The organism is Gardnerella sp. C0026F2, from assembly GCF_056590715.1.
In genome coordinates, this window is record NZ_JBWPWR010000001.1 from 519,045 (window position 1) to 576,715 (window position 57,671).

The window sequence follows — 57,671 nt, forward strand, 5'->3', positions numbered from 1 at the left end:
CGATGGACGTTATCATAATCAAACATCCGCACTCGTTGAATATTTAAGCGAACCTGCGTTAAATCGCGAGCGCATGCGTGTAGAAGTTGAGTGGATGATTCTTCTCGCAAATGGTTATGAAGCTAATCAGTTCCAGCCAATTGTTAAGGGTGTTAATCCTTTAACTGATGAAGAATGCTCATATTTGCGTTCTATTCCTGAAAATTTTGATGCTGAAGGAATTGCTCGTCATGCTGCGCATGAGGCTATTACTCATCACGATGTTAAAGCTGTTGAATACTACATTGACGATGCGTTAGATGAAGCAGAAAATAAGCTTGGTCATGCTACTGAGCTTTCAAATTTAAAAACTTTAGTACATTTTTCATGCACGAGTGAAGATATTAATAATCTTTCTATTGCGCGTTGCGTAAAGCAAGCTGTTTTAAACGTTTATCGTCCGAATTTAGAAGCGATAGTTGATTATTTAGTTAAGAATGCTAACGAATATAGAGATTTATCTATGCTTTCGTTAACTCATGGCCAGCCTGCTACTCCAACTACTTTGGGTAAGGAATTGGCAGTGTTTGCGTATCGTTTACGTCGTCAACTTCGTCATCTTGATAATCAAGAGTATTTAGGAAAGTTGAATGGTGCTACAGGAACTTTCGGAGCTCATTTAGCTGCTTTCCCAGAAGTTGATTGGATTAGCGTATCTCAAGAGTTTGTTGAAAATAGAATGGGTCTTCAATGGAATCCATTAACAACTCAAATTGAAAGCCACGATTGGCAGGCTGAACTTTATAGCACTGTAAGTCACATAAACCATATTTTGCATAATCTTGCAGTTGACGTATGGATGTATATTTCTAGGGGTATTTTTGTGCAAGTTCCTGTAAAGGGAGCTACAGGATCTTCTACTATGCCTCATAAGGTTAACCCTATTCGTTTTGAGAACGCTGAAGCTAATCTTGAGATTTCTTGCTCACTGTTTGACACATTGTGTGCAACTCTTACTGAAAGCCGTTGGCAGCGTGATCTTACAGATTCTACTACTCAAAGGAATGTTGGCTCAGCTTTCGGTTATGCTCTTCTTGCTTTGAATAATCTTTTAGTCGGTTTGAAGTCTATTCATCCTAATAAAGAATTTATGGCAAAAGAATTAGACGAAAATTGGGAAGTTCTTGGAGAACCAATTCAAACAGCAATGCGCGCTGAAGAAATTGCTGGCGTACCTGGTATGGAACGACCATATGAGCAAGTAAAAGAATTAATGCGCGGTCACCATATTTCACAAAGTGACGTAGAAGAATTCATTAAATCTCGTAGCTTTGATGCCAATACTGCAGCTCGTTTGCAAGCAATGACACCAGAATCTTACACTGGATTTGCTTCACGATTGGTGGACTTTATTGATTAAGTAGACGGTAAAGCGATGCAATCTAGCATAAATCCAAATCTTGTTATTGAAGATACTCAGCCTAGCTTAGTACGTAGTTGGGCTGATTTGTTGTATGCAATATCATCAGTTGTAATTGGCGTTTTTACTTTGTTGTCGTCAATGTGTTTATCAGCAACGGCTGATGCTATGAAGATTGATGCACGAAATGCTACTCAAATTATAGGATTATCTTTCAATAATCTTTCTTTTGTTCTGATACAGCAAGGTCTTACTCTTATTGTTGTTGCAGAAGTTATTGCACACATGGTTTCTGACAGGCGTTGGATTGATACCGCTATTTCTGTTATTACGCTGTTTATAAGTTATGGTTCAGTATGGCTGTTATCTATTGCGATATTTTCTACGCACAATATAGCTTTGATTGAATCTTTACAAATGCGGCCTAATAACACTTGGGCTGATTTGCTTCCAGACATGTATGCTGTTCTAGTTGCTTTTCTTACAGTTAGTGGTCCTAGACGCGAATATAAGCATGTAATGTGGGGCTGGAATGCTTTATTCATTGTTACAGCAATACTTCTATTTTCATCTTGGGACTCCTACTCTGCTGTTCTTGTATCATGCTGCTTAGGAAGAGCAATTGGTACGCTTATTCGTTTCGCAAAAGGCACACGCAGTAAGGGTGCTTGGGGTGACGATATTGTTCTTGCTTTAAAAAATATTGGCATAGATAATCTTACTCAATTAACTCGTAGAACTCAGCAAGCTGATCATACTGGAGTTCTTCGTTCAAGTCTTGATGACGATTTAATTGAAAATTCAAGATTGTATGATGCAACAGACATTCACGGCATACGTTACGTAATTTCAGTATTAGATAATCAAGTTCATTTACCAGGTTATTTAAATCAGTTATGGCAGTGGGTGCGTTTAGTAGATATACCGACTCGTAGAGATCGTTCTGCTAGGCATTCTGTTCATCACCATCTTTCTATGCTTCTTGTTTTACGAAATATGCATTTGCCAACAGCGAATGTTTATGGAGTAAGCGACAGTGATAAATCTTCAATAATGGTTTTTCATGCTTCTAACGCTCTACTGCCTTGCAATTTGAACACTTTAACTATTGATGATGCAGCAAAATTAATGCGTTATGTAGATGCTGCTAATACTCGTGGAATTACGCATAGACGCATCACTCCTGAAACTATTGCTAGGCTTGAAGACGGAACCCCAGTTATTGCAGGTTGGCAAAATGGCGATGTTGCCAGCGATGATACAAATATTGCACTTGATAAAGTTCAGCTTTTAACGCTTATTGCATCTTGCACAGATATTGACACTGCTCTTAAAGCTGCTATTAACACATGGGGTGTAGAAAAGTTATCTGCACTATTGCCTTTTATGCAAAAAGCCGCTATTCCTGCTTCTACGAGATCTTTGCCGTCTTGGAATAAAAAAGTTTTCCAAAATCTTTGCAATAAGTTAAGCGAAACAGTTGCGTTACACACAGATGAAGAAGATTATGATACTGTGCGTTTAGCACGCTTCAATATACGTTTCTTTGTTAGCTTAGTTCTTTCGATTGTTGCTGTTGCTGTTATTGCTACACAGTGGCATCCTCAGGAAATATTTGCTGCCTTGCGTCACGCAAATAATGTAATGGTATTTACATGCTTTGCTTGCAGCATGTTTGCTTGGGTTGGATCTGCAATTACTCTCGGCTCATTCATGGATGATCAAAAACCTTCTGCACATGTTTTGTTTGCATCTCAAGCAGCTTCTGGTTTCACAGCTGTTTCTATGCCTGCTGGTGTTGGTCCTGCATTTGTAAATATGCAATTATTAAAGAAAAACGGGTACACTCCGGCTCAAGCTACAGCAATTACTAGTGCAGTATGGCTTATTCAAGCATTAATGACAACTTTGGTATTACTTTCTATAGGCGTTTTCACTGGTAAAAATGTGCTTTCTGGAATGATTCCTACTCATATGCTCATTACTTTCATTGGAATAATCACTCTTATAGTTTGTGTTTTAATGGTTATCCCATCTGCTCGTAAAACAATTCGCAAACATTATTTGCCAATATTATCTGATTACGGTCGTCAAATTAAGGAACTTATTTCACATCCTATGCAACTTATTGAAGGCTCTTTTGGCGCTATTGTGCTTGTTTCATGCATTGGATTGGGTTATTGGATTTCTTTACTTGCATTTGGATATTACGCAAATCCTTGGGAAACAATCTTACTATTCTTACTTGCTAATGCTGCTGGATCTGCAATACCTACACCAGGCGGTTTGGGTGCTGTTGAAGCTTCTCTTACTTTCGCATTTACATCTGTAGGTGTTCCTCCAACAGTTGCTTTGTCTGCCACTCTTCTGTATAGGCTTATGTTCTACTGGTTAAGAATTCCGTTAGGCGCGTTTGCAATGAAGTGGCTCAGCAATAATGAACTTATATAAGTGAGATTTACAAACATTTGTGTATTTTTATTAGCAAATATCGTATCTGTTTCTATGCAAGTACGTTTTAAATAAAAAATAGTAAAAAATAAATAAAAAAATATTAAGAAAAAATGCAAAAATGGCTACATTTGTAGGGAAAATGTACTAATATCTAGTATGAACGTGACCTTTGAAGAGAAGGTCCCCTGACACAAAGGATGCTGCATGGCATACAACAAGTCTGATCTCGTTTCTAAGATCGCACAGAAGTCCAACCTGACCAAGGCACAGGCCGAAGCCGCCGTCAACGCATTCCAGGATGTGTTCGTTGAGGCTTTACAGTCCGGTGAAGGTTTGAAGCTTACTGGTCTGTTCTCCGCAGAACGCGTAAAGCGTGCTGAGCGCACTGGCCGCAACCCGCGTACCGGTGAAACCATCAAGATTCCAGCTTCTTACGGTGTACGTATTTCTGCTGGCTCCTTGTTGAAGAAGGCTGTTACTGCCTGAAATTAAGCGTTTTTCGTATTTATTAAATTAAACAAATACTATTTGCGCAAAAACAAGATGGGCACTCCAAAGCTGGAGTGCCCATCTTTTATAAATCTCCTCGTTCCATTTTTCGCAAACGCGGCTCTGCGCTATCTTTTGCTCCCGTAATGCGGTAAACGTCAAAAACGCCTTCAATTTTACGGATAGCAGCAAGTAGAGTTGCTAAGTGCTGAGGATCTGCCATTTCAAAGGTAAATTGACTTGTTGCAACACGGTCATCGCCTGTAGCAATAGTTCCGGAAAGAATATTTACTCCATGATCTGAAAGAACGCGAGTAACATCCGAAAGAAGATGCTGTCGATCCAATGCTTCAACTTGAACTTTAACCAAGAACAAGCCTTTATCGCTAGTCCATTGAACAGGAATAACGCGCTCTGATTGAGTTTTTTGCAAATCGAGCATGTTCTGACAGTCAGTCCTATGCACAGATACACCTTGGTTTCGTGTTATAAAACCAATAATCGTATCTCCTGGAACTGGCATGCAACATTTTGCAAGCTTTACCCAAACGTCTCCAACGCCTTTAACTGATACTCCCAAAGCTCCGTTAGACTTATGGCTGCGCTCAACATGGCGTAAAGGCAATGCTTCTTGTTCTACTTCTTCTGCAACTTCATCAGCACCAGCATCTTTTACTAAGCGCGAAATAACATTCTGTGTAGAAACTTGACCTTCACCAATAGCTGCATACAAAGACTCAACGTTAGTAGGCAAATTCAATTCATCGGCAACGCCAATTAATGCCTGCTGAGTCATCAAAGTAGTTAAAGGCAAGTTACGTTTACGCATAGCGCGAGTTAGCTCATCCTTGCCCTCTTCAATCGCCTCAGAACGGCGTTCCTTGCTAAACCATTGGCGTATTTTATTTCGAGCACGAGGAGATTTTACAAAACTCAGCCAATCGCGTGATGGTCCAGCTGTATCCGACTTTGAAGTAAGTACCTCTACAGTGTCACCGTTTGAAAGCTTCGTATCAAGAGGAACTAAACGTCCATTTACACGAGCACCCATCATGCGATGACCAACTTCAGTATGCACAGAATATGCGAAATCAACAGGAGTTGCATCCTGCGGAAGCGCAACAATACTCCCCTTTGGAGTAAAAACATAAACTTCAGAAGCACCAAGATCTTGCTTTAATGAACCTAAGAATTCATCTGAATCTGGAGTCTCACTAGTCCAATCAGCAAGCTGTTGAATCCACTTAAGATTATCTGCTTCGCTAAGCTCTTTTTTGTCATCAATATTATTTTCGCGTTTTAAATCATCATTATCAGGCTTACTTAAAGCGCGACCAGCTTGACCATTAGCTTTGTACTTCCAATGAGCTGCGATACCGAATTCAGCACGCCTATGCATATCCCATGTGCGTATTTGAATCTCTACTGGCTTTCCACCAGGACCTACAACTGTAGTATGTAAGCTTTGATACATATTCAACTTTGGAGTTGCAATGTAATCCTTAAAACGTCCTGGAACAGGGCTCCATCGAGCATGCACTGCACCTAATGCTGCATAACAGTCACGAATAGAATCGACTATTATTCTCACGCCAACTAAATCGTAAATATTAGCAAAATCATGACCTCGAACGATCATTTTTTGGTAAATAGAGAAATAATCTTTTGGTCGACCTTTTACTGATGCTTTAACGTGTTGTTCTGCAAGATCTGCATTAATTTCTTCAAGAATTTGTCGTAAATAAACTTCGCGCTGACCTGCTCTACGAGCAACTAAAACAACAATTTCATTATAAATTTTTGGATACAGTACTTTAAAACTCAGCTCTTCAAGTTCAGTTTTAATTGCATTCATGCCTAAACGGTTAGCAAGAGGCGCATATACGTCAAGAGTTTCTCTTGCTTTTTTATGTGAACTTGATTGCTTAACATACCTCCAAGTGCGAGCATTGTGCAAACGATCCGCAAGCTTTACTACAAGCACTCGCACATCGCGGCTCATTGCAACAACCATCTTACGAATAGTTTCTGCTTGAGCACTTTCGCCATATTCCATGTTGGATATTTTTGTAACACCATCTACAAGACCTGCTACAGTATCGCCAAATTCAGCTCGACATTCTTCCAGCGTGTAATCTGTATCTTCTACAGTGTCGTGTAATAATCCTGAAGCAACAACAATTGGTCCCATTCCAAGATCTGCAAGAATTTGAGCTACAGCAAGAGGATGAATAATGTATGGCTCACCAGATTTGCGTCTTTGACCTGTATGCTGCTTTACAGCACGATCATAAGCTCTATGAAGAATGCTCATATCCTCATTAGGATGGTGCCATTGGCACATGCTCAATATTGGCAATAATGGATTTCGAGAATCTTCGCTGATTTCACATCCGAGCCTATTGGATCCTTTTACATCCTCTTGAAGTTCACCCATTTGGCACCTCCTGGTACTTTTACTATCCTACCTGCAATTCGCTCAATACACTACAAAAACAAAAAATACATACAATAAATCCGACTCAGTTTTAAAAACCGGTCGGATATTTATAAAAAGATTATTGTACGCCAGTGGAGCCAAAACCTTTATCAGAGCGATCAGATTCAGGTAATTTAGATGCGGGAATAAATTGTGCTTCTACATAACGTTGTATAACCATTTGAGCGATACGATCACCTTTATGGAACTGCACTGTGTTCTCAGGATCTAAATTAATAAGAGGAACCTTAATTTCACCACGATACCCGGCATCAACTGTTCCAGGTGCATTTAGCACAGTCACACCCTGTTTTGCTGCTAAACCAGAACGAGGATGCACTAAAGCAACATAACCTGCAGGTAAAGCTATAGCAACTCCAGTAGGAACAAGCGCTCTCTGGAAAGGACGCAAAGTAAAATCTTGTGTAGTTCTTAAATCGGCACCTGCATCACCTGCATGCGCATAGCAAAGCGGCTGTAATGTAGATGTTTCATCATCGAGATACTTAATTAATACCTCAACCTGTTCGGGGCCAGTATAGGTCTCGTCATATGCCATTTAAGCTGCGCACTCCTTGCAAACAGGCTGACCATCAGCATTAGTTTCAGCTAACTGGCTGCGATGCTTAACTAAGAAGCATTCAGAACAAATAAATTCATCGCCTTGCATAGGGATAACAGTCACGGATGCATCTTCGTTACTTAAATCAGCACCTGGCAACTCGTAGTCTTCAGCAATAGCATTTTCATCATCGTCAATGTCGCTGCTTGAATTTTGAGAACCTTTACTCAAAGCTTCCAACGACTCTTCGTCCTCATCTTTGCTACGAGGAGAATCATAATCCTGTGCCATTATGGTCCTTTCGTCTTTAAAGCTACTTACGCGCATAGCATACACGAATGCTACCCCGTATATTACACATTTTTTATTCTAAATAAAATGGTAAAGAATGCAGTGTATGGACTAAAGTATATAAATAATATTGTTAAAAGCGAAGAAAGTGGTGCATAATGCTTGAAAATCCGCCAAAAGAGGCGAGTTTCGACCATGTTGACGCAGACGGCAATTTGATTTTCATTTGTGAAAACACGCCGTTACGTATTCAAGTGGACGACACGCTGGAACGCGCCATCGCTGATTCACACAAAATTACGAGTAAAAACAGCGATGAACATAACTCAGCAGATGCTGGCACAAATTCTGTGCAATCTAATGCAACATTGCCTATTTCGCAAATTCAGGCATTGATTCGCGCAGGAGTTGCACCTTCACACGTAGCGCAAAGATACAACGTTAGCGAAACACAAGTTAGGCGTTTTTCTGCAGGCGTTGAAACAGAAAAGCAGTATGCAATTGAGCAGTTCCTTCTAGTACCTGCTCCTAAACAAAGCAATATGCGCACTATTGCAGATTTAATTGAGAGAACGTTAGCTAAAGCACATATTGGCATGGAAACAGTGCAATGGAAAGCAACACGCCGAGGATTAGAGCCATGGCGAATTAGTGCTACTTTCAAAACTGCTACTCGCACTATTAAAGCTGAATGGACATGGAACATGCATGACAACTCTGTTACATGTGTGAACCCTTCGTCTAGATTGTTGCTTGGTGAAGATGTCAATGCAGTTGATACTTCTAAACAGTCTCCATACGGTGGAGCTTATAGAGACACTGTGAGCATTAATTTCCCATTCAACACTGAAGAGCTTCCAGGAAATTCTATTCGTTCTGCCAGAATCGAACGAGCTGTTTCTCAATGGGAACTTAGGAACAGTGACAAACTTGCAGATGTACAAACACAATCTTCGTTCGAAAATCAGGACAATAATTCCGACATACGGCAAGTATTAGAAAAAGGCTATTCTAAGCGTTCTACTAAAGCAAATAAGCAATTTAAAGAAGATAACCCTCAACAGCCTTCGCTAATACAATCGGATGCTGAACTTAATAATAGAAACGAAACGAATAGCAAAATCGCCAATGAGTCTAAAAAAGCACAGAAATCATTGGCTGCTAAAGTTCAAAATGCCGAAAAAGCAGATATTGCTAGCACTACTTTGCAAGAAAATACTTCTGAAAGTAATCAAAATTCTGCTAAAAATAATCAAGAAATTAATACTAATAGTCAAGAAAAAACATCTTCTGAGCACAATAAACGTAAAGCTGGAAGAGCGGCGGTACCAAGCTGGGATGAAATATTATTTGGCGAAAGCTAAATAAGAAGTTTAAAAAATAAATTTTTCGCTTATTGACAATACGTGTGGCACTTTTATTAAAATTTTAAGTGCCACACATTTTTATTTGCTAAGTTGCGATTTATAAAATATTTTCAATAATAGAAGCAAAAATCGCTTACACTAAATCTATGAGGCACGGAATATCCATTTCCATGTGAGTCATCGATCCATGCACGCTAGGTAAACTCATAGCTTTATCGGATTGAATGCGAGAATCAACAATTGTGTAAGCTCCACAAGCTTGCACAATAACATCACCAATAACAGCCTCTGCCCTGTTGTTTACTAAACCAAAAATACCATCGTCAATAGCTTGTTTTTTACTGCGTACAATTGCATTAGTTCCAAAATATTCGCGCCAACGGTAAATAATATCTTCAGGATTTGCATCACTGTTAGCATACAACATTACAGAACGAGGTTCACCGCCAACCATCGATACGCCTTTCATCAGCTCATCATGCTTAGCAATATCAACTCGCTTACTTGGATCAGATTTAATCATCCCATGATCTGCAGTAATAACAATTAATGTTCCAGGAGCACAATTTGCTCGCAAAAGATGCAACTGTTCGTCAATTTGCTCAAAAACAGAAACCCACTGCTGAGAATCCCAACCATAATTATGACCGGTTTTATCAGCGTCACGTAAATACATATAAGTTAAACCTGGAGTTTTACTGCTATTAGCAGCCTTAAGAATGCGAGCTCTAGGAGTTCCAGCAGTAATATAATTTGCTCCACGAAAAGCAGCTTTGGTAAGAGGAGTATTTTCAAACTTTGCTAATCCCACGCTATCTGCACGAACTCCATTAGAAACTAAACTTTCAAATATAGTTGGCTCTTGCTGCAAAACTAGCGGATCAGGTGCATCATTAAATTGGATAAGCTGCGCAAGTTTACCATTTTGAGAATTTTTTTGCGTGTAACCAGTCATGCAAGTAAGACCAGGACATGTGCCTGTTCCAAAAGTAGCCATTGCAGCAACAGTTGTGCTTGGAACGCACGTGCTAATTGGTCGTTGATTTATTGATTCGTTAAGCAAGGATCGTAAATAAGGAGCGTGACCTTTGCGCATAAGAATATTCCAGTATCCTAAACCATCTATTAGCACTACAATTGCAGAATTAGATTTAGGGAAACCAAGACTTTCTCGCAAAGCGTGTGGATCGTTATGAATAGCTGTTTTAACAGGAGCATCTATTGCATCACTTAAAGCTGGAAGAACCGAAGATATATGTAACGCTCCCCCAAGATTTTTTTCATTAAAATCGTAAGAAAAATCTTCATTAACTGCGAAATTAGAAAAATCACCGTACTTAACATTTCCAACGAATTGTAAAAGATCATTTTCAGACGGTATTTCAGCACTCATACTTACTATTGAACCACTTATATTGCATTGAACAAAACGCGAATAACAAATATTTATATAAATAACTAGTCAAATTGCTGAAAAATTCAGCAAAAACATGCTGTTTGTGCATATAAATTGCTAAGATTGATAGCCGTAATGTCATTCAAGGAGTTCTAAATATGCCCTCACGCCATCACTCAACACAGCAAGCTTTCGACCCAAGAAAAGTTAAAGAGCATATTGTTGAAACACCATTGAACGAAGAAATGAGCAAATCCTTCTTGGAATATGCTTATTCAGTTATTTACGCTCGCGCTCTTCCGGATGCAAGAGACGGCATGAAGCCAGTGCAGCGACGCATTGTGTATCAAATGGGCAATATGAATTTGAGTCCTGATCATGCTTATATGAAATCAGCGCGCGTTGTTGGTGAAGTAATGGGTAAACTTCATCCTCACGGTGATTCTGCAATCTATGAGGCAATGGTTCGCTTAGCTCAACCATTTTCCCTACGCTTGCCACTTGTTGACGGACACGGTAATTTTGGTTCTCTTGACGATGGTCCAGCAGCTTCTCGATACACAGAAGCGCGTTTAGCTCCTGCATCACTAGGTATGAACGCGGATATCAACGAAGACACAGTTGATTTCGTACCAAATTACGACAATAAACTAAAAGAACCTACTGTGCTTCCTGCAGCTATTCCAAATCTTTTAGTAAATGGCGCTTCTGGAATTGCTGTAGGCATGGCAACTAATATGGCAACGCATAATCTAGGCGAAGTAGTTGCTGCAGCAAAATATGTTATGAAACATCCTGACGCAACCCTAGATGATCTTATGAAACTAGTTCCAGGACCTGATTGGCCTAGCGGAGGAATTATCATCGGTCGAAGTGGCATTCGCGAAGCTTACGCAACAGGTCGCGGAGCATTCACTACAAGATCCACAACACATATAGAAAATATTACTGCTCGCAAAAAAGCTATTATTGTTACAGAACTTCCGTTTATGGTTGGACCAGAACGAGTTTTGGAAAGAATTTCTCAAGGAGTTAAATCAAGAAAATTAGACGGTATTTCAGGTGCTATTGATTTAACAGATCGACATAACGGAACTCGTATTGTTATTGAGATTAAGACAGGCTTTGATCCTAACGCTGTGCTTGCTCAACTTTTTAAGCACACTCCTTTGCAAGAGAGCTTTACTATTAACAATGTTGCACTTGTTGACGGCAGACCTCACACAATGGGCTTGAGAGAGCTATTAGACGTTTGGATTTCTCACCGCAGAACAGTAGTGCGCAGACGCAGTGAATTTAGGCGCAAAAAAGCTCAAGAACGCTTACATTTGGTTGACGGCTTGCTTCTTGCACTTCTTGATATTGATGAAGTAATTCAAGTTATTCGTTCATCTGAAGATGCAGATAGTGCAAAAACTAAGTTAATTAAAGTATTCGATCTTGACGAAATTCAAGCACAGTATATTCTTGACTTGCGTCTTCGCAGACTCACTAAAATGAGCCGAATAGAGCTCGAAGCTGAACGCGACGATTTGCTCAAAAAAATTGAAGAGCTGAATCAAATATTAAGTTCTGAAGCAAAACTCGACAACGTTGTAATAGCAGATATGGATTCTGCAGTTAAACAATGGGATACTCCACGCAGAACAATTTTGCTTGACGAAAATGAAGATGGTAGTTTTACTCCAGTAGCCTCCAGCATAAATAAAAACAGTGAGGATATTGCGATTAAAGCCGTTCAATCAGCAAATAAAATTACTTCAACTCAAGCAGATTTGGCTGCAGCAGCTAATGCAGCTCGTAAAACCGGAGAAGCTGACGCATCTTCTGTTGCAATGCAATTAAGTGACGAACCTTGCGCAGTAGCATTAAGCACTTCCGGGCTAATTGCTAGAACAAGCACTGAAGTGTTGGAACATTGGAATTCACACAATAACAACGTATTTAACACTCCTTGTAAAACAATGTTTGAAACAACAACGCGTTCAACTTATGCTCTTGTTACTTCATCTGGTCGACTAGTTCTAGCTCATGTTGCAGATTTGCCACAGCTTAACTACGAAGAAGGAAAACCTGCACTACTGAGCCACGGAGTAAAAGCACAAGAACTGCTAACTTCCACACAAAGCACTGATCCAGTAAGAGGAGAACATGTAGTTTCAGCAATAGCATTTAATGCCTCACAAGATGCTACTCCACTTGCAATCGGCACACGAAACGGTATAGTTAAAAGATGGAATTTTGAAGCTCCGACTACCATGGATTCGTGGAGCATAATTGACTTAAAAGACGACGACACTGTTATTGCCGCAGCTCCAGCAAAAGACAACGACAGACTCGTGTTCATTAGTAATGATTCTTCATTACTTACCTTTGACGCTAAACAAGTTAGACCTCAAGGACGCACAGCAGGCGGAATGGCAGGCATTCGTTTAGCAGAAGGCGCTAAAGTTGCAACCTTCGCAGTAGTGCCAGAAAAATCAATAGAGTGGCATTACGAAGAAGGTGAAAATGGTTTATTCTCCGCTTCTGGAACAGTTGTATTCACTGTTGCTGGAGACAGTGAAGCTCTTCCTGGAACCGAAAACGGTTCTGCAAAGATTACTCCATTTGACATGTACCCAACAAAAGGTCGCGCAACTGGTGGCGTGCGCTCGCAAAGATTCCTTAAAGGTCAAGATACGTTGATACACGCGTATGTTGGATACTATCCATTGCAAGCAGTTACGGAAGGCGGAAGCAATGTTGAGTTACCTAAGCCAGATATGCGTAGGGATGCTTCTGGAACTGAGCTAGTTTCCCCAATTGCACACATTGGATAGGATTATAAACAATTTCTAGAAAATTACTAACAATTAGTAATTGATAAGAAAATAGATAATATAAAACTAAAGCTATTAAAAACTAGGTAAGTTTTAAAGAGAAAGGGAAAATATGTTATTTTGCACTAATTGCGGCAGTAGCATGTTAGATGACGCAAAGTTTTGCGAACAATGCGGTACTCCTAACGAAAATTACACAAAGCAATCTGAGGAGCAAGCTAAAGAACAAGCTAACGAACAAGTCAATGAGCAAGCTAAAGAACAAGAAATAAATCAAGTAGAGCAACAAACACATGCTCAAGAGTTGCAAGAAGAAACTAATAAAAGTAATAAAAATAATAAGAAAAAAGGCGCATTCATATCAATTATTTGCGCAATAATAGTTCTAGCTATAGTTGCAACCGCTGGAACAATTTATTACATAACGCAAGTACAGCCGAATTCAGGTATGGTCACAGTGCCAGCAATTAAAGATACAAATGCTCAAGCTGCTGCAACGAATTTACGCTCAAAAGGTTTTAAAGTAGAAATTGTTAGGGAACTTAATAAACGCAAAAAAGGTTCCTTTGTTTCATTAAAAGGCATTAAACCAGGTAGTAAGGTTAAAAATTCCACAAAAATAACAGTTGTGGAATCTCTTGGTCCAGGTATGCCAAAAAACGTTATGGGAAAGACTGTAAACGAAATTACTGACGAAGTAAAAGAAATGGGCTTAAAAGTAGAAGTTCATAAAGTTCCTGCAACTTCAAAGCCTGGTACTGTTGTAGCAACTTACCCAACTCCTGGACATGCTTTTGTTCCTGCTTACGAAGGTGACAATATGCATATTGCTGTTGCTACCCCTATTGCTAGTGAAGACTATGGAAAAGTTGTGCCTGCAGACATATTAGGAAAAGATACGAATACTGCAAAGAATATGCTTAAAAAAGCTGGCATAACTAACTATAAATTAAAACCAAGATTCTCTTCGAAAGATTTCGTTGGCAAGATTACAGGCTCATACCCTAATTTAGGCGACTTGTATGCCATGAACACTGGCGACATTACAGTGTATTACGGTGTTGATGCAAGTAAAACAAAAGAAGTATTAACTAAACCATATAAACTAAATGAAGTCGATAAAAAAATCGATGTTCGCGTAACAAAAGGCCTTTCACCAATTGCAGGAGTTTGGTGCAAGAAAGGCGGCGATTGTCTGTACTTCAATGAAGCACCATCGTTTGTTGAAGGTGAATCTACAGTTGTATTAGGAACACGCATTGGCGATTTAATGCATGATGGAACGTCACCTATGATGATAAGTGATGAAAATGATCTTAGTATGAATAACTATTCGCAAGATATATCGGGATTTATTTTATACGATAAAAAATTACCTATGAATGACATGATGAAAAATCATTTGCTTTCCGGCGATACTGGCGCAGTAGAATTCTACAAAGGATTAGATTTGCCATCTTGCGGAAACGATATATTCCCACCAACATCAGGTTCACGAATTTGTGAACATGGTAAAGAAATAGACATTGAGAGTAATCCTGAAAAATTTGATGATCAAGGAGTATATAAAGGTTCTGACAAAGATGCTAATACAGGATTAACTTACAAAATGCATGATTTCTTTGTGCTTGTTCCTGTAAATACAAAATTTGATGAACTTGAAAAAAGCGGATACTTTAAAGGCAAAGGCAAAAATAAGCCTGATTTTAGCCGACCATTCATTATGCGAAGGGATTCAAAGCTGTACGATAAAACACAGGTGTCTATTCCTGATGAAATTAGTGGACCTGACGATTATCCGACAAGCCCGTTTGTGCCGACAAAAAAGAACAAGCCAGTGCCTTTCGCGCCAGCTCCGGATGACAGCAACGTTTACTACAAGCTTGAAGAACCTATTAACTGGTCATCGCTTGATATTATAAAAACCTTTAATTAGTGCTTTTAGCTGCAGAATTTGGCAATTTGATTTGTCTATGTAGCAAAATTGCGCTAAATAATTGCTCTACTGTTTTTTCGTGGTTCTCGTAGTTTTCGCGAGAACCACGTTTTTTATGCAAATCATGATTCCTTATGTCATTGTTCGCTTTATTTTCACAAGACGCATTAGACAATAACAAAGTTAAATTGCAAAACTTAACTAATCTACTCGTTACGCCTACGTTTTGTTAAGGTGAGACCGGCGAAAAGCGAGGCAATTGCGGAAGCGAAAATTGTGGTTGTGGTTGAGCCAGTTTGCGGAAGATGCTTGGCAGAATGCTTAGCTTGTTGCTGTTCCGGTTGCTCTGGTTGTTCCTGCTGAGAAGGAGCTGGCACTGGCTCAAGTTCCTGCTCAGGCTCAGGAATTGGAGTTGGCGTTGGTTTCGGCTTAGGAGTTGGCGGCGTTGGCTTCTTTTTCAACACAAAAGTAACAGATTCTTGAACCGCAACATCACCAGTTTGAAGTCCAATATTAATATCTGCACTGCTCTTAGAAGACTGATCTGTTGATTCAACAACCCACTCATACCCATCTGGCGCTTTAACATTTGGTTTTACAGTATAATGTCCTGGTAGCAAATACACGACACCCTTAGATAAATAACCAGTAGGCAAAGAACCAGTAGAGCTCTGTATGAAATGAGTATCTTGAGACTTCATCATTGCAACTAAATCATCTTTACTACTTGCAACAATATCACCACTTGCAGCAGCAAATTGATCACCAATTTGAGCATTCTTAGAATTTAAAAGCCCATACGTTGCACCTGATTCAAACGTTCCATCAATTTTCTTATATTTCACAACCAGCTGCGTAGGAATTACTCTAAAAGTCACATAATAATGCTTTGTTGTTACTTGATTATCATCCGTATCTCGAACAATACCATAGTCGTAGTTGCCAAAATCACCTGTATTATCCGCAGTAAATTCTCCCCCTTTAGGAGTATCAATATCGTTACTGTAATAAATATAACCAGGGATATTAGTATTTTTAAGCTCTTCCATAGTTGGGCGCTTAATAGAATCTTTCTTGGGATCTCCTTCGTAGCTTAGGAGAGGCGTATACATATTTCTGACAACCTGATTATTACCAAACCTCACTCCGGCAATATTTTTAATCTCAGACAAGTCAGATAAATCCAACTTGGTAAACGGTTTAGTAGAGAACCTATCAGTTTCACCAGAACTGCGTTGAGAAAGTTCACCATTCCCTTCAATGTTTGCTACTTTGCGATATTGCAAATCATCAACAAAATGGAATTGCGCGCCACATTCTGGTATAAAAGCAATATATCCGAAAGCTCCAGATGAGTCTTCATGATTAAATCCTTCATAACCCAAAATAGCTTCATTAGCGTTGTTGCCCTCCATAACAACATGGATAAACGTTTGGTTTTTTCTCATATAAACTTTAATATTCGTCTTATCAGCCAAATTGGATCCAACAAGCTTCCCATTTACCTCAAGCTTGTATGGAATCTTACCGTCAGGAGCTTTATTAAGGTCAAGATTTACTGATCCATCTGGATTTTTTAGCTCACGGGATGATCTGTATGAATAAAATTGACCATCACCGGTATATACACTTTCTTTATCAACACGCGGTAAAAATATGAAAATATCAATTCTTCCAAGCCTGCCACTATACGTATTAATAAATCCATCAATACTTTTAGTATCACCAGATGCTTGACCATTCTCTACAGAAAACTTCTTTCCATAAGCCGTATAAAAAATCTTTTGAATAGAAGACAGAGGTCTAACAGATTTCGTTTTGTCCTGCAGCTCTTTTACTTCAGCTGGTGTAATTACATTAGGGAACGGATTTGTTACATCCTTATCATCACTAAAATCGTATATGCCTTCTTTATTAGGCTTAACTTTGCTTTTCTTATCGTCATTATTTGTAGAGTTTGCTGCCGCTTTATCATCTTTTGCTGCACGATCTTCATTTGCTGAGCCTGTTGCAGTCTTATTCTCTTTTAGCTCTTTATCACCTTTGACATCTTTGTCTTCTTCATCGCCGTTTGCTTTTTTATCTTCTGATACTTCTTTTGTAGATTTAGCTGACTTGTATACAGCTACTTTGCTTTTCTTTACATCAGCCGAATCGTTTGCAGAACTATCATCTTTTACACTATTACTTACAGCATCATTCTTCGAAGCATCAACATCCTTGAAACTAGCATCATCCTTGGAAAGCGTAACATCCTTAGAACCAGCATTACCCTTTGCTTTATCAGGATTTTTAGCGAAAGGATACCCCCCCCCGTCAGAAAATCCCGTATTCGCAACATTAGAGTTAGCATTCACAACAGAATCAGCCGCAGTTGTAACACTCTCAGCAGCATTCGCACTCTGTGCAACGCAAAAAGCGCAAGCAGCTGTAGCAATACTCATCATCGTCGTCGACAATATAAGCACAGTTCTCTTATTCATTTTTCCCTCGTAAAATAAACAAATTTAAAAAAACTTACAAAATAAAAATCACACAGCTGCAATCTCATCCTAAGAATGCAACCACGCAAACTAATATACCATAATTCAATATAATGTATATACAAAATTATGAAAACTTACACTTAATCGCGCACGCAAACACTTTCATACTCAACTTTCGCAAGTTCGAAGCAAACGCACGTGCATAAAAGTAATTAAAACACACAGTAAGAAATCTGCTTACAAAACGACCAACCGTAATACCAGCCTCTTGATGTATGATTTCTAGTAGTGTTAGAAGGAGGGGATTTATGCTAACAATTTATGAGTTGATGGAATACTTAAAGAATACGCATCACATTGATATTGATCCAAAATCACAATTGCAATCTTTGCGCAATATTGGTTATTATCATGGCTTCAAGGGGTATAGGTTTGTGCGCGAAGATGCTAATCGTATCAGGTTCTCTTCTTTCGATGAGGTCGTTGCATTAAATGATTTTGACATGAGATTAAAAACGATTTTATATCCTGCTGTTATGTTCATTGAAAATGCGTTGAAAAGCTATGTGATAGAAGCACTATTAGATGATTGTAATTCTGAAAATTTCGATGATATTTACAATAAGTCGTTAACGGCTTACAAATCGCATAAATCAGGTTCTAGCGCATATAAAAATGCTTATATTAGAAGAATGAATCTTAAGGGCAGAATAAATTCATCACTAATAAGAGATTACAGTAAAAGAAGCGTTGTTGCACATTTTTTTGATAATGATAAATCTATACCGGTGTGGGCAATATTTGAGACTTTGACTTTAGGCGAATTTGGAATGTTGTATGAGTGTGCGAACATTAAGGTTAAAAAATGTGTTTCAACTATTATGAGTTTGCCGACTAATTTAGATTCAGATGGCATGATTACGAGATTTCTTATTTATGCTATTAAGGATTTGAGGAATGCTATAGCTCATAATAATGTTATTTTTGATACTCGATTTAAAACTGGAAAAGTAGATAATAGGTTATCAATACTTCTTAAAACTGAAATGAAAATTGATAATATTGATTTTAAATACATAGATGCTTATGTTACTATTATTACTTATTTTCTTAGTAAAATGGGCGCACCTGAGAAAATGCGTAAGGATTTTGTTGAACAGTATGATAGCGAAACAGAACGTTTGAGAAAAAAGCTGCCTGTGAACATATGTAGTAAGATACTTGGAACTCAGCATAAGTCTAATATGAAATTACTTAAGTGTTTTATGAAAAAATAGTAAAATTCGTTGCACAATTTTACTTGTATGATAGCATTGTAATTGAATTGCGGTGGACGTCTTCGGACTAAACCTGGAAGAATCTGATGCGTCGGGTTCTTCTTTTTTCTTTTATGGGGCTATAAGTTGTAAGACTTATAACCCCAAATATTTCATCTTATGATTCTTACTAATCACTGCCAACCATTTATAGTGTAAGCGGCTACAAAAAGCGCATTTGCAAATACCAGATGATAAAAGCGCTCAAATAATACCCCCCCCCCCCAATATTATTGAATCGTTTATATTCACAAGACAGCATATGTGTTATCTAAAAAATGGAACATCGCGTTAATTTGAGCAGAAGGACACAAATATGGAAAATAATAACCTACCTAACAATAAGCAGGCAGAAGATTTAGATAAAATGCTTGCTGGCACTACTGAAGAAAGCGCAGAATACGATACTACGCAAATCTTAGAGGACGCGGATAAATCCGCTAAAACACGCAATACTCGCATTGTTGCAGGCTGCATTATTGGCGTGAGTCTGCTACCCTTGCTGGTCGGTCTTATTTGGTGGTGGCAAGCATCTAATAAGCCGCAATTTAGCAATGCTCAACGCAACGCGTCTACGCAAAACTTGTCAAACACAAAGGCTGACGAGAAGAACAATAAGGCTCGCGAATTAGCCGACTTTTACCGCACTAACGGCAAAATCGACATTCAACCATACTATTTTAAGCCGCGAAACGAAATGACCGCTGACAATAAGGCTGATGCTCTAAAACGAGCAAAATTAGCCTTCGATGAAAGCTTAAAAGCTACATTCCCTAGTAAAAACGCGTATTTGACTCAAGATTATGTAGCTGGCACGATTTATGACGATTATCAGCGTCTTTTAAACCCTATTTACGGCGGCTGGGATGATTTTTATAAGAAAGACGCTCTTAATCATAAAGATATGAATAATATCTTTAATAAAAGCGGCCTAAACGAAATATTCGATAACTGGCTTAAAGACGACTATCATATAGCCGAAATACTAGATACTTTTAGTAGTCGTGCAACAACAGACGAAGCGGCTACTAAAAAAGATGCTAAAAAGTTTGTCGATGAAGGATTAACAAAATACGTGCATTGGTATCTAAGGATTCCTGTCCGTCAAATAACCGGTCAGATTAAGTGCAAATATAATATTCAAAACACTGACAATGATAGCATTACATGCGAAGCTCCTATACATCATATTGCCGCCACGAAAGATAAGAAACATAAGGATTCTACTTATGACTTTAATCTAAGACTTCACTATAGAGTAAACCATGACCAATCAGTAAGCAATCGTCGTATTCTAATTGTTGGTTATGCCACAACAAATTAAATAAAAAAAAATATTCAAAAATAGCGTTTTTTAAGCCAGCCCTCGATAGATATTAGTTGAGAATACTATTCGCATCTATCAAAAGGCTGGCTTTTTTATGAAAAAACGAAAAATAATACCCCATGCTTTTCCTAAGGCTTTAGCAAAAAGCGGTATTGTAAGGGTGCAAAATTATAACAAAATCATGTATCGATTTTGGAACAATCGAAGTCGTAAGCGTTATCAACAATTATTGAACGCTTTTCAAGCTCGCATCCGAAATTACTTCAGGACATGAATTATCATAATCTTTAGATTCATGTATCTCATCAAGCAAATCTTGCACCAAATATCCGTCACTCATGCAATGCATATCCGAAATACCGTTGCGCATTAAATCGTAAGTAACTGAATGATAAAACACGTCAAGCGCCTGCTCATAGCTCAACCCAGCACGCTCAGCTAAAAGACTTACAACTCTCGCATACTTCTTTTGCAACAAAACAGGATTCGCCTTCAAAATCCATCACTCCCCTAAAAACTTGCCACTTACACACTCGCTTTTTACGTATGTAAGACACAAATCAATAGCTTTTTGACTTCTAAAACAAATTTGGTTATTAGGCTTTTCATACTTTAGCCTACCCAAAGCTTCAGCTTTAGTAATAAGATTATCAAAAAACAATTCAAGAGTGTTATAAACTTTATCGTTCGCAACACCGCCAATTACCACGTCAAAACTACTTGAGTCATTCCCGGAACGAGCATTAAGTATGAAATTAAGCCATTCTTCAGAATATGAATCAAACTTAAGCACAGATAATTTATTAAGCGCATCCTCATAAAAATCATAAGAAGAAACAAAAGCATCTTTGCCCTTGCGAATAAATTTCTTCGCCCAATTATCAGCCTGACTGCGTATTGAAGTAGTGTAAAAACCTGCACCGAAATCAACATCTTTACGCGAATGCAATATGTCCGGAAATTCAACAGGCATAAAAGAACCATGATAAACAATCATACTTCCACACCTTTTTCTCGCATGAAAGAAATAATATCGTTTGTAATATACTCTTTTCCTTGAGTATGCAAAACATCATATGACGGAACAATATAAGACATAAGAATATTACTTTTCTTAGTCAAAGCATCATACGTATCACGAGGGTTTTGATTAAGCTTCTTAGCAACATTTTCAATACAAAATATTGCAAAATCAAGCTTATCTTTGTCAAAGCTCGCTTGTTTATTATCATTCATCGTCAAGATCTTTCAAAAACTCATCAAATGAACTGTATGTTTTCACATTAGGATTAGATTTAAGTTGTTCAGCTTCTTCAAACGCAGCAAGCGTATCAGCATTAGGAATATGATATTTCTTGCAAAGGTCACAATCTGTTGTAGATAGATCAGAAATAGCATCTAAATCAGGCATACAACCCTCCTACTGCAAATATCTGTTACCAGGAAAGACAAAATCAGCAACAATAAAAATGATACAATATCCAACAGTATAAGCAATACTGTAAGTAACTAAATGAGTTCAACGACTTATCTAGACTAAATAAAAGTTTCCAATTTACATTTTTGCATATCATCTAAAGCATAAAAACAAGCCAATACATTAATAAGTCTAATGAATTTTATTTTAGAACGAATGTGCAATTATTTATGCATCAATAGATGCATTTTTCTTGATAAATGAACTTATTTTTTGTATCATAAATTAAGTTTAAGTAAATGTTAGTTAGTCCTAAAAAATGAGTATAAATGCATGCAAATAAAACATTTTGCGAAGAATGCAGGGATGAAGTTGAGTACTCAACAAAATCCATTCCAATGACTGCATCTATTAAAGGAAAACAATATTCCTACACTGGCACAGAAGCACACTGCAAAGAATGCGGTTCTGCCGTATATGTACCCGAAATTATTGACGCAAATCTTCGAGCATTGTATGACGTGTATCGTAAAGAAAACAATATTATTCCACTTGACGAAATCAAGAAAATCCCTGCTAAATACTCAATAGGTAAACGTCCACTTTCGCTGCTACTTGGCTGGGGCGAGCAAACATTTTCTAGGTTTGCAGACGGAGATATCCCTTCAAAACAATATTCTGACATTTTGCAACACATTTATAATGATCCGGAATATTACTTGCACTTGTTAATCAGCAATAAGAACAATCTGAAATCCTCACTTAGCTACGAAAAAAGCTACAAGGCAACTCAAAAACTATTGCTTAAGTCCAACAATTCTTCAAGCAATAACGACTCTATTAACACAGATTCAAGCAACAAAATAAACGATGTAATACAATACTTGCTCGTAAAATGCGAGGACATTACTCCCCTTGCTTTGCAAAAATCATTGTACTACATACAAGGTTTTTACTTTGCATTCTATAAATCGTTCTTATTTACCGATGATTGTCAAGCATGGGTTCATGGACCTGTGTATAAAGACGTCTATTTGCGCTATAAAGACTACACTTTTACACCAATCGATTCGCCGACAACAGAAATATCAGGAATTAAATCATCAGAAAAATTAGCTGATTATAAACACGCTCAAAAAAGTGACCTCACGAGACTTACAGCAGAACTAACAACTACACTATCTGCTACTGAAAAAGCAGTATGCGATAGTGTTATTGAAAATCTTTGCTGCTACAGCGGTAAAGAACTTGAACGATTCACACACACTGAAAAACCGTGGGTTCTAACACGAGGAGATCTGGACGAAAACGAATCATCAAATAAAATAATCAGCAAAAACATTATTGGTGATTATTTTAGCGAAATAAAAACAAAATTTAACATGATAAATCCCAACGACATTAGCCAGTACGCACAATACATGTTTTCAAGCAAGTAAAACGCTAAATAAGAATTTTCCCCTGCTGATATGAACACAACAGGGGAAATTCTTGAATCACAATATCAACACAACATAACTAGATTTTTACATAAAATCAACCTACTACATGCATGTTTAATGCTTATTGCGAGACTTGAATAGAGACAAACCAAAGCCAGCAAACATAGACACAAGTAAAAACAAAATCAGGTATCGATTTTGGAACGATCAAAGTCATCAGCGTTATCAACAATAAACTGCTTGCGCGGAGGAACATCATCGCCCATTAGCAAATCAAATACTTCGCTCGCCTGCTGAGCATCTTCCATACGAATCCTTCTTAACATGCGAGTTCTAGGATCCATAGTGGTGTCTGCAAGCTGATCCGCATCCATCTCGCCCAAACCCTTATAGCGCTGAATATCACTGTTAAAATCAATGCACTTAGCTTGCAAATCATCAAGCTTTCCAGCCAATTCGTCGTCTGAGTAAGTATAAATATACTCACCCTTTCGCTTTCCAGCGAGCGCAATTCTGTGAAGAGGCGGCACTGCAGCATAAACATGACCGTGCTCAATAAGCGGACGCATATAACGATAGAACAGTGTCAGCAGCAAAATACGAATGTGCGCACCGTCAACATCAGCATCAGTCATCATAACAATCTTGTTATAACGCGCCTGAGAAATATCAAAACTTGCGCCCGATCCTGCTCCAACAACCTGAATAATTGCAGCACACTCTTTGTTGGAAAGCATTTGTGCAAGACTTGCTTTTTGCACGTTCAAAATCTTACCGCGAATTGGAAGAAGCGCTTGGAAAGCAGAGTTTCTAGCAGCTTTTGCAGTACCAAGTGCAGAATCACCCTCGACGATAAAAAGTTCTGCAACATCGTCGTTTCCAGGCTGGCAATCAGAAAGTTTCGGTGGCATTGAAGCAGACTCAAGAGCGTTCTTTCTGCGCGTAACTTCCTTAGTTTTACGCGCTTGAATACGCGCATGCATTTCGGAAACGATTTTTTCCAAAACTCTAGCAGACTGCTCTTTGAATCCTCGCTTAGAACCGGTAATCATTTCGCCAAATTGAGCATCAGTCATTTTAGTAACGATTGGCTTAACTTGAGCGGTTCCAAGAACATCCTTAGTTTGACCTTGGAATTGAGGCTCAGCAATGCGAACAGTTACGACTGCTACCAATCCTGCTGTAATATCATCGCGCTCAATTTTCGTATTCGAATCTTTAAGATTTACTTTTAGCTTGCGCGCGTTATCTTCAACAGCTTTACGAATTTGCTTAGTCAATCCTTGCAAGAATCCGTCAACGTGCATACCTCCGCCAGGAGTTTCAACAACGTTTACGAAACTAATAATCGTTGAATCGTAGCCGTTCACCCAGCGCATTGCAATATCAACGCCGCACTTACGCGTTACTTGTTGAGCATGTAAATCTCCCGCGGAATCAACAGCTTGCGTCTCTTCTACATACGTATCTTCGCCAGAAATACGCCAAATATCCGATACTGCTTCACCTTTTGAAAGAAAATCAACGAAATCTTTGACACCACCATTATGCAAAAATTCAACTACTCGAGGATGATGCTTATTTTGCATTGAGTTAGCAGATTCAACATTTACAATAGACTGCGCAGCTGATTCTTCAGATTTATTGTCTTCAGACTCACTATCTTCAGAATCATCTTCAGAATCATCTTCATCTTCTAATGTTGTTTCAGATTCTAATTCTTCAAATTCAGGCACAGAGTCATCGCTATTATCAGACTGGTTTTCAAGAAGATTATCTTCTGCAGCATTATCTTCTATAACATTGTCTTCTGGAGAATCAATTTCTTCAATATTTGCAGATTCACCTTCAGGCACATGCTCGTCAATAACAGTAATTTTTAAGCCTGGAACCAGGAAACTTGTTTGACGCACGCGAGCAATAAGCTGCTCATAGCTGAAATGCGCAGTTGAGTTAAAAATTTCTGGATCCGCCCAGTAGCGTACACGAGTGCCGGTAGTTTTTGGCGGAACAGTGCCAATAATTTCAAGCTCAGTAGGCTTGTTCTTGCGCGTGCGCTTAAACGGAGAAGCAGGAGATGGATGCTCTGGATCTTCATCACTATAAACTCCAGGATGCCCCTGATGGAACGCCATATGATGCGTTTTACCGTCTCTATCAACTTCGACATCTAAACGCAAACTTAAAGCGTTTACAACAGAAGAGCCAACGCCATGTAAACCGCCTGCAGCATTATAAGAAGCGTTGCCAAACTTTGCTCCAGCATGAAGCTTAGTTAAAACAACCTCAACGCCTGTAAGTTTTGTTTTAGGCTCAACATCTACTGGAATACCACGACCGTTATCTGCAACTTCAATAGATCCATCATCGTGAAGAGTGACAACAATATGATCGCAAGCTCCAGCTAAAGCTTCGTCAACCGCGTTGTCAATAATCTCCCAAAGGCAATGCATTAAACCTTGACTATCAGTAGTGCCAATATACATGCCTGGACGCTTACGAACTGCGTCTAAGCCTTCAAGCACAGTCAAGCTATCAGCATCATACTGCTCTTTATGAGAGACCACTTCTACCCCTTGCACTTATTAAACGTACAACCGATTATTTTAAGCAATAAGTGTCGTACTATCGCAAAAGCAACAATACGACACTTTGTAATATAACTTCACACAATCACTGATCTAAGAAGTCACGCAAAGTTTGCGATCTAGAAGGATGACGCAACTTAGACATTGTTTTAGACTCAATTTGACGAATACGTTCACGAGTAACACCGTAAACGCGACCAATATCGTCTAAAGTCTTTGGTTGACCATCTTCCAAGCCATAGCGCATCTTAATAACTCCAGCCTCTCTAGGAGCCAAAGTTTCCAAAACTTGCCTAAACTGTTCTTGAAGGAGTGAGAATGCAACAGCATCAGACGGTGCGATTGCGTCTGTATCTTCAATCAAATCACCAAACTCGGAATCGCCATCCTCACCCAAAGGAGTGTGCAAAGAAATCGGCTCACGACCGTACTTTTGTACTTCCTGAACCTTTTCTACTGGCATATCCAGTTCGCGAGCAAGCTCATCTGGTGTAGGTTCACGACCTAAATCTTGAAGCATTTGACGCTGAACCCTAGAAAGCTTATTAATAACTTCAACCATATGCACTGGAACTCGAATAGTACGAGCCTGATCTGCCATAGCACGAGTAATAGCTTGACGAATCCACCAAGTTGCGTAAGTTGAGAACTTAAAGCCCTTCTTCCAGTCAAACTTTTCAACTGCACGAATCAAACCAAGGTTACCTTCCTGAATCAAATCAAGGAAAAGCATGCCTCTACCCGTATAACGCTTAGCAAGAGAAACAACAAGACGCAAGTTTGCTTCAAGAAGATGGTCTTTAGCTTTCTTACCATCTGCTGCAGCCCACTTAAGCTCACGCTTACGCTTAAACTCCATTTGATCAATTTGAGTATCAAGCAAATGCTGAGCATACAATCCAGCTTCAATGCGCTCTGACAAATCAACTTCTTGCTCAGCATTAAGCAAGCTCACGCGACCAATCTGCTTTAAATAATCCTTAACAGGATCTGCAGTAGCGCCTGTAGCAATTACACGACGCTTAGGATTACCAGACGGAGTTAGATTATCGTCATCGTCATCATCACGTACAACAAACGCGCCTTTTGCTTGTGGCACTTGCGGAGCGTCATGCTTAATTTCGTCGTGATCATCAATTTCATCAAGATCTTCAGACTCTTCATCATCAAGATCATCTGCAACGTCAATATCGCTTAAATCGTCAACATCAGATATATCTTCTGGCTGAATATCGTCTAAATCATCAAGATTCAAATGTTCATCATCAACATCAAGATGTGGATCGTCATCTAAAGGATCATCAATAGATAATTGATCTTGAGATTCAATATCTACGCTATCCTCAGTTTCGTCATGTTCAGCATCAGACGATACTGATTCAGTATCAATCTTGTTGTCTTCAGTTTTCTTTGAGCGAGAACTGCGCGTCTTGCTATCAGCTGACGAAGTTCGAGTACTGGTTTTACGCGCAGCGCTAGCCTTGCGAGTTTTTACAGGCTTAGTATCATCTTGCATTTCGTCGCTGTCGACCGTTGATCCAACTTCACTCGTCAAACTGTTCCTCCTGTATTATCCCCTTGTAACGCATATAGGCATAGTTCATGCAAGGGCAAGTTTTACCTTAAGTAGTAAACCATTTAAGCAAGACGATTATTCCCCAACTAATTTTTTGCGGCGTGGCGAATTATTCAATCCATGCTGGCTCAAGACCATTTTCGAATGCTCCACACACTATTTTTGCCATAGAACAATCAGGATCAATGCGCAATGCACAATCGCAATAATACTTTACTTCTCCTAGCCTAAACCACCAGCTGATATAAGCTAATAAAGCGTAAACTTGCACAGATAATTTTGGAATGCTTCTAGTAATAATAGCCATAGATTTTAAAATTTTGCACGCGAAAATAGCTCTCTTTATATCAGGCTTATTATTTGTTTGAGTGAATTTTGCTTCTAAACAATGCCGCAAATTACGAGATACTTCAGGAGTGTGAGGACACCAAGCAAATTCCGACAAAGTTTTTTCGTCATACCATTCTTGATTTTCATCCAGAATAGAAATAAGCATTGCATCACGAACATTAATATTATGCAACATTGCTATTGGCAAGTTTACTAGATCATATCCAAAAATTCTTTCATCGTAAGAAAACATGTTGTACCATCGCATAAGTGCTCTGCTTGCAATATCTCTAATAGCGTATTGCTTGCCATTTCGATCAACATTTTCTATAAAAGCTTCCGAAACTGCCGGAACCCAATATTCTAATCCTTTAATCCATTGCGCACTATCACTACAGTTGTTGTAAATATATTCCTTAGAAAAAGTCATAAAAAAGCTGCACTCTTTGGAAGGATATATATTCCCATTAATATCTGAAATTTCTCTTCCAGCAAAACTTTCAAAATCTTCTGAACCTGCAAAATCTAAACAACCATTAAAAGAATTAGCGCTTTCACCATAAATTTGCATAAGACTTTGCATATCAAAGTCATCCATACAATTATGCGATATCTTTGTTTTCAAATCATCCTCTACAATTTCCATGCATACTCCCCCTCATTTTTTACATGATTTTTTATTTTGATAATCAAACTATGCAATAGCATTTTTTGATATATTGAAGTTTCTCAAGATATAAGTCAGCATTCAATAAAAAACTATTTCCGCGGTGAAAAGCTTATTAAACCATAATAATAACTGCGTTTTGTAATGTTCAGCCCTGTGGATAACTTTCATAATATGAGCACATTTATAGGCAACAATTACAGTCTTAACGATATTGAATCTAGAATTGCTTTTTTAATTTCTCAGCAATTTAATACGAAACTAGAAAATAATCTTTCATCCACATGTGCGCAAACACTACAGCAAGTAATAAAGCAAGCTATTGTTTCAAGCGAAGGCGGAAAACGTCTTAGAGCTCTTCTTACGATTTCAGCATTTTACGCTGCATCAAAAGAAACCAATATTCAAAAAATCCATGAACAGTCTGTATTTGACATAGCTTGTGCTCTAGAAGTATTTCAAACAGCTGCATTAATTCATGATGATATTATTGACGAATCTTATTTGAGACGTGGAAAGCCTAGTGCGTATTGTGCATTAAGTAAAGCTTGCAATAATAAGCATATTGGCACAGGCTTAGGTTTAATGCTAGGAGATCTACTTGCCACAGAAAGTTTCGATATTGCAAGAAATTGTGCGAAGAATTTTACTTATGGCGAGGAATTGTTAGCAGCATTTGCATCTATGCAAAGAAACGTTGGTATTGGTCAAGTATTGGATTTGTCTATAGAAATGATGCAACTAGATAATCCAATACAACTTGCGGAATCATCTTTGAATGTTTTTAGATGGAAAACAGCTAGTTACACTACTGTAGCTCCATTAACTCTCGGCTTTCTTGCAGCAAACATGCAACCAAGTGAAGCATACAATCTTGCTAATTCTATTGGCGATTCGTTAGGTGTTGCTTTCCAAATTGCTGATGATTTGCTTGATATTGTTTCAGATAGCAAGATTACAGGTAAACCTATTGGCGGTGATATTAGAGAAGGCAAGCGTGCAGTTCTTCTTGCAGACGCTTTGCAATACGGAAACGATAGTGAAAGAGAAATACTATTAAAAGCTTACACGAGTAGTACTAGAAGTGAAGATGATGTAAATAAAATAATACAGATTTACCATACTTCTGGTGCTATTGAAAAATCAAAAAGGCGAATTGAGAATCTGTGGAATGATTCACAACAAGCAATCGAATCGAGTACATTGAGCGATAGTGGAAAAGCTATCTTGCATGAAATCAGCAAACGATTTATACCTGAAGCATGGCGTAATGTACAATAATATTTAGTAAATAACGCTCGAAATTAGCCTTCTTTACTATCTTGCTTGTACACTCGTAAGTAGTAAAAATGGTTTTACGCGTATAAGGATTGTGACAATGGATGAAGCTACGCAGGCGCAGCCAGGTATGCGCATTGAAAATCGCTATCGCATTGTGCGCAAAATAGCTCAGGGTGGCATGGCTACTGTGTATCAAGCAGAAGATGAACGCCTTGATAGACCTGTAGCAATTAAAATCATGCACACTCAACTTGCTCAAGGGGTGCATCGCCAGCAATTTATTGCTAGATTCCGCAGAGAAGCAACTTCTGCTGCAGCAATTGCAAATCCACATATTGTACAAGTGTATGATACAGGCGAATATGACGGGCTCGATTATCTTGTAATGGAATATGTTCATGGCGTTAATTTGCGTTATGAAATGAATATGCAAGGCACATTCAGTGTGCGAGATACGCTGCGTTTACTTGCAGAAACTTTGGATGGTCTCGCTTCTGCACACAACGCTGGAGTTGTGCATAGAGATATCAAGCCGGAAAATATTTTAATTAACGATCGAGGTCATGTTCAGATTACTGATTTCGGTTTAGCTAGAGCAATTTCGCAAGCAACATTATCTTCTACAGGATTGCTTCTTGGCACAGCAGCTTATCTTGCTCCTGAACTTATTGAGCATAATCTTGCAACTCCTCAAGGTGATTTGTATTCAGCAGGCATGATGGCTTGGGAAATGCTTGCAGGAAGAGTGCCTTTTACTGCAGATAATCCTGTTACGCTTGTTTTTAAGCATGTGCATGAAAACACTCCTTCAATTGCTACAGCTTGCCCTGGAATTAGCGAAAAAGTTGCACAATTCATAGCAAACTTAACTGCTCGCGACATGAACGAACGTCCTAAAGATGCAAGTGATGCATTAGCAAAATTACGTGCACTTTCTACACAATTAAACCCTGAAGATTGGCAATACAAAGCAGAAGAACCACAAGAGTTTTCAGAAGAAACAGACTTTTCTCCTATCAACAATTTGCGTGTTGCACCTGAAGCAAATTATTCAGATAAATTGAATCCTAATAATAATTCAGATGCTACACAAGCAATAAATACTTCAGGCTCTGACTTTTCTGCTAATTCAAACTCTTTATTGCAAAATGCTACAGACGAAACTGTTGCAATACCTAGAGATAATTCTGTAAGTGGACTCGATTCACGCACAAATAATGATTTAAATAATTCTGAAGTCAATAATGTAGCAATAGATAATTCACTAGCGAAGTCCGACGGTACTTCCGATGCAAATAATCTTCAAAAAACACAAGCTATGCAATGGCATGCTACTAATGCAGAAGATGTATCATACAATTCGCAAGATAATCCTTTAGAAGAATTTGACGATAGCAATATGCCAACAATTGCTATTAGCTCTGGCAATTTTAACAACAACTTAAATGCAACAAAACCATTTGGCATGTCGAATAAAGCGAAAAACTTAGCAAACAAGCCTAATCGCTCTTCTAAAAAGCGTGTTTTCCTTATTGCAGGTTTAAGCACAGCTGGAGTATTAGCAATTGCTGCTATTGGTGGTTTTTGGTATTTCTTAGGTCCTGGCAGTTATTGGACGCTGCCTAAGCCTGACGATCTTCAATGCAAAAATTATGCATCTTGCAAAATAACTGATGTAAATTGGCAACAATATGAGCACACGCTTAAAATTGCTGGAATTCCTTACAAAGTTTCAAAAGATTATAGTGACGATGTGCCAGAAGGAAAAGTAGTTTCAACAAATCCTGATGTCGTCGGCAGCCATATCCAAAAGCACAATAATAGCACTCTTAATGTTGTGATTTCGCGTGGAATTCGTAAGGCTACAATCCCGGATGATATTACAGATCCAAAAACTTACAATGGCAAAAATCCTTTGAAAACATTGCGTAAAGCAGGCTTTACTAACATTGTTCACGATAAGTCAGGAGACACGTATTCTATAGATATACCATCTGGCAGCTTAATTGATATTAACCCTAAACCTGGCACACGCATGAACCATAACGAAGAAGTAAGTGTTTTACTTTCTAAGGGACCTAAGCCTGTGCAAATGCCAGATATTGTTGGGAAAACAAAGAGTGAAGCTGATTCAGCTTTAACTGACGCTAAGCTGGATGTAAAGTACGAAGAAGAAAATAGCGATACTGTAGCAAAGGGTAAGATTATCCGCGCTTCCGTTGAAGCTGGTTCTGACTTACATTGGGGCGATAGTGTTAATGTTGTTGTTTCAAAAGGTCCAAAAACTGTTACATTGCCAAACGTTTGCGGAAAGAGCAGTGATGAAGCTAGAAGGATTATTGAAAATCTAGGTCTGAAAGTTCGTATTTCTGCTCCACTTGGTGATTTAATGCACGTAGTGCGCTTCCAATCCCCTGGAGCTGGAAGCGAAGTGCCATTGAAGGATTCTAATGGAAATCCTTCTATCATTACTCTTACAGTAATATAAGCGTGTCTTAAGTATTATAAAAGCGGCGGAAGCTAAATAACTTTCGCCGCTTAAATATTTGAATATAAATAAATTAAATATCTAATAACACTAACCTAATAGCATTAGAATCAGCATTATATTTACTTATTTTCGTTATTTTCTTCACGTTTTTGACGCATACGTTCTTTTACGGTTTGAGCATATTCATCAACGTATTCTTGACCACTCATTTGCTGAATAGACTTAGTTACTTTATCTGTAATTTCGCGTAAACGCTCGTGAGTGATCTCACTTTCGTCACGAACACGCTCTACTTGAATAGGCTTGCCATAAATTGCCTTAGTCTTGCCTTTTGCTGGAATAACTTGACCATGCACTTGTAATTCTCTAGTTCCAATAATTGCAACAGGTATAATCGGGCAACCTGTTTCAAGAGCAAGACGTGCAGCACCAGTATGACCACGATATAAACGACCGTCTGGGCTTCTTGTGCCTTCAATATGAATGCCAAAAAGCTGACCTTTTTCTAATATTTCACGAGCATGATTCAAAGCACCAAGCGATTTTGCGCCTCCAGAACGATCTACAGGGAAAACGCCCACAGAAGTAAACCACCACTTCTTAAAACGACCCTTTAAACCTTTGCCTTCAAAATATTCTGCTTTGCCCATAAAGTGAATCATACGAGGACAAGTCAATGGCAGAAGCGCGTCATCAATAACAGCAAGATGATTTGCGGCAATAATAGCTCCACCCTTTTTAGGAACATTTTTAACACCTTGCGCTGATGGATGAATCCTCATGCGGGCAATACCCCCAAGTCCCTTCACGAAGAACCAGTACAACATACCATATCCTTTCTTGCAAGTCCAATTTCGAACATTTTAAGCATAGAATCAGGAAGACTTGCTACAGTATAGTTCATGACTTCTTCTAAGAATACCAACGACCCTCGCCGTGATGACGAGTTAATGTCAGAATCGTTAAAGAATAATCAAAAACAAAACAACGGAGATCTTGATGACGAATGGTCATCTTTTGTTGCAGAACATTCTGACGACATGAACGATATTGCTAATTCACGTAGCGCAAAAAGTTTTGAAAAGCACGCTCAGAAAGAAGAAAAAAAGAAAGAGCGCAACACTATAGCAAGCGACAATAATTCTGAAAATCAAAAAAGTGTAATAAAAAATAAATTTAACTTAAAAAATCTAAGTAGCCATAAATCTTATATTATTCCTACTAGAATGCAAGATTCTCACACAATCATAACTGCTAAAGGTCCTCGTGATAATACTCGCACAAGTTGGCTTGATTTAGATAATACTATGGAATCATATGGCGATGATTTTGTGCCTCCAAATCCACAATTTTATAACGTATCTTTAGTTAATGTAGTTTTGTGGATTCTATTTGTTATAGGTGTATTCGGTGTTATTGTAAGTGCTTTTATTCCTGCTATAGCGAACATTGTTGGCATTATATGCGGCTTATTAATGCTACTTAGTGGAGCTGGACTACTTATGAATCGCAAAAAACCTGATCCTTATAAGGAAGATTACAGCGATTATGGAGATGGTGCTCGAGTATAGCTAGTAATCAATCGAATATAATAAAAGGCGGCATGATTTTGATCACACCGCCTTTTATTTATTTTACTTTGTAAGCTTTCAATTCACTCAGCTTCATTTTCAGCTTCGTTTTGACCATGGCAAAGCTTGTACTTACGACCAGAACCACATGGGCACTCGTCATTCTTATTTGTTCCTGGGAACGTACGTCCATCAGACCATGGAGTCTTCCATTCTTCATTCTTTGGTCTCATGCTCAATGGAACATCTCCCTCAGCATGGCTCAAAGGTGCAGGACCGACAATACCAGCAGCTTGATCTTCAGCATCTATCTCAGATGAAGCTTGTGCAACATCTTCATCAAGCTCATCGTCAGAAGAAATATCTTCAGTAGAAGCAATCTGATTGATATCAATGTGGAATAGAAGCTGAATGCTTTCTTCCTTAATTGCCTCAATCATTGAATTGTACATCTGGTAGCCTTCACGCTGGTATTCAACAAGAGGATCACGCTGACCCATACCACGCAGACCAATACCATCCTTCAAATAATCCATCTCATAAAGATGTTCACGCCACTTGCGATCAAGAACAGAAAGAACAACGCGACGTTCAATTTGACGAAGTGGATCAGCACCAAGACCATCTTCTACAATAGAGTAAACTTTTACTACACTGTCGACAATCAAATCGCGCAAAGCAGTAACAGCTTTTTCACCCTTAAGCTTAACGATTGTTTCACGTACTTGATCCCAATCAAGAACTACAGGCATTACAGAGTTAAGAGCATCTTTTAAGCCATCCAAATCCCAATTCTTTGGCTTATCAGAACCTTTCATTGCTCCGCGCACATAGCTTTCTACGGTGTCACTGATGAACTTCAAGATGTCCTCGTGAATATCTTCACCCTTAAGAACCATCTGACGCTCTGCATAAATCACAGTACGCTGCTTATTCATAACATCGTCATACTTCAAAACGTTCTTACGCATTTCAAAGTTACGAGCTTCAACAGTCTTCTGTGCCGTGCGCACACCGTTAGAAACGTACTTAGACTCAATTGGTTCGCCTTCTGGCAATCCCTTAGCCATAACACGAGCAACAAGCTGAGTGTTGAACAGGCGCATCAAATCATCTTCCAAGCTTAAGTAGAAGCGTGATTCGCCAGGATCACCCTGACGACCAGAACGACCTCGAAGCTGGTTATCAATACGGCGAGATTCGTGACGCTCAGTACCAAGCACATACAAGCCACCAAGATTCTTAACTTCTTCGTGCTCGTCCTTAACCTGCTCTTTAACTTCAGCTAAAACGCCTGGCCAACGCTTCTCATAGTCTTCAGGAGTATCGTCTGGAGAATATCCTTCAGCCTTCAACTTAGCATCTGCAAGGAACTCAACATTGCCGCCAAGCATAATATCAGTACCACGACCTGCCATGTTAGTAGCAACAGTTACAGCACCCTTACGACCAGCAACAGCAACAACAGCAGCTTCCTTAGCATTCTGCTTAGCATTCAAAACCTGGTGAGGAATGCGAGCAACGTCAAGAAGTGAAGAAAGAATCTCAGAAGATTCAACAGAAGCTGTACCAAGCAACACAGGCTGACCCTTTGCATGACGCTCAGCAACATCGCGCACAATAGCAGTAAGCTTTTCCTTCTTTGTGCGGAAGATCAAATCGTCCTTATCTTTACGGATTACTGGACGGTTGGAAGGAATTGGAAGAACACCAAGCTTATAAGTTCCCATGAACTCTGCAGCTTCAGTCTCAGCAGTACCAGTCATACCAGCAAGCTTGTCGTACATGCGGAAATAGTTTTGCAAAGTAATAGTAGCAAAAGTCTGATTTTCTGCCTTAACTTCCACGTTTTCCTTAGCTTCAATTGCTTGATGCAAGCCCTCGCTATAACGACGACCTGGAAGAACACGACCAGTATGCTCATCGACAATCAAAACTTCGCCGTTTGTGACAACATAGTCACGATCTAGAAGGAAAAGCTCCTTAGCTTTCAAAGCATTATTCAAATAACCAATAAGAGCTGTATTGCTTGGCTCATAAAGGTTATCGATGCCCAAGTAATCCTCAATTTTTGCAATGCCAGGATCAAGAATACCTGCGGTTTTCTTCTTTTCATCAATCTCGTAATCAACATCGCGAGTAAGCTTCAAAACAAGCTTTGCAAATTCACGATACCAATGAGTTACATCACCTTCAGCAGGACCTGAAATAATAAGTGGCGTACGAGCTTCATCGATAAGAATGGAATCGACCTCATCGACAATTGCATAGTGATGACCGCGCTGCACAAGTTCGCTCTTTTCCCACGCCATGTTATCACGCAAGTAATCGAAGCCAAACTCATTATTTGTACCGTAAGTAATATCAGCATTGTATTGCTTACGACGCTCTGGTGGCTGCTGGTCTGTAATAATGCATCCAACACTCATGCCAAGGAATCTATAAATACGACCCATAAGCTCGCTCTGGTAGCTAGCAAGGTAATCGTTGACTGTAACAACGTGCACACCTTTGCCTTCCAAAGCATTCAAATAGCTTGGCAAAGTAGCAACCAACGTTTTACCTTCACCAGTTTTCATTTCTGCAATATTGCCCCAATGCAATGCAGCGCCACCCATAAGCTGCACATCGAAATGACGCTGGCCAAGCGTACGCTTTGAAACCTCTCGCACAGTAGCGAAGGCTTCAGGCATCAAATCATCAAGCTTTGCACCATTGTCTAAACGCTGCTTGAATTTAGCAGTTTGACCCTTCAATTCTTCATCGGAAAGCGCGGAAATTTCATCTTCCAACGCATTCACAGCCTTTGCTACGTTCTCAAGGCGCTTCAATTGACGGCCTTCACCCATACGCAAGGCTTTATCGACGATATCTACCACGTTTTGCTCCCTTAGGTCATGTCTATGACGACGGCCTAGCCAACATAGACGTAAACTGTGCCTATATTACGCGACGGCTACGATTTTTATAAGTTAGCGAGTCTGATTATTACATAAAAATGCCCGCCCAACATTGTGCTAGACGGGCACGCGCACTTATTCGCGCATTTTAGACGTGTTTTTTAACCATTACTTTTGCTTAGCAACATTTTCAGGTGTATCAATTTCAAACACGCCATAGCTCCAACCATGTCTGCGATATACTACAGATGGTCTCATAGTTTCTTTGTTTACAAACAGGAAGAAATCATGTCCAATAAGCTCCATCTCATACAAAGCCTCATCTATGCTCATAGGCTCTGCAATATGTAGCTTACGACGAATCACAATAGGAGTGTCGCCAACACTTACTTCCACAGATTCACCAGGACCTAAATCGGAAGCAACAGCGGCATCTGCGCTATTAGCCTCATTTTCTTCTGGCTCTTCAACAGTAGTCTCAATCTCAGGCTCTACAGGACCCATATCTACAGGAGTCATTTCCGTATATCCACGGCGATGATCCTTACGACGATCGCGAGTACGACGCAAACGAAGCGTCAACTTATCAAGAGCCATATCTAATGCGCTAAATTGATCAGCGCTAGAAGCTTCTGCGCGAATCACTGTGCTTCCTGCAACAACAGTAATTTCAACTCGCTTTGCTGTGTCAGCCTGCCTTGGATTGCCTTCATGAGTTAGCACGATTTGCACGCGCTGCGCATCAGGCGCAATGGCGGTCACACGATTCATCTTACTTTCTACAACGTCACGGAACCTTTGATTAATCTGCGTATGACGACCAGTAATGACGATTTCCATGCGAAACCTCCCCATATAGACTCGAACCTTAAGTTCGATTTGTACAACCCGACTGCCACGATGCCGTCGGTTCTTCTATTATATCTGCTAAATCCATACAAACCTAGCAATTTATTAAATTAAAATAAAAAAATTAACGTTTATTACGGAATTTTTTATAAAATAATGAATTTTTTACGATATTAATATTATCTGCTATAATTAGAAAGGTTGAGGTTTCACGATGGCCGCGGTCACAATGTTCATTCGGAGTGGCTGAGGAACTTCCGGGCTCCACAGAGCACAATGGCGGATAACGTCCGCCCAGGGCGACCTGAGAGATAGCGCAACAGAGAATAGACCGCCTGAACGTTTCGTTCGGGTAAGGGTGAAACGGCGGTGTAAGAGACCACCGGGCTTCTGGTAACAGTAAGCCGCATGGCAAGCCTCATTGGGAGCAAGGTCAAGCAGAAGACGCTTTAGAGCTGCTCGCTCAAGTCTTCGGGTAGACTGCTAGAGTTTGGCGGTAACGTCAAATCGAGATGGATGGTCATCCGCATGCACTTGTGCATGCGACAAAACCCGGGGTATGTGAAACCTCATCAACTCAACCAAATAGCATATTTTCAACTTATATCGCTGATTTTTGGAGCGAAAGAAAAATCAGAAAATACTGCTAAACACTTATTAAACGACGAATCTAAATCAATTTTTACGTTTGAATTATCAACTACCCCGCATGTTTGCATACCAGCTTGCTGAGCTGAACATAAAGCTGTAGCAGAATCTTCAAAAACTATGCATTCGGTTGGATCTGCTTTAAGTTGATTAGCAATATCGGTATAAGTTTTAGGACTATGCTTACCTTTTTCAGATAAATCTTCTCCAAAATGAAGAAAATCAAAACAATCAAAAATACCAACTCTTTTTAAAGCTGGAATACACAAGCGTTTAGAAAGAGTTGTGACAAGAAAAAGCTTTACACCATTAGAATGCAAATAATGCACATATTCATACGCGCCTTTTCTTAGCGGAAGATGATTAGCATAAGCGTCAAAAGCCATATCTGACCACTCCTTCATCAAAGCTTCAGGAGAATCAGTGAACCCGTAATTTTTAATAACATATTCTGCAATTTGTCTAGGATTCATTGTTGCAGTTGTACTAGCAAAGATTGAGGGAACGCTCATACCACGTTTCGCAAAACTTACTCGATCAATATCGTCCCAAACGCTTAAAGAATCAAGTAATGTGCCGTCAAAATCAAAAATCGCTGCAACAATAGACGAATTATTTTGTAAATCCATCAATGATCTTCCTACTTGCATTCAATAGTTCACGAGCATGTTCTAGTGAAGTTTTTGATTCACTTCCATCAAGCATCCTAGCAATCTCTTGCTCACGCAACAAATCATTAAGCTCAATAACAGAAGTATTTGCAACTTTAGCAAAAGAGCTATTCTCGCTATTATCGCCATTTTCAACAAGATTTTTTTGTACTGCAAATTGTGCATCTGCAAAAGAAGCAACCTGAGCTAAATGAGTAACAACAATAACTTGAGCATGTTTAGAAAGTTGAGCCAAACGTTTACCTAGCTCTACTGCCGCAACACCACCAACACCAGAATCTACTTCGTCGAAAATAAATGTCATATTATCTTCGTCGCAATCTGTCAACTTCGCAACAACAAGCTCAATTGCAAGCATAAGCCTACTTAATTCACCGCCAGAAGCACTTTTGCTCATAGGCAAATCTGAAGAAGCAGGAAATGGTCGGAACAAAAACTCTACATCATCACATCCGTTAGCATCAAGCGAAATAGAACCAGATAAATCTTCGCAACGCTTATTTACACTGATAATTAATTGAGCACCTGGCATAGCCAAAGAGTTTAATTCTTCACTAACTAAAGTACCAAAATCATGAGCTGCATTTAAACGAGTTTTATATAACTCTTCAGCAAGTTTAAGAGCATCATCATATCGTTGAGCACATTTAGCACGCGCTTTGGCAATAGCTTCAGGAGAATCATCTAAATCTTCAAGTTCAAACTGAGCTTTTTCGGACCAATCAAGTACATCATCTAATGTTGGCCCCCACCTACGAGTTAAATCAGTAAGATCATGAATACGAGAATTTAAATCATCTAAATCTTTTTCACTTACATCGATATCCAACTGTTGAGCAAGCTGCATTACAATATCGTCAAGTTGAGCATGAATATCGTCAAGTTGATTTGCAATAGAATTGAAAGAATCATCTACACGAATATTTCGTAATGCTTGAGAAGCTTTATCTACAAGAAAACAAGCATCTTCAGATGATTCTGAAGCACCATAATCTATTTGACTGGAATCAAGGGATGCGAGCGCAATGCTCACTGCTTTGACAATTTGAGCAGAATTCTCAATTCTTTCTCTTTTTGCGCGCAATTCCTTATCTTCATTAGGGAGAGGATTCACATCTCGTATTCGCGCTAATGATTCTCTAAGGTAATCTGCACGTTGGCGTGAAGAAGACGCTTGATTTTCTAGTCGATTACATGTTTCTTTAGCATCTTTCCACGCTTGATACGCACATGTGTATTGCTTAAGTAATTCACTATTTTTAGATACAGTATCAAGCAATTCGCGCTGTTTTGAATTTGTTGCTATGCGTAATTGGTCACTTTGTCCATGAATCACTATCAATCGAGAGCATACTTGTTCAAGAACTGTTTTTGGTACTGCGAAACCAGAAATTGTTGCTCTTGAACGACCTTCTTGTGGTACTGTTCTAGAAACATACATATCTGATTTATTTTCGTCATTTTCTGAAGGCTCTAATTCAATACCGGATTTGCCAACAGCATCTACTAATTCACTTGTTTTAGGAATACTAAATATGCCTTGAACCCATGCTTCTTTAGCATTTGGAGAAATCCTTGCAACTTCTGCTTTCGATCCAGAAATAAGCTTGATAGCACTTAAAAGCATTGACTTTCCAGCACCTGTTTCGCCCGTAATAGCTGTCATGTGAGACGAAGGAGTAATAAGCGCATGTGAAATTGGCCCAAGATTACGTATTTCTAACTCTTCAAGCACGCTGTACCTCGTTTTATAAATGCTATATTTAATATTATTTTCTACTTAAATAATTCATTTTAAAGAATTACTATTGTGCTCACGCCATCCAACTATTGGCAAATCAAATTTTGTAACTAAACGCTTCGTAAAAGGAGCGCCAGAAAGTCTAGCTAATAATAGCTCATCTTTTGATTGACGAACTTGAATCCTTGATCCTTGAGGTAGCGCACGCTGTCTTCTACCGTCGCAACAAATCCAACCGCCAGAAGACGATTCATTAAGAATGTCAATAGTAAAAGTAGAACCGGCACCAATAATTAGAGGACGCGCAAAAAGAGCATGAGCAGCTAATGGCACTAATTGCAATGCTTCTACATTTGGCCACATAATTGATCCACCTGCTGAAAATGCGTAAGCTGTAGAACCAGTAGGAGTTGAAACTATTACACCATCGCAACCAAAAGATGACATTTCAACATCGTCTACTCGTATTGAAAGTTCTACCATTCGACCTCTGTCTTCACGATCAAGAGTTATATCGTTCAATGCCCAATCACTTAAAGGCTCGCTTTCGCCAGGAAGCCACACATCTACATGAGCTTCCATTCTCCTGTCAATAGTGTAATCCTTGTTTGCAATCCTACGAATAGCATCATTAATTTGAAAACTTTCAAATTCTGCCAAAAAACCAACATGACCAAGATTTATGCCGATAATTGGAACAGTAGTACAATGCACTAACTCAGCAGCCTGAAGCATGGTGCCATCTCCCCCAAGCACCACAACTATTTCCGTATTTTCGTCAACTATACGAGTAGTTTTTTTAGCAAAATCAGACACAGAAGCACTGTTGAATACGTCAACAACGAATCCAGCTTTAATAAGTTGAGTCTTGACTTGATTTACCACATCACTGTGAACATCGATCCTAGCGTGAGTAACTACAAGAGCACGACGAGCCGCCGAAGCGGAATTAGTATCGAAATGTTCCTGCATATACAGCCCCTTCGTACTGTTTAAACACAACTACTACTATTGTAATTGTTAGGATACATATTGAAAAATGCTAAACATTCAATGATTAACTTATTTCTCGTAACGCGCATAAAGAAGATACTCCGTATTGCCATGTGTTCCTTCAATAGGAGATTCGCAAGAGGAGATAACCTTTAGGCCGTTTTGATTTGCACAACTTTTTATTGTTTCTAAAGCTTTAATTCTTAAAGTTTCGTCAGTTACTATTCCACCTTTTCCAAGATTTCCTTTTCCTACTTCAAATTGCGGCTTAACTAAAAGCACAATATCTGCATGCAATTGAGCTATTCTAGAAATTACTGGAATAACAAGCGTTAGAGAAATAAAAGAAACGTCCGAAACTATAAGATTTGGCTTATATGGCAAGTTCTCTTCGTACACATCTCGAATATTTACACCGCTCATTTCAATTACATGTGAATTGTTAGCTATTTTTGGATGCAATTGACCATGACCAACATCTAAAGCTATTACAGAATTAACTCCTCTTTGCAAAAGAACGTCGCAAAAACCGCCCGTTGATGCACCTATATCTAGAGCTTTAGTTGATTTGGAAGTAGTTAAACCATTTTTAGAAAACGCTTCGAAAGCACCTTCTAACTTAAGCGCTCCGCGAGAAACGTATCTAATACAAGATTGCGTATTTTTTGATTCATCGATTGTTATTGCATGTGAATCGTTTACTAAAAATGAGGATTTTGTAATATTTTGATTGTCAACATTCACTACGCCAGCACGAATTAAACGCTGAGCAGTTGTCCTACTTTCTGCTAAACCACGTTTAACCAAAGCGCAATCTAAACGTTGTGAAATATTGCTATTTGAAAGTTTACTTAAATCCTCATTTACAGTCATAAGGAAAACTCCGGAAGAGTGTAATTTTCCATATTTTCACCGCAATCTTGCAAGCTCCATGCCAGCGCACAAGCAGCTCTCAAAGCATTGCAATCGTTGGTGTTATTAACTTCAATAATATTATTATTCACAACTCTTGCTATAGCATCTTCACAAGTAAAAGTAGTACCGTTAACGCGTTCAGGAGCATTATGAGATTCGTTTAATCCTCGCAAGTCTTTAGAAACAAAACTTGGACGCAAATGTTTTGGCGCAAGCATAAGCATGCGAGGATCTGTAACTCCAGTAAGAACAAGCAGAGAAGCATAGCCTCCTCTTGTTCCAGCCTCAATATCAGTATCTAAACGATCTCCAACTGCTAATGAATGCTCAATACTAATTACAGGATTGCCATACTCGTCTTTTTCAGTGTATTCTTCACATTCAGAATCATCATGCTTAGCATTAGCAGCAACCAAAAACCTTGCTTCATCATACATTGCAGATTCTGGTTTTCCAGCAGACGAAATAGGCTCTACACCCGTAGCATTAATAACAGCTTGAATCATGGAACCGCATCCAGGAGCAATACCATGCTCTCTTGGAATAGTTAAGTCGCGGTTAGTAACGAAATATTTTGCACCATGCTCAACAGCGAAAGAAACTTCCGCCATTTCTTGCCAAGTCATTTGAGGATACCAGCCTTGAATAACAGCTTTAGGATTATCTTCGCACGAATCTACAAGCTCTAATCCTACGCGTTGCACTTCTTGACGCAAATGTTCAGCGCCGAGAACAAGAACTTTAGATCCTTTCTCAACATTGCGAGCTACCATTCTTGCTGCAACAACAGAAGACGTTATAATCTGCCATGGTTCTACTTTTAAGCCAAAACTTTCCAGTTGTTTTGCAACAACAGATTGGAAACGTGAAGAATTATTAGTTGTATATTCAATGAACATACCGTGATTTTGCGCGTTAGAAATTGCTTCAGCCGCATATTCAACAGCATTTCCACCACGATATACAACACCATCTAAATCAAGCAGTGCTAGACGAAATGCATCGCTTAACGGACGATTACATGAAGAAAAATTCTTTTTCGTTTCAACTTGCATACTATACCTCATTTAAGTTTGCTAAACACTGCACTTAATTTAGATTCAAATTTTATTAAGCCTATTTTATAAATATCAACTCTTAAAGCAGCAAGTGCCCGGCTTACTTAAAAGCAGCCGGGCGCAAATATTCAAATGTTACGAACTACTCTTCGTCAGAGTGAACAGCACTCATCTCGATAGTATCCGTATTATCCGCATTCTCAGAGTTACTTGTTTCTTCTGAGTCTTCTGAATCTTCTGAGTCTTCTAAATCTTTAGAATCTTCAGTTACTTCAGATTCTTCATCAGATTCTTCATCAGGAGCAAATTGAGCATCATCTTCACTCATGCCAATTTCATCCATCATGTCATCATTCAAATGCTCTAAATCATAGTCGATAACAATATCATCAGGATTTATATCTTCGTCATCAACATCAGCATACTGTTGCTCAAGCTTATCAAGCAAAGACTCTAATTCAATTGCTTCGTCACTACGACCGGCTTCTTCCAAGAAGTATTGTTCTGCTTGAACTGCACGCATACGATACTCCCCAGGAAGGCCCTTTGAACGACCCATTGCATGAACCAATTCAATAGCCTTATCAGCATGACCAGTATCAGCCAAAACACCTGCATAAACGAGGAACATTTCGGCTTTTACTTCTCCTCTTAAGGTTTTTGCTTCATCTGACATGCAAATTTCTAAAGCCTTATCTAGATTTCCCATACCGCGCTCGCAATCGGCAATAAATGGCAAATAATCGAGATAACCATTCATTCGCATTGCAGTGCGGAATTCCTTAGAAGCAAGCTTGTAATCGCCCTGACGATAGGCCACAAAAGCTAAAGTTTCGCGAGCAAAATCAATACGAGATGCTTGCTTAGCAGCCCACTTTGCATGTTCTAATGCAAGTTCAGGATTTTCTTCTTGCAAAGTATAGGCAGCAAGAATATGAAGACCAATATTTTCAGCATGCTCCTTTGAAAGACCGCGCAAACGCTCGCGATCTTCTTTAGAAAGCATTGCCCATTCCAAACCTTTTGGCATCTTAGGCTCACCAGGGCGACGTGCTGTATAAGGATTTTGAGATGGATAAGAAACAGTTCCGTCAGAATTGCGGCGTGGACCATCTTCAAAACGGAAGTTACTACGCGAATTTGTGAGACGATCGCCTCTGCGGTCATCTCTGCGATTATCACGACGATCAAAACGACGCTCATTATCTCTGCGCTCATCGCGACGATCGTCTCTGCGGTCATTACGGAAGCCACCCTTAAAGCCTTTATGGAAATCTTTATGGAAATCGCCATTGCGATGGTTCTCACGACGATTATCCCTGCGATCGTCACGATGGTTAAAACGATGCTCACCATCAAACTTCTTGTAGCGTGGGTTGCCACCTTCTTCACCAGAATGTTCAAAATCTCTAGAACGACGGTCATCACGACGATCATCTACACGATCAAAATGACGGTTACGATCAAAGCGACGATCATTATCGCGATTCTCTGAGCGGAATCCGTCCTTCTTAAAACCATTCTTCTTAAAACCACCGCGACGGTCATCTTTACGATCGTCATGACGGTTAAAACGACGATCACCATCACGCTTTACGCCAGAGTGGAAGCTCTCTTCACGGTCATCATCATTACGGCGGAAGCCACCCTTCTTAAAACCGCCTTTATGGAAACCATCTTTATGGAAACCGCCGCGACGCTCGCTACTTTTACCACCATTGCGATGACCAAATCCGCCACGTTCACCAAAAGATTTCTTACCACTCCGCGAGTGTCCGCGTTCTTCGCCCATTCTGGCATACCTCTCATCTATGTGCAATTTTATTACAAAATCACATTTTAATTATATTCATAAAACAACTAAACATCTGCTGTAAGCAAGCTATAGCATACATCAAGCAGCAAGCTTACAACAGATGTATTTTTTAATAAATCACAAACATTTATTAAGCGCGCTCTACGACACCGATAGCTTTCTTGCCGCGGCGAAGCAAAGCGAAACGACCGTGCAAGAAAGAGCCCTCACTTAACACATCGTCGACACCACTTACACGTTCATTATTTAGATACAAACCGCCTGCTTCAATAGCGCGACGAGCTTCGGAAACAGTGCGGAACAGACCTGCGGCAACTGCAGCCTCAACAACACGATCTGCAACTTTAGCCTTAGCGAAATCTAAACTACCGTCTTCAGCCTTAACCTTAACGCCATCTAAAGCAGCTTCAAGAGTCTGCTCATCAATATTGCAAAGATCACCACGTCCAAACAAAGCGGAAGAAGCTTCAATAGCCTGGTTCGTTAAATCTTCACCGTGAACGAAACTTGTAACTTCCCACGCAAGCACGCGCTGAGCTTCACGACTTCCAGGATCATCCTGAATTTGCTGAGCTAAACGCTCAATTTCATCTTTTGGTAAGAAAGTGAACACTTTAAGCAACTTAACAACTTCATCATCAGGCTGATTGAACCAGAACTGGTAGAAGCGATAAGGGCTAAGCATAGAAGGATCAAGCCACATGGCGTTACCTTCTGACTTACCAAACTTACGACCTTGATTATCTGTAATAATCGGGCTAGTAAACACGTTTACGGATGCGCCACGAACCTTACGAATCAAATCCATGCCGGAAGTGAGATTACCCCACTGATCCGAACCACCAAGTTGCAAAGTTACGTTGTAATTATCAAACAAGTACAAGAAGTCGTTGCCTTGCAAAACTTGATAACTAAACTCAGCAAAAGAAATACCTTCATCGGAATTTAAGCGACGAGCCACAATATCCTTGGAAAGCATTGTGCCAACTCGGAAGTTCTTACCAACATCGCGCAAAAAGTCGATAGCAGACATCTTAGAGACCCAGTCGTAATTGCTGACAAAACGAACAGGATTTTCACCATCAAGAGGCAAAATTCTGCCAATCTGCTTACGCAAACGTTCAGCCCAACCAGCCACAATATCCTTAGAATTAAGAGTGCGTTCTCCGCTTTGACGAGGGTCACCAATCAAACCAGTAGCACCACCAACTAAAGCAATAGGATGATGACCTGCAGCCTGCAAGTGGCGCATATTAATAAGCTGCACAAGATTACCAATATGCAATGAAGCAGCAGTAGGATCGTAACCGCAATAATACGTTAATGGTTCTCCGTCAAGCGCTTGAGCAAGTTGCTGCTCATCAGTAGATTGTGAAATTAATCCACGCCACTTAAGCTCTTCAAACAAAGAAGCAAAACCTGCTTCCTTGTAGTTCCTGACCTGAGCCATTCGTATCTCCTTAATACAGAATACCGATAAATATCGGGCGCTTTGCGCGTCCACAAGCCTTTCAATTTTTGCAGCACATGACGACACGCATAATAAAAAGTGCCAAATATCATAAAGTACGATACTTGGCACTATAACGTGACAGCTAATAATCTAATTTTAAAATTATTTTATAGGCGAAGTATAAGCAGAACCATCGCTTTTCGAATTTGCAAATTTATAATAATTATCCATTGCGTTTTCAGCCTCTAAAATTTGCTCTTTAACTCGCACGAAGGCTGTACCGCCACGACCGCATCTAGCAGACACAGATCCAGCACTAGTCAATATTGTTCTAATATTCGCAATTTCTGCGCTATCAACAAAACCGCTTAGAATATTTGAAAAATCATCATCGCTTAAATCAGCAAGATCTCCCCCAATTTCCTCAGCTCGCTTTACACACAAACCAGACAAAGTATGAGCATTACGGAATGGAACACCCTTTTTTACAAGCCATTCTGCAATATCTGTAGCAAGAGCGAAACCAGTAGAAGACTGTTCATAAAGTCTATTTAGATCAAATTTCATAGTTTCTACCATTCCAGCAAAAGCTGGAAGCAGCACTTCTAAAGTGTCAATTTGATCAAAAACAGCTTCTTTATCTTCCTGCAAATCGCGAGCATAAGCAGTAGGAAGACCTTTAAGAGTTGCCATTAAACCAGTTAAATCGCCTATTAATCTACCAGCTTTACCGCGAGCAAGTTCCGCAATATCTGGATTCTTTTTTTGAGGCATAATCGATGAGCCAGTTGAATAAGCATCATCTAAACGAACAAATGCAAATTCTTGAGTATTCCAAATAATAATTTCTTCACTTAATCGTGATATATCAACGCCAACCATTGCTGCAATGAATGAAAATTCTGCAACTAAGTCTCTACTTGCAGTTGCGTCTATAGAATTAGCACAAACTTTTGAAAAACCAAGCTCTTTAGCTACTTGTTCTGGATTAAGACCAAGAGTATTGCCTGCCAAAGCTCCTGCTCCATAAGGGCTTTCATCTGCACGCAAATCCCAATCTATGAAGCGATTTACATCTCGTAAAAGCGGCCAAACATGTGCCATTAACTGATGCGCAAGCAAAATTGGTTGAGCGTGTTGCATGTGAGTGCGACCCGGCATCACTGCATCTTTTGCATTTTTTGATTGATTCATCAACGCTTGGCAAACTGACAACAATAATGATGCAATAATGCGCGCATGCCTACGCAAAAACATACGTATTAAAGCTGCAATTTGATCGTTCCTAGATCGACCTGCACGAAGCTTTCCACCAAGCTCATTTCCAGCAATTTCAAGTAAACCGCGCTCTAATGCTGTAGCTTCATCCTCATCTTCCTCAATAGGTGCAAAAGTTCCGTCATCTACACGCTTTTGCAATTCATCTAATGCACAAGATAAATCAGCATACTCTTTTTCGTTAAGAAGACCTGCACGATGCAACGCATGCGCATGAGCTCTAGAACCAGCAATATCATCATCCGCTAATCGCCAATCAAATTGTGTGGACTTGCTTAGTTTCGCTAACTCTGCTGAAGGACCTGAACTAAATCGTCCACCCCACAATGCAATAGGGTGATTAGTATTATTAGTTTCATTATTTTCTAGTTCTGCGGCTGCTGCTTTTGTTGCATCGTGCATAGTTTATTACCTTTATATCTTTTTTATATATATCGTATTAGTTGTTGTTTGCAACGCGCATATCTCTTGCTGCTGCAACCTTGCTAGACAATCCGTAGATTTCAATGAATCCATTGGAAGCACGCTGATCAAATGTATCTGAAGAATCATATGTTGCTAAATTAAAATCATATAATGATTCCTCAGAACGGCGTCCAGTAACTACAGCTTTGCCGGCATACATAGTCATTCGAATTTCTCCAGAAACATGCTCTTGAGTTTCATTAATAAATGCGTTAAGAGAACGTACAACTGGAGAGAACCACTGACCGTCATAGACAAATTCAGCCCACTTTTTATCAAGAGCACGCTTTAACCTGTGCTGCTCACGCTCCAGGCAGCAATTTTCAAGCTCTTGGTGTGCAACAATTAAAGCTTGAGCACCTGGAACTTCGTACAATTCACGAGATTTAATTCCTACAAGACGATCTTCAATAATATCGATTCGTCCAATTCCTTGCGCTCCAGCTCTTGCATTCATTTCTTCAATTGCTTGTAAAGGCGTTACGCTATGACCGTCAATTGCAACTGGAACACCTTTTTCAAAAGTAATTGTAACTTCATCCGGTTCTTGAGATTCAAGAGGATTTTGCGTATAAGAATAGCACTCTTCAGTCGGAGCATTCCATGGATCTTCTAAGAAACCGGTTTCAATTGCACGGCCCCAAACATTTTGGTCGATCGAATATGGGCTTTTCTTGCTCTGTTCAATTGGAAGCTTGTGCTCGTTAGCGAACTCTATTTCAACATCACGAGTAAGTGACAAATCTCGAATTGGGCTAATAGCTTTTAATTCTGGATCCAAAGATTGGATTGCAACTTCAAAACGAACTTGATCGTTTCCTTTACCTGTGCAACCATGCGCAATTGTGTCTGCATCAAATTGATGAGCTGCATTCACTAAGTGGCGAGTAATCAAAGGCCTGGAAAGAGCGGAAACCAATGGATACACGTCTTCATACATTGCGTTAGCTTTTAATGCAAGCATGCAATAATTATCTGCGAATTCTTCGCGAGCATCGACAACATATGCCTCAACTGCACCACAAGCCAAAGCACGATTTTTAATTACTTCAAGTGCTTCACCGCCTTGGCCAACGTTTAGTGACACAGCTACAACGTCTTGACCTGTTTGCTCTTTAAGGTATGGAATTGCTACAGAAGTATCGAGGCCACCTGAATACGCCAAGACAATACGTTTTTTATTAGTCATTGTGACCTCCCAGGTCATGTATTGAATAAATAAACAATAAAGAGCATATTATACATCTAAAATAAAATCAACAGACGCACCAAAAAATTATTATATTTTTATAATCTTCGGAGAATTATTACAAAATACAAAAAATATATCGATTATAGTTATGCATATAAAGACGCGTGCAGCTCAACAATGCACTGCACGCGTATGAATCTTTTCTTTAATGCAAAATTATTTTTCTAATACAACTCTTTTGAATACAACTCTTATTGAAATAAACACAATACTTCTTAATAGATTATTTAACGAGAAGCTACTGAAAGCATCCAATTTGCTCGATTTTCAGCTTCTTCATTTGAAACGCAAACCATAATAACTGTATCATCTCCAGCAACTGATCCTAAAATACCTTTCAAAGGCTGACGATCTATAACACTTGCAACGTATTGTGCAGCGCCTGACGGAGTGTGAATAACAACAATATTATTTGCATGCCCAACTTCAGTGACAAGACCTGTTAAAGTACGAGCAACTTGCTGATCAATTCGCACAGTATCCATAGCATGACGATTGCCAGTACCATCGCCAAGCACATACGCAATCCTGCCATCCGTCAATCGAATTTTAACGGCATTTAACTCATCTAAATCTCGGCTCAAAGTAGCTTGAGTAACATTAAAACCATGACGTGCCAACACTTTAGCGAGTTGAGATTGAGAAGTAATTACTTCTGCCAGTAACGCTTGTTCAATAGCGTTTAAACGCGCTGCTTTTGTTACAGGACGTTGCTGTTTTATTGACACTTCGTTATTTGATTCTGCATCCGTTTCTGGATTCATCATAGTTTTATCAAAACCTTTCATAAACATATTCTCAATTAAATATATACGAATACGTGTATACATATCTACATGCATAAAAAATTACTTATGTGTTCTTCGTCACACATATCTATTATGCATGAAAACGCTATATTTTATTTAAAAAATAGATATTACTTTACATAAAAAGAAAAAGAGTCAACAATACAATAAATGCGATTATGCATACTATTATTGGAATGTATGCACAATCGCATTAATTAAAATATGTTATATATTACACTCGCAAAGTTGCGTGCAAGACTTCAGCAGCATCCGTAATCTTCTTACGAACTTCTTCCATCTCTTCGCCAGAAAGCGTTCTATCATTTGCTCGGAACGTTACAGAATAAGCAAGAGAACGCAAGCCTTCTCCAAGCTGCTCACCCTCATATACATCGAACAACTCAACAGATTCAAGCAAATCTCCAGCAGACTTTTCAATAGCAGACTGCAATTCATTCGCCTTCAACTCAATTGGTGCAGTGAAAGCAAAATCTTGCTTTACAGGAGGGAAAGTTGAAATTGGTTTAGCTTGAACAGGTTTCATAAGCATATTCTTAAATAATTCAGTTAAATCAAGCTCGAATGCTGCAGAATGCTTAGGCAAATCTAATGCTTCACAAACATGCGGATGCAATTCGCCAACAACACCAAGATTGACGCTTGAACCATCTTCAGCAAGAACACAAACTTGAGCACTACGACCAGGATGCCAAGAAGATGGAGCATCTTGAGCTTTAAACTGTTCGAGAATGAACTTAACACCAATTCTCTTACCAACTCGCTGGAGTGCTTCAACAGCATCGCTCCAATCAACATCTCTATGAGTACCAAGCCAACCAGTTTCTTCAGCATGACCAGTCAGCAAAGCAGCAACATGCAAAGGTTGTTCCGGTAATCCAGCATCCAGAGCAGCAAGTTCGGCATTAGAAGGTCTAACAGAACCAGGTAATGCAGGAATTGCAGGAGCATTTGGATCACTAAAGTACACATGACCAAGCTCATACATGGAAATATCTGTTAAACCACGATGAAGATTGCGTCGAACAGTGCCAGCTAAAGTCATCAAAACAGAACGACGAAGCCAAGGTCTGTCTCCAGCTAAAGGATTAGCAATACGAACACTTACTTCAGCAACTTCGTCCACATTTTGACGGAAAGCCTTAATATCTTCCTCACCAACAAATGGATAGCTTAAAGATTCAACAAAACCAGTTTCTGCTAACTCATAAGCAATAGCGCGTCTAGTTTGTTGTTGCGAAGTTAAACCAGTTCGACCAGTAACAGGAACAGCAGGAACCTTAACAGGAATCTCATCGTATCCAATAAGTCGAGCAATTTCTTCTACTAAATCGCAAGGCTCGTTCAAATCAGGACGCCAAGTTGGAGGCAAAACAGAGAATGAACCGTTACCGCCACCAGCAACAGAGCAACCAATATCGGTAAGAATATCGCTAATGCGATTCAAATCAACATCCAAACCAGCAACTCGCTGCACTTCATTAGCTTTAAACACAATCACATTTCGCGACTGAGTATTATTAACATCACACGGCGATGTAGATGGCTTAGCTCCACCAAACTGTTCCAAAAGATTTGCAGCCATTTGTGCAGCTGCTGGCTGCAATTGAGTATCAACGCCACGCTCAAAACGACGAGAAGCCTCAGAAGGAATCTTATGTCGTCTAGCAGTGCGAGCAATTGAAACGGGATCAAAGTGAGCTGCCTCAATCAAAATATTTTTCGTTTCACTCGTAACTTCGCCGTACATGCCTCCCATAACACCTGCTAAGCCAAGCACGCGTGAACCATGGTTTCCACGAGGAGAATCGCAAATAACTAAATCCTCAACATGCAATTCATGATCTTTGCCATCCAAAGTCGTAAGATGTTCGCCATCATGTGCACGACGAACTACAATTGGACCTTCAATTTTGTCTAAATCATAAGCGTGAAGAGGTTGACCCAAATCTAGCATGACATAATTAGTGATATCAACAGCAAGAGAGATACTGCGCATACCTGCACGCGTTAAACGACGCTGCATCCAACGTGGGCTTGCACAAGTGGAATCAAAATCATGTACAGCACGCGCATAATATCGATCACAACCAGGTATACCATGAATTGGATTAGTATCTTCAATGCTCACGTCAATATCTGAAGTCTTGTGACCTTCATCATTAATTTGCGATACCTGTTCATTCAACTTTGAAACAGGATCCGTATAAACAGCACCAGTTGAATGATGATATTCGCGAGCAACACCACGATAAGAGAAAGCATAACCACGATCAGGCGTTATGTTAATCTCCAAAATCGGCTTATTAAGATGAAGTAATTCCATAGCATCATCGCCAGGCTTTAATGCCTCGTATTCTGCTTTAGAGAATCCATATTCGCGAAGCAAAATAATGCCGTCGTGACTATCTCCTAAACCAAGCTCACGCTCAGATGCGCACATTCCGTTAGAAATGTGGCCGTAAGTTTTGCGAGGCTCAATCTTAAAATCTCCAGGCAGAACAGCACCAGGAAGAGTAACAACTACCTTTTCACCAGCAGCCATATTAGGAGCGCCACAAATAATGCCACGAGGAACTTTTTTACCGTTTTCGTCAACATCGTTGTATTTATCTCCGACATCAACATGGCACCAATTAATAGTTTTGCCATTTTTCTGCGGTTCAGGAGTTGCATCAACTACGTAACCGACAACAATTGGACCGGTAACTTGAGAAGTGTGAATCTCTTCTTCCTCTAAACCAACACGAACTAAATCTTTAGCAAGCTGTTCGTATGTTAAACCTTCTGGCACTTCAACATGATCTTTAAGCCAGTCAATATCTACCATTGGCATGAGTTTTACTCCCCCATCACAAACTGTTCACTGAAGCGCTTATCGCCTTCAACCAAATCATGCATATCGTTAATATCGTGACGAAGAAGCAGAGTCCTCTCCAAGCCGACGCCAAAAGCAAAACCGGTATACACTTGTGGATCTAAACCTGCAGACTTCAACACATTAGGGTTAACCATTCCACAGCCACCCCATTCAATCCAGCCTGGGCCGCCCTTTTTATCTGGGAACCATAAATCAAGCTCAGCACTAGGCTCAGTAAATGGGAAGTAGCTTGGTCGCAAACGGCTCTTTGCATCTGGACCAAACATTGCAACAGCTAAACGATCGAGAACACCCTTTAAATCAGCCATTGTTAAATGCTTATCCACAGCCAAAGCTTCACATTGATGGAAAACTGGAGTATGCGTTGCATCCAGTTCATCAGTGCGGAACACTCTACCAGGAGAAGCAATATACAGAGGAACTCCACGCTCAATTAACGCACGTACTTGATCAGAAGAAGTTTGCGTGCGCAAAACCATATTTGAACCAACAAAGCCTGCGGCATCCTTAGCTTGATTGCCTTGAACGTAGAAAGTATCCTGCATTTGACGCGCAGGATGATCCGGCCCAAAGTTCAATGCATCGAAATCAAACCATTCAGTTTCAACTTCTGGACCCGCAGAAATCTGCCAACCCATAGACACAAAGAAGTCTTCAAAATCTTCAATAATACGAGCAATAGGATGACGAGCACCTAGAGGCTTACGATTAATCGGAAGAGTCATATCTACAGTCTCAGCAGAAAGCATACGAGCTTCTTCAATGGCTTTAATTCGCTCTGTAGCTTCTGCAAAAGCTCGACCAAAATCAGCTCGCAAAGTTGACATTACCTTGCCAACTTCCTTCTTTTGATCTGCAAGCAAAGAACCAATTGCTTTGCTTGCAACAGTCATCACTGACTGTGCGCCAGCATACTTAGTTTTAACAGCCTTCAGCTCTTCCATAGTTTGAGCAGCTGTAACGCTAGCAATACCTTCTTTTACTGCTTTAGTTACAGCTTTAATATCGAATGGCTTATTATCGGTCACAGCACCCTTCCTATCTGTGTTATACGTATATTCATTGTTTATATACGATATTGCAAAATATTGCCCAAAATTATATTTTTCGCTCATGACTCGACATAGCCAAGCCCATAAGCATTACTGCTGCACTTGTTGCAAGGTTCATTGATTCCGCTTTTCCATATATTGGAATTATTGAAATATCGTCAACCTGCTGCAATACTTCTTTAGGTAAGCCTCTAGCTTCATTACCAAATAAAATAGCCAAAGAACTGCTAATAACCTCGGAATTGACTAAAATTTTTGGAAATGGCACAGGTTTAATCTTGTCAGTTCCGTAAATATCAGCTGCAATAACTCGAATATTTGATTTTGCGGCGCATTCGAACCAGTCTTGAACGCTTAATTGCACTACAGGAAGATGAAATAGTGAGCCAGCAGTCGAACGCACAAGCTTAGAATTCCAACGACTTACGCAATCATCAACAAAAACAACAGCATCGCATCCAGCAACATCTGCAACGCGAATAATAGCACCAGCATTGCCAGGATCTCTTACCTGCCAGCAAGCTGCAATACGAAGAGGTTTAAAATCGTTTTTTGATTTTATTTGTGCTGATTGTTGCAAATTTTTAAACTCACTAAAATAGATATCATCTAAAGATTTCGAATTAGCAACCGCAACAATTCCCTGTGAATCAGCACTAATTTTTTGCATAATACTCGATTCAACAGGATGAACATAACAAGATCGAGATAAAGCTTCTTTAACTATTTCCCGCAAAGAAGAAAATTGGGAACTTTCCTTTTCATTACCTTCACAAGCATCTTTAGTAACATAAATATCACATAACGAATCTGTGGCATAACGTACAGCTTCGCGCACACTTTGCGGACCTTCAACTAAAAAACGCTGCAAATCATGCGACTTTGCGCGACCTAAAGAAACGAGTCTGCGCACGCGCTCACTGTGAGTATTATCAATTAGTTCTTTTAACGGCATAAATATAACTCTACTTCAAAAACGATTACGACACAGGAAATAAGCGTTCACGTATTTATGCAAACTTGTCACGTTCTTTGCAACAAGACTTATAAGCAAAACCTTATAAACTCTATTCATGATGCTCTGAAGAACTGGAAGTTGTATAGCCTTTAGGCTCAAGCTGGAAAGTAGTGTGAGAGACAGAAACAGGAAAATGCTCGCGCAAGCAGTCCTGAAGCTGGGAAAGCACCTGAGAGCATTGAGACATTGTCATATTAGGATCCACAACAACATGTGCCATAAAAATCGGCATACCAGTAGAGACAGTACTAGCGTGCAAATCGTGAACTGCAAGAACATGAGGAACATGTTCTAGATGTTCACGAACTTTGTTTAAATCAAGACCTTCAGGAGTCTGCTCAAGAAGAACCTTAACAGCATTCTTAAGAAGTTTTAGCGCACGAGGAATCATAAGAAGCGCAATAATACCGCCAGCTACAGCATCAAAACCTGCCCAGCCTGTACTCATCATTACAATAGCTGAAACTACAACTGCAACAGATCCAAGAGCATCGTTCATAACCTCAAGAAATGCGGCACGCATATTCATATTGTCTTGAGATTGAGACATAAGAATTACAAGAGAGCCTAAATTCGCAGCTAAACCAAGAATACCAAAGAATAGCAGCTGATTTACATCGTGAATGCCTTGATGGCCACTACCAAAAAGACGCATTCCAGCTTCAACAAGAGCATACACTCCTACAAGCAGTAAAATAAGAGCTCCCGCAGCAGCTGTAATAACCTCAAGACGCGCCCAACCCCACGTGCGCTTACTATTTGGGCGACGACGCATAAGAATTGCAGTAACTGTTGAAGCTGCAAGAACTGAAATGTCTGTAAGCATATGACCTGCGTCTATAAGAAGCGACAAAGAATTAGTTAGGAAAGAACCAATCACCTCAGCAAAAAACACAGTTGCAGTAAGAGAAAGCGTAAGAAGCAAACGATGCTGATGTGCGTGACTTGCGTGAATTGCGGCTGCTTGGGAAGCTGCGTTGGCGTTATTGTAATTAGTATCGAAAGAGTTGGCATTTTCGTTCGCACTGCTTGAGCGTGAATCAGTGCTGTTAGTTCGAATTGCATCGTTATGATTATGCACTTTCCAGCCTCCTAAAATATTAAAATATTTGGGCGATATCGTTTCTCAATATCATTCGCATTTTGCCTTATACGCAATGAACCCCAGCCTAAGCCGGGGTTCACTATTATCAATTACTTTGTATATTACTATGTAATCACACGCTGTCAACATAACGAAACTAAAAGTACGCCAGTTTCCGCATAAGTTTTGTAGCGTGCGTATTTCATCGAATACTCTTTATCCAACACATATTAACTCAACATTATCTGGCCATCATTTTCAACGATTTTGCAAGATTTAATCAATGCGAATAAAGCATTATCTAAAGCTTCAGTATCGTGTTTTCCTATTCTCTTTTTTCCATATAGTTCGACCATAAATTTATATAAACCATCTTTTGTTACCTTAACATTTTTACTAACAATCTCAAGCATTCCTTCACCAATCTCTTCAGGTGAAATCTGACTAAAATCACGAACAATGTCGCCAGGTAATCTGAAAACAATAGGCTTATTTTCTAAATACATAAACCCATTCCTACGAATAATACCGAAATATTCACATCCTCGCATTTTTATATCAAAACTTTTTTGCACAACTGAAGTAACTTTCTCACGTTGAAAATACCAAACAATCCTCTGCAAAAGAAGGTTTTCTGAAAGAGGAGCTTCGACTTCTAGAATATCCTTAACAATTTCTTTAAAACCTATGTTTTTATGCTCATCAAAAACATTTTTGCAATCAGCCATCTTGTATTTTTCAAAAGAAAAATGATTAGTATCAACCGGCTGTGTAATATTATTGAGATTTGCTGAAGATTTTTCTTCTAGCCTACTCATATTTTCCATATATTCATGATGAGGATCTGCATGAGTTACATGCTTACAATGAACGGAATCAAGTAAATCAACTGAATTATTATCCGAAGAAACTATACGTTTATCAGGCAAAGATGCACTACTATCCGAAGAATCTTCTTCATGAATGCATTTCATTTTTACAGCTTCGTTAGCAGCAGCCAAAAGCTTCTCTTGCTCAACTATCCTGTTCTTAAACCACTCAGTCGACCAAATTCTATAGAATTTCCAACCCATATTTTCCAAAATAGTCTGTCGAAGCCTA

42 protein-coding genes and 1 other RNA gene (2 of these 43 cut by a window edge) are annotated in these 57,671 nt (G+C 39.4%); 13 read left to right on the forward strand and 30 right to left on the reverse strand.

The genetic code is table 11. The features are described from left to right. The 3 genes from purB to AC1EK3_RS01985 form a co-directional block, all read left to right on the forward strand. Positions 1 to 1,399 carry the 3' portion of an adenylosuccinate lyase gene (gene purB, locus AC1EK3_RS01975; protein WP_480033428.1) on the forward strand. Its footprint begins 44 nt before the window's first position, so 1,399 of the gene's 1,443 nt are visible here — the last part of the coding sequence; the start codon falls outside the window, past its left edge; its stop codon occupies positions 1,397 to 1,399. A 15-nt stretch (positions 1,400 to 1,414) separates the two neighbouring features. After that, the gene (locus AC1EK3_RS01980) at positions 1,415 to 3,850 is read left to right on the forward strand and encodes a lysylphosphatidylglycerol synthase transmembrane domain-containing protein (protein ID WP_480033427.1); all 2,436 of its coding nucleotides are present in this window, start codon (positions 1,415 to 1,417) and stop codon (positions 3,848 to 3,850) included. Positions 3,851 to 4,057: 207 nt separating this feature from the next. Further along, on the forward strand, positions 4,058 to 4,339 hold the full coding sequence (locus AC1EK3_RS01985) for an HU family DNA-binding protein (protein WP_004119480.1): 282 nt from the start codon (positions 4,058 to 4,060) through the stop codon (positions 4,337 to 4,339). 88 nt (positions 4,340 to 4,427) lie between these two features. Here the strand turns inward: AC1EK3_RS01985 and AC1EK3_RS01990 are convergent, their stop codons facing one another. The 3 genes from AC1EK3_RS01990 to AC1EK3_RS02000 all read right to left on the reverse strand — a co-directional run bounded on the left by AC1EK3_RS01990 (position 4,428) and on the right by AC1EK3_RS02000 (position 7,674). Beyond that, entirely contained in the window at positions 4,428 to 6,779 is a 2,352-nt protein-coding gene (locus AC1EK3_RS01990) for a RelA/SpoT family protein (RefSeq protein WP_480033426.1), read from the reverse strand. A gap of 121 nt (positions 6,780 to 6,900) precedes the next feature. After that, entirely contained in the window at positions 6,901 to 7,380 is a 480-nt protein-coding gene (gene dut, locus AC1EK3_RS01995; RefSeq protein ID WP_004106773.1) for a dUTP diphosphatase, read from the reverse strand. After that, positions 7,381 to 7,674 carry a DUF4193 domain-containing protein gene (locus tag AC1EK3_RS02000; protein WP_119526708.1) on the reverse strand — a complete coding sequence of 98 codons (294 nt, stop codon included), beginning with the start codon at positions 7,672 to 7,674 and terminating at the stop codon, positions 7,381 to 7,383. Between the two features lie 158 nt (positions 7,675 to 7,832). On the opposite strand from AC1EK3_RS02000, the gene sepH reads away from it, so the two are divergent. Beyond that, on the forward strand, positions 7,833 to 9,038 hold the full coding sequence (gene sepH / locus AC1EK3_RS02005) for a septation protein SepH (protein WP_480033425.1): 1,206 nt from the start codon (positions 7,833 to 7,835) through the stop codon (positions 9,036 to 9,038). Between the two features lie 136 nt (positions 9,039 to 9,174). On the opposite strand, the gene AC1EK3_RS02010 is transcribed toward sepH, so the two are convergent. After that, positions 9,175 to 10,434, reverse strand: a complete 1,260-nt coding sequence (locus tag AC1EK3_RS02010) for an alkaline phosphatase family protein (protein WP_415686878.1) — start codon at positions 10,432 to 10,434, stop codon at positions 9,175 to 9,177. A 161-nt stretch (positions 10,435 to 10,595) separates the two neighbouring features. On the opposite strand from AC1EK3_RS02010, the gene AC1EK3_RS02015 reads away from it, so the two are divergent. Both AC1EK3_RS02015 and AC1EK3_RS02020 read left to right on the forward strand, forming a co-directional pair. Next, positions 10,596 to 13,259 carry a DNA gyrase/topoisomerase IV subunit A gene (locus AC1EK3_RS02015; RefSeq protein WP_480033424.1) on the forward strand — a complete coding sequence of 888 codons (2,664 nt, stop codon included), beginning with the start codon at positions 10,596 to 10,598 and terminating at the stop codon, positions 13,257 to 13,259. A 112-nt stretch (positions 13,260 to 13,371) separates the two neighbouring features. Continuing rightward, the gene (locus tag AC1EK3_RS02020) at positions 13,372 to 15,195 is read left to right on the forward strand and encodes a PASTA domain-containing protein (RefSeq protein WP_480033423.1); all 1,824 of its coding nucleotides are present in this window, start codon (positions 13,372 to 13,374) and stop codon (positions 15,193 to 15,195) included. Positions 15,196 to 15,401: 206 nt separating this feature from the next. Here AC1EK3_RS02020 and AC1EK3_RS02025 read toward each other — a convergent pair whose 3' ends face one another. Then, the gene (locus AC1EK3_RS02025; protein ID WP_480033422.1) at positions 15,402 to 17,678 is read right to left on the reverse strand and encodes an LPXTG cell wall anchor domain-containing protein; all 2,277 of its coding nucleotides are present in this window, start codon (positions 17,676 to 17,678) and stop codon (positions 15,402 to 15,404) included. A 311-nt stretch (positions 17,679 to 17,989) separates the two neighbouring features. On the opposite strand from AC1EK3_RS02025, the gene AC1EK3_RS02030 reads away from it, so the two are divergent. Together AC1EK3_RS02030 and AC1EK3_RS02035 are read left to right on the forward strand one after the other, a co-directional pair. Further along, complete coding sequence (locus AC1EK3_RS02030; RefSeq protein WP_480033421.1) at positions 17,990 to 18,958, forward strand: Abi family protein; 969 nt, start codon at positions 17,990 to 17,992, stop codon at positions 18,956 to 18,958. Between the two features lie 355 nt (positions 18,959 to 19,313). Next, a complete protein-coding gene (locus AC1EK3_RS02035; RefSeq protein ID WP_480033420.1) occupies positions 19,314 to 20,321 on the forward strand; it encodes a hypothetical protein in 1,008 nt (335 codons plus the stop codon). 229 nt (positions 20,322 to 20,550) lie between these two features. Here AC1EK3_RS02035 and AC1EK3_RS02040 read toward each other — a convergent pair whose 3' ends face one another. Genes AC1EK3_RS02040 through AC1EK3_RS02055 form a run of 4 tightly spaced genes read right to left on the reverse strand, consistent with a single transcriptional unit; the run spans position 20,551 to position 21,735 of the window. Next, positions 20,551 to 20,820 (reverse strand): DUF3791 domain-containing protein, encoded by a 270-nt coding sequence (locus AC1EK3_RS02040; RefSeq protein ID WP_415683001.1) that lies wholly within the window; start codon positions 20,818 to 20,820, stop codon positions 20,551 to 20,553. 6 nt (positions 20,821 to 20,826) lie between these two features. After that, positions 20,827 to 21,321, reverse strand: a complete 495-nt coding sequence (locus AC1EK3_RS02045) for a DUF3990 domain-containing protein (protein ID WP_415683000.1) — start codon at positions 21,319 to 21,321, stop codon at positions 20,827 to 20,829. Further along, positions 21,318 to 21,560 (reverse strand): DUF3791 domain-containing protein, encoded by a 243-nt coding sequence (locus tag AC1EK3_RS02050; protein ID WP_480033419.1) that lies wholly within the window; start codon positions 21,558 to 21,560, stop codon positions 21,318 to 21,320. Before AC1EK3_RS02050 ends, AC1EK3_RS02045 begins: the two co-directional genes overlap by 4 nt. Then, on the reverse strand, positions 21,553 to 21,735 hold the full coding sequence (locus AC1EK3_RS02055) for a hypothetical protein (protein WP_415682998.1): 183 nt from the start codon (positions 21,733 to 21,735) through the stop codon (positions 21,553 to 21,555). The genes AC1EK3_RS02050 and AC1EK3_RS02055 overlap by 8 nt, the downstream gene beginning before the upstream one ends. Before the next feature lie 335 nt (positions 21,736 to 22,070). On the opposite strand from AC1EK3_RS02055, the gene AC1EK3_RS02060 reads away from it, so the two are divergent. After that, the gene (locus tag AC1EK3_RS02060) at positions 22,071 to 23,180 is read left to right on the forward strand and encodes a type II TA system antitoxin MqsA family protein (protein ID WP_480033418.1); all 1,110 of its coding nucleotides are present in this window, start codon (positions 22,071 to 22,073) and stop codon (positions 23,178 to 23,180) included. A 188-nt stretch (positions 23,181 to 23,368) separates the two neighbouring features. Here the strand turns inward: AC1EK3_RS02060 and AC1EK3_RS02065 are convergent, their stop codons facing one another. The 3 genes from AC1EK3_RS02065 to AC1EK3_RS02075 all read right to left on the reverse strand — a co-directional run bounded on the left by AC1EK3_RS02065 (position 23,369) and on the right by AC1EK3_RS02075 (position 28,323). After that, positions 23,369 to 25,750 carry a DNA gyrase/topoisomerase IV subunit B gene (locus tag AC1EK3_RS02065; RefSeq protein ID WP_480033417.1) on the reverse strand — a complete coding sequence of 794 codons (2,382 nt, stop codon included), beginning with the start codon at positions 25,748 to 25,750 and terminating at the stop codon, positions 23,369 to 23,371. Positions 25,751 to 25,856: 106 nt separating this feature from the next. Further along, complete coding sequence (locus AC1EK3_RS02070; RefSeq protein WP_480033416.1) at positions 25,857 to 27,326, reverse strand: RNA polymerase sigma factor; 1,470 nt, start codon at positions 27,324 to 27,326, stop codon at positions 25,857 to 25,859. Positions 27,327 to 27,456: 130 nt separating this feature from the next. Beyond that, positions 27,457 to 28,323: a hypothetical protein gene (locus AC1EK3_RS02075; protein WP_480033415.1), complete on the reverse strand. Its 867-nt coding sequence runs from the start codon at positions 28,321 to 28,323 to the stop codon at positions 27,457 to 27,459. 195 nt (positions 28,324 to 28,518) lie between these two features. On the opposite strand from AC1EK3_RS02075, the gene AC1EK3_RS02080 reads away from it, so the two are divergent. Both AC1EK3_RS02080 and AC1EK3_RS02085 read left to right on the forward strand, forming a co-directional pair. Beyond that, entirely contained in the window at positions 28,519 to 29,625 is a 1,107-nt protein-coding gene (locus tag AC1EK3_RS02080) for a polyprenyl synthetase family protein (protein ID WP_480033414.1), read from the forward strand. A 97-nt stretch (positions 29,626 to 29,722) separates the two neighbouring features. Beyond that, positions 29,723 to 32,113, forward strand: coding sequence for a Stk1 family PASTA domain-containing Ser/Thr kinase (locus tag AC1EK3_RS02085; RefSeq protein WP_480033413.1), 2,391 nt, complete (start codon positions 29,723 to 29,725; stop codon positions 32,111 to 32,113). Between the two features lie 122 nt (positions 32,114 to 32,235). On the opposite strand, the gene AC1EK3_RS02090 is transcribed toward AC1EK3_RS02085, so the two are convergent. Next, positions 32,236 to 32,943, reverse strand: a complete 708-nt coding sequence (locus AC1EK3_RS02090) for a lysophospholipid acyltransferase family protein (RefSeq protein ID WP_480033412.1) — start codon at positions 32,941 to 32,943, stop codon at positions 32,236 to 32,238. Positions 32,944 to 33,018: 75 nt separating this feature from the next. Here AC1EK3_RS02090 and AC1EK3_RS02095 point away from each other — a divergent pair, with 75 nt between their 5' ends. Further along, positions 33,019 to 33,687, forward strand: a complete 669-nt coding sequence (locus AC1EK3_RS02095) for a hypothetical protein (protein ID WP_480033411.1) — start codon at positions 33,019 to 33,021, stop codon at positions 33,685 to 33,687. Between the two features lie 83 nt (positions 33,688 to 33,770). Here the strand turns inward: AC1EK3_RS02095 and secA are convergent, their stop codons facing one another. Then, the gene (secA, locus tag AC1EK3_RS02100) at positions 33,771 to 36,566 is read right to left on the reverse strand and encodes a preprotein translocase subunit SecA (protein WP_415687300.1); all 2,796 of its coding nucleotides are present in this window, start codon (positions 36,564 to 36,566) and stop codon (positions 33,771 to 33,773) included. 189 nt (positions 36,567 to 36,755) lie between these two features. Beyond that, on the reverse strand, positions 36,756 to 37,427 hold the full coding sequence (gene hpf, locus AC1EK3_RS02105) for a ribosome hibernation-promoting factor, HPF/YfiA family (protein WP_480033410.1): 672 nt from the start codon (positions 37,425 to 37,427) through the stop codon (positions 36,756 to 36,758). Positions 37,428 to 37,638: 211 nt separating this feature from the next. Here hpf and rnpB point away from each other — a divergent pair. Continuing rightward, an RNA gene (gene rnpB, locus AC1EK3_RS02110) (RNase P RNA component class A) lies at positions 37,639 to 38,012 on the forward strand. Positions 38,013 to 38,032: 20 nt separating this feature from the next. Here the strand turns inward: rnpB and AC1EK3_RS02115 are convergent. The 15 genes from AC1EK3_RS02115 to AC1EK3_RS02185 form a co-directional block, all read right to left on the reverse strand. After that, positions 38,033 to 38,713, reverse strand: a complete 681-nt coding sequence (locus tag AC1EK3_RS02115; RefSeq protein WP_480033409.1) for an HAD family hydrolase — start codon at positions 38,711 to 38,713, stop codon at positions 38,033 to 38,035. Further along, the gene (gene recN, locus AC1EK3_RS02120; RefSeq protein ID WP_480033408.1) at positions 38,697 to 40,490 is read right to left on the reverse strand and encodes a DNA repair protein RecN; all 1,794 of its coding nucleotides are present in this window, start codon (positions 40,488 to 40,490) and stop codon (positions 38,697 to 38,699) included. Before recN ends, AC1EK3_RS02115 begins: the two co-directional genes overlap by 17 nt. Before the next feature lie 54 nt (positions 40,491 to 40,544). Continuing rightward, a complete protein-coding gene (locus AC1EK3_RS02125) occupies positions 40,545 to 41,468 on the reverse strand; it encodes an NAD kinase (protein ID WP_480033407.1) in 924 nt (307 codons plus the stop codon). A gap of 90 nt (positions 41,469 to 41,558) precedes the next feature. Next, positions 41,559 to 42,362, reverse strand: a complete 804-nt coding sequence (locus AC1EK3_RS02130) for a TlyA family RNA methyltransferase (RefSeq protein WP_421788862.1) — start codon at positions 42,360 to 42,362, stop codon at positions 41,559 to 41,561. After that, a complete protein-coding gene (locus AC1EK3_RS02135; RefSeq protein WP_480033406.1) occupies positions 42,359 to 43,459 on the reverse strand; it encodes an HAD-IIA family hydrolase in 1,101 nt (366 codons plus the stop codon). The genes AC1EK3_RS02130 and AC1EK3_RS02135 overlap by 4 nt, the downstream gene beginning before the upstream one ends. A 145-nt stretch (positions 43,460 to 43,604) precedes the next feature. Continuing rightward, positions 43,605 to 45,254, reverse strand: coding sequence for a tetratricopeptide repeat protein (locus AC1EK3_RS02140; RefSeq protein WP_480033405.1), 1,650 nt, complete (start codon positions 45,252 to 45,254; stop codon positions 43,605 to 43,607). Between the two features lie 154 nt (positions 45,255 to 45,408). Next, positions 45,409 to 46,728, reverse strand: a complete 1,320-nt coding sequence (tyrS, locus tag AC1EK3_RS02145; protein WP_480033404.1) for a tyrosine--tRNA ligase — start codon at positions 46,726 to 46,728, stop codon at positions 45,409 to 45,411. Between the two features lie 165 nt (positions 46,729 to 46,893). Beyond that, positions 46,894 to 48,411 carry an argininosuccinate lyase gene (gene argH, locus AC1EK3_RS02150; protein WP_480033403.1) on the reverse strand — a complete coding sequence of 506 codons (1,518 nt, stop codon included), beginning with the start codon at positions 48,409 to 48,411 and terminating at the stop codon, positions 46,894 to 46,896. Positions 48,412 to 48,448: 37 nt separating this feature from the next. Then, the gene (locus AC1EK3_RS02155; protein WP_076002803.1) at positions 48,449 to 49,663 is read right to left on the reverse strand and encodes an argininosuccinate synthase; all 1,215 of its coding nucleotides are present in this window, start codon (positions 49,661 to 49,663) and stop codon (positions 48,449 to 48,451) included. A 290-nt stretch (positions 49,664 to 49,953) separates the two neighbouring features. Then, positions 49,954 to 50,493, reverse strand: a complete 540-nt coding sequence (locus AC1EK3_RS02160) for an arginine repressor (RefSeq protein ID WP_117008871.1) — start codon at positions 50,491 to 50,493, stop codon at positions 49,954 to 49,956. Positions 50,494 to 50,749: 256 nt separating this feature from the next. Then, the gene (gene pheT, locus AC1EK3_RS02165) at positions 50,750 to 53,371 is read right to left on the reverse strand and encodes a phenylalanine--tRNA ligase subunit beta (RefSeq protein WP_480033402.1); all 2,622 of its coding nucleotides are present in this window, start codon (positions 53,369 to 53,371) and stop codon (positions 50,750 to 50,752) included. Between the two features lie 5 nt (positions 53,372 to 53,376). Continuing rightward, positions 53,377 to 54,444, reverse strand: coding sequence for a phenylalanine--tRNA ligase subunit alpha (gene pheS, locus AC1EK3_RS02170; protein WP_419399306.1), 1,068 nt, complete (start codon positions 54,442 to 54,444; stop codon positions 53,377 to 53,379). Positions 54,445 to 54,514: 70 nt separating this feature from the next. Continuing rightward, a complete protein-coding gene (locus AC1EK3_RS02175; protein ID WP_391495717.1) occupies positions 54,515 to 55,423 on the reverse strand; it encodes a TrmH family RNA methyltransferase in 909 nt (302 codons plus the stop codon). A 112-nt stretch (positions 55,424 to 55,535) separates the two neighbouring features. After that, on the reverse strand, positions 55,536 to 56,567 hold the full coding sequence (locus AC1EK3_RS02180; RefSeq protein WP_480033401.1) for a cation diffusion facilitator family transporter: 1,032 nt from the start codon (positions 56,565 to 56,567) through the stop codon (positions 55,536 to 55,538). A gap of 233 nt (positions 56,568 to 56,800) precedes the next feature. Beyond that, positions 56,801 to 57,671 carry the 3' end of a DUF4011 domain-containing protein gene (locus tag AC1EK3_RS02185; protein ID WP_480033400.1) on the reverse strand. It continues 3,932 nt past the right edge of the window, so 871 of the gene's 4,803 nt are visible here — the last part of the coding sequence; its start codon lies beyond the right edge, outside the window — the gene reads right to left on this strand; it ends in the stop codon at positions 56,801 to 56,803.

Coding starts and splice junctions, on each gene's coding strand:
- AC1EK3_RS01980 (WP_480033427.1), top strand. CDS start 1,415: ATGCAATCTAGCATAAATCCAAATCTTGTTATTGAAGATACTCAGCCT.
- AC1EK3_RS01985 (WP_004119480.1), top strand. CDS start 4,058: ATGGCATACAACAAGTCTGATCTCGTTTCTAAGATCGCACAGAAGTCC.
- AC1EK3_RS01990 (WP_480033426.1), bottom strand. CDS start 6,779: ATGGGTGAACTTCAAGAGGATGTAAAAGGATCCAATAGGCTCGGATGT.
- dut (WP_004106773.1), bottom strand. CDS start 7,380: ATGGCATATGACGAGACCTATACTGGCCCCGAACAGGTTGAGGTATTA.
- AC1EK3_RS02000 (WP_119526708.1), bottom strand. CDS start 7,674: ATGGCACAGGATTATGATTCTCCTCGTAGCAAAGATGAGGACGAAGAG.
- sepH (WP_480033425.1), top strand. CDS start 7,833: ATGCTTGAAAATCCGCCAAAAGAGGCGAGTTTCGACCATGTTGACGCA.
- AC1EK3_RS02010 (WP_415686878.1), bottom strand. CDS start 10,434: ATGAGTGCTGAAATACCGTCTGAAAATGATCTTTTACAATTCGTTGGA.
- AC1EK3_RS02015 (WP_480033424.1), top strand. CDS start 10,596: ATGCCCTCACGCCATCACTCAACACAGCAAGCTTTCGACCCAAGAAAA.
- AC1EK3_RS02020 (WP_480033423.1), top strand. CDS start 13,372: ATGTTATTTTGCACTAATTGCGGCAGTAGCATGTTAGATGACGCAAAG.
- AC1EK3_RS02025 (WP_480033422.1), bottom strand. CDS start 17,678: ATGAATAAGAGAACTGTGCTTATATTGTCGACGACGATGATGAGTATT.
- AC1EK3_RS02030 (WP_480033421.1), top strand. CDS start 17,990: ATGCTAACAATTTATGAGTTGATGGAATACTTAAAGAATACGCATCAC.
- AC1EK3_RS02035 (WP_480033420.1), top strand. CDS start 19,314: ATGGAAAATAATAACCTACCTAACAATAAGCAGGCAGAAGATTTAGAT.
- AC1EK3_RS02045 (WP_415683000.1), bottom strand. CDS start 21,321: ATGATTGTTTATCATGGTTCTTTTATGCCTGTTGAATTTCCGGACATA.
- AC1EK3_RS02050 (WP_480033419.1), bottom strand. CDS start 21,560: ATGAATGATAATAAACAAGCGAGCTTTGACAAAGATAAGCTTGATTTT.
- AC1EK3_RS02055 (WP_415682998.1), bottom strand. CDS start 21,735: ATGCCTGATTTAGATGCTATTTCTGATCTATCTACAACAGATTGTGAC.
- AC1EK3_RS02060 (WP_480033418.1), top strand. CDS start 22,071: ATGCATGCAAATAAAACATTTTGCGAAGAATGCAGGGATGAAGTTGAG.
- AC1EK3_RS02075 (WP_480033415.1), bottom strand. CDS start 28,323: ATGGAAATTGTAGAGGATGATTTGAAAACAAAGATATCGCATAATTGT.
- AC1EK3_RS02080 (WP_480033414.1), top strand. CDS start 28,519: ATGAGCACATTTATAGGCAACAATTACAGTCTTAACGATATTGAATCT.
- AC1EK3_RS02085 (WP_480033413.1), top strand. CDS start 29,723: ATGGATGAAGCTACGCAGGCGCAGCCAGGTATGCGCATTGAAAATCGC.
- AC1EK3_RS02090 (WP_480033412.1), bottom strand. CDS start 32,943: ATGTTGTACTGGTTCTTCGTGAAGGGACTTGGGGGTATTGCCCGCATG.
- AC1EK3_RS02095 (WP_480033411.1), top strand. CDS start 33,019: ATGACTTCTTCTAAGAATACCAACGACCCTCGCCGTGATGACGAGTTA.
- hpf (WP_480033410.1), bottom strand. CDS start 37,427: ATGGAAATCGTCATTACTGGTCGTCATACGCAGATTAATCAAAGGTTC.
- AC1EK3_RS02115 (WP_480033409.1), bottom strand. CDS start 38,713: ATGGATTTACAAAATAATTCGTCTATTGTTGCAGCGATTTTTGATTTT.
- AC1EK3_RS02125 (WP_480033407.1), bottom strand. CDS start 41,468: ATGCAGGAACATTTCGATACTAATTCCGCTTCGGCGGCTCGTCGTGCT.
- AC1EK3_RS02130 (WP_421788862.1), bottom strand. CDS start 42,362: ATGACTGTAAATGAGGATTTAAGTAAACTTTCAAATAGCAATATTTCA.
- AC1EK3_RS02135 (WP_480033406.1), bottom strand. CDS start 43,459: ATGCAAGTTGAAACGAAAAAGAATTTTTCTTCATGTAATCGTCCGTTA.
- AC1EK3_RS02140 (WP_480033405.1), bottom strand. CDS start 45,254: ATGGGCGAAGAACGCGGACACTCGCGGAGTGGTAAGAAATCTTTTGGT.
- tyrS (WP_480033404.1), bottom strand. CDS start 46,728: ATGGCTCAGGTCAGGAACTACAAGGAAGCAGGTTTTGCTTCTTTGTTT.
- argH (WP_480033403.1), bottom strand. CDS start 48,411: ATGCACGATGCAACAAAAGCAGCAGCCGCAGAACTAGAAAATAATGAA.
- AC1EK3_RS02155 (WP_076002803.1), bottom strand. CDS start 49,663: ATGACTAATAAAAAACGTATTGTCTTGGCGTATTCAGGTGGCCTCGAT.
- AC1EK3_RS02160 (WP_117008871.1), bottom strand. CDS start 50,493: ATGATGAATCCAGAAACGGATGCAGAATCAAATAACGAAGTGTCAATA.
- pheT (WP_480033402.1), bottom strand. CDS start 53,371: ATGCCAATGGTAGATATTGACTGGCTTAAAGATCATGTTGAAGTGCCA.
- AC1EK3_RS02175 (WP_391495717.1), bottom strand. CDS start 55,423: ATGCCGTTAAAAGAACTAATTGATAATACTCACAGTGAGCGCGTGCGC.